Genomic DNA, 57,671 nt, shown 5'->3' on the forward strand with positions numbered 1-57,671 from the left:
AGTGTATCTTTGCCATACTTCCTCACGAGTGTCTTTGATATCTGATGGTTTACATCTGACATCCAGCGGTTTTCTCGTCCGGATATAGCTTTTAGTCTTCGTCTTGCTGATTTTGTTCCTTTAGCCTGAAGCTCTCGTCTCAGCTCAAGGAATTTGTTTCGCTTTGTTGCAATCTTCTTTCCGCTTATAAATTCGGTCTTTCCTTCTTCATCATAGCTTACAGACAGAAAGCGTAAGCCTCTGTCTATTCCCACTATATGTTTTACATTCTCTTTTTTGAAATCTTCTTTTTCTCTGGTTACAGGAATATGCAGATACCATAGGCCTTTTCAAAATATTCTTTGAAATGTTCTCTCTCATAAGTACATTTGATTCTTTCACCAAGAGTGTTGATTGATAACAGACTTCCATTTTCAACAAAACTGTAATCTCTGTTGCGAACCAAATCTGTCTGAGGTCTGCTGAAAGACACCGGCTTAAAAAGCCATTCCAGTGTTTTTGGTATGCTCTGCCATTCGCCTTTCTCGTCTTTATAGCGGTATGGATGCTCTAAAAGCTGTTCTTTTACAGTGTTATATCTTGCAATAACTGTTTTGTACATGCCTGTCGATACTGCTCCGTCATCTGACGTAACAGTGTTTCCTGTTCTGAAGGTACATTAATTCTTATTTTTAATGTTTTTGTAAATATCAAAATAGTTTTCTCCAAGCCATATAATCCCTATATTCTAACAGTTATTGTAAAGAAATTCTTTAAGATATATTGCCTAAGTCGGCAGAGCTCCGCCTCAGACTATAAGTCTGAGGTTTCCGCTCTGCTATTTTTTTGATGAAAAAATATTATTTAATGGGCAGGAACTTACTCCATGCAGGAAGAAGAATGGTTCCTGCATGAAGGACAATTAAATCAGTTGGATTGTTAAATAGTGAGTTTACGCTTCAGATACTGAATACTGTCAGTGATAGTATTTGTATCTGTTGCAGATGAGGCAGAGGTCACACACTTTAATCCTGCATAGTCACCGTCTATCATTTCTCCATAGCAGGTAAGAGGAAGAACCTGCCCTAGGATCTTTAGTCCCATTGACTTTAATTCTCTGCAGGTTGCAACTGTGAATTCAGCTCCCTTGGTGTATAACGCTTTGATATCTGGTCGCTTTTCAAGAACCTTGGAAACGATCTGTCCATAGGCGGTGGCTATTATGTCAATAGCTTCTGCCTGTGTTCTGTTGGTTTTTAGCAGCATTTCCTGATACTCTGGAACTAGCTGATTATTGATTTCCATATTGTCCGATACCGCAAAAGCGATGGTAAACGTGTTGAATTTTGTAACAATTTCATCTACCACGCGATTTATTTCTGCATTTCTTCTCTGTAAATCTTCTAAAAGCTCAAGATTTCTTACCATTACAATCAGAACCTTTTCTTCAAGACGTAACTGTTCAACCTGAGCTGATATAAGCGGATTAACACCGCCAACAATTCCAAAAATCTTGGTTTCAGAGGCTTCCTTTGCAACATTCTTTGGTCTCATTACCTTTCTTGCCAGAGTTGCAGTAAATGGACCTGGATCAACTGCGATGAACTTAATTCCTGAAAGCAGGACTGCATCTGCAATCATATTGATATCTTCCTGAGAGGTACAGTCAAGAACGATTGCTCTTACTCCTTTTTTTGCCATTTTTTTTATTGTATTTGCAAGGTTTTCTGTACCCTTTAGATATTCCTTTAAGTGAAGAGCTTCTGCCTTATACTGAAATTTTTCTGTAAAAAGATCTGCTACTCTTCCTGTTTCTGCAGGGAAAAGATCTTCAAGGCCTGCAAGTGATTTCTGCAGAGGTTTACCGTCGACAAGAATATAACCACCGACATTGGTTCTCTTCAGCGCAGGGAATCCTGGAACCACAATTGCAACTCTATCGGTATCTCCCAAAGCATCTAAAAGAGCAACGGTTTCGGCACAGGTATTGCCTCTCATGGCAGGATCAATTCTCTTTGCGTAGATTTTAACTTCATCTGATTTTAAAAGTCTTGCTGCAGAGAACACCATCTGATAGCTCTGCTGATCAGTAAGATTTCTTGAATTTGTTGAGTAAACCAGACAGTCGTAGTCTGCTGTGAGAGGATCTTTCAATCCTCGTGCATTCATAAGGGAGCAAACTGAAGTTCCGTTTTTCTCAAGCATTGCTCCTACAGCGCTTCCGCCGGTAATTTCATCAGCAATAACTACACATTGAGGCATTTTTATCTCCTTTAGCCGTGTTCACTGCAGGTATTAGATTTTTATGTTACACAGTGACATCTGGCGAATAATCTTTATATTGGGCTGTATAGGTAATTTTTTTAGTATTAACCTAGGGTTGCGATTTTTGCTCTCAGGGTCAACACACTTGATGGAACCACTGACATTTCATCGATTCCTAGCTGAATCAGTTTTCCAAGGAAATTCTCATCAGATGCAAGTTCACCGCAGATACCTACCCAAATACCAGCAGCATGACCATTCTGAATTGTCATTTCGATAAGTCTGACAACTGAATGATGATATGGGTTTAGGTATTTAATCAGATCTGCATTCTGTCTGTCTGCTGCTAGAGTAAACTGTGTCAGATCGTTGGTGCCTATACTGAAGAAATCAACATAAGGAGCCAGTTCATCAGAGATTAGGGCCGCGGCAGGTGTTTCGATCATAATTCCGAATTCAACATCGTCCCTATATTCAAGTCCCTGATCTGTAAGTTCCTTTTTAACAACATCGATAATCTTTTTGGTTTCTGTAACCTCTTCTACTGAGGTTATCATTGGAACCATGATTGAAAGATTGCCGAAGACTGATGCTCTGTAAAGAGCTCGAAGCTGAGTTTTAAAGAGAGCCTTGTTGCTAAGACACAGTCTTATGGCTCTAAGCCCCATGGCTGGATTATCCTCGGGCTTTAGCATAAAGTATTCTGCGGTTTTATCTGCACCTATATCAAGGGTTCGGATGATTACCTTTTTATCTCCCATGCCCCTGAGCACTTCTTTATAGATTTCAAACTGTTCATCCTCAGTAGGGTAGTCATTTGACTGCAGATAGATATATTCACTTCTGAACAGACCTATGCCTTCGGCATCAGAGGCTTTTACCAGATCAATATCCGATAGAGAACCTGAGTTTGCGTAAAGTCTGATTTTCCTACCTGAACGGGTTTTGGTAGGAACTCCTCGGTACTCCTCAAGATGAGAATGCTGAGCATCGTCAGTCTTTTTGATTTCAGTGAATTTCAGGATGGTTTCTTCATCTGGATCGATATAGACAGTTCCGGAATTTGCATCAATAATTGCAAATTTTCCTTCATAGCGTTTTGTCAGTCTGCTGCCGATACAGACAACAGTAGGAATGCCCATGGTTCTGGCAAAGATTGCTGTGTGGGACCTGTCTGACCCCTTGGTGGTAATGATTCCTGTAACTGTATGCTGATCAAGCTGAACTGTTTCTGAAGGGGCCAGATCGTCGGTTGCCAGAATAACCGGACCATCACTTTCAATGGATATTCCCTTGCGTGAAATTTTTCCTGCATGCATCATCAGGATTTCATTGACGCGTCGAGATATATCAATGACATCAGAGGCTCTTCCTCTCATGTAGTCATTGTCCATTTCCAAAAACTGTTTCTCAAAACGTAAAGCAACTTTATGGACTGCGTATTCTGCGTTTGCTTTTTCTTTTCTGATAACGTCGTTAATGGATGATACATAGTCAGGATCATCAAGCATCATCTGATGAATCTGAAACAGTACCGCATTCTGTTCTCCAAGTTTTTCAAGAGAGGCATCATAAAGAGCTGCAAGCTGTGTTATGGCATGCTGTCTTGCCTTTTCAAAACGTTGACACTCGGCAGTGACGTTTCTGACAGTAACTTTATCGAATTCAGATGCTACTCTTTTGAGAAAACAGATTTTTCCAAAAGCAATTCCTTTGTTTGCTGTTGTACCTTTTAATGTAAGGTTGTGATGCTTTGCGTTCAAAATATCACCATTTTCCTGCTGACAGTTATATGTATATTCTTAAATTATACATTGGATTGCAGTTTTGCAATCAGATACAGCGCTATAAATAGGAAAAAATGTATACAAAACAAAGTGGATATATAGATTGCGTTTTTTTGGGGGGAAAAATAATATGAGTGTTGTTTAATATATTCTGCAAATTAAAATCAGTATCTTTGTCAAAAAATACAAATAAAGTCTGTGACCTTTTTTTTAATTAGTCAGAAAAGCGGTTTACGTTTTTTCTGTAATGTTAATAATAAAATAAAAACTTTAACGAATTTATTACATTAAGGTGCTTTATGAAAATCTCTAGTTCTGAAGATTCTTTTCTACTTTCTGACGGAAATAAAATCCCATGTATCGGCTTTGGAACCTTTGGCCTTGATAACAATAAAAAAGGCCAGGATATTATTAAGACTGCCATAAGTCTCGGGTACAGGCATTTTGATACGGCATCCCTTTACGGCTCGGAAGAAATTCTGGGAAAGGCAATTAAGGCTTCAGGCGTTTCCAGAGCTGAGCTTTTTCTGACCAGTAAGGTATGGAAAGATGATATGGCTCCTGGAGATATCAGAAAATCTTTTGACAGAAGTCTTCATGCACTTGGCACCGACTATCTTGATCTGCTTTTGATTCATTGGCCAAGAGCCAATGAAAATGATGAGGAGTGGGAGGAGCATCTATTAATGGCATGGAATACCTTTATTTTCTTAAAGCAGGAAGGTAAGGTAAAGTCCATTGGTGTATCAAATTTCCTTCCTCAGCACTTTGATGTTATTCATTCCTGTTCAGAAAAACCTGTAGTTAACCAGATAGAGTTCCACCCTGGATATATGCAGACAGGAACTGTTGATTACTGTCAGCGTCATTCAATAGTTGTTGAGGCCTGGTCTCCTTTGGGCCGTGGCGCTCTTTTAAATCATCCTGTAGTTGAGGAGATAGCTAAAAAGCATAAAGTAAGCACAGCGAAGGTTCTCTTGGGGTTCTGTCTTGCTCACAATGTACTTCCTCTGGTTAAATCCTCTTCGAAGGAGAGACTTAAGGACAATCTGTCTCTGTTTGATTTCAAGCTTTCAGAGGATGATTTATATGTTCTGCGCGGTATTGCTGAAAAGACCGGCTGGTCCGGACAGCATCCGGATCTGTCTATTCCAAAAGCAAAGGTTGGTGATTTTTAAATTGTGATTTTGAGCCCATATATACCTATTTGTGATAGAATGGTGCAAATTTTTTATATGGGAATTAATCATGACTGTTAAAACCAGATTTGCACCATCTCCAACCGGCTTTCTGCATGTAGGTGGCGCTAGAACTGCATTATTCTCTTGGCTATATGCTCAACACTGTAAGGGTGAGTTTGTTTTACGTATTGAGGATACCGATAGAGAACGCTCTACTCAGGAAGCAATCGATGCGATTATTGAGTCCATGAAATGGATCGATTTGAGGTGGGATGAAGGTCCTTACTATCAGACCAAGCGTTTCGACAGATATCGCGAAGTTATTGATCAGCTCTTAAAGGAAGGCAAGGCATATAAGTGCTACTGCTCAAAGGAACGCCTCGAGAAGATGCGTGAAGAGCAGATGAAGAATGGTCAGAAACCTCGTTATGACGGTCACTGCAGAAATGACCACTCAGAGCATGCTCCTGACGAGCCATATGTAATTCGTTTCCGTAACCCTGATGACGGTATTGTTGCTTTTGACGATATGGTTAAGGGCCACATCGAGGTTAAGAACAGTGAGCTTGATGATCTGATCATTCAGCGTTCAGATGGTACTCCTACCTACAATTTCTGCGTTGTTGTTGATGACTGGGATATGGGAATTACCCATGTAATCCGCGGTGATGATCATGTTAACAACACTCCTCGTCAGATTAATCTGTACAAGGCATTAGGCGCTCCTGTGCCTGTATTCTGCCACCTTGCAATGATTCTTGGTGATGACGGTGCTAAGCTGTCTAAGCGTCACGGTGCGGTTTCTGTAATGCAGTATCGTGAGGACGGTTATCTGCCAGAGGCTCTGGTAAATTACCTTGTCCGTCTTGGCTGGTCTCACGGTGATCAGGAAATCTTTACACGTCAGGAAATGATTGATCTGTTTACTCTTGATGCTATTACCAAGTCAGCATCAGGCTTTAACACCAAGAAACTTGAGTGGCTGAATGCTCATTACATGAAGACTCTTCCTGCAGAGCAGGTTGCAAAGGAACTTGTATGGCATCTGAACAGAATCGGCATTACCGATCTTTCATGCGGTCCTAAGCCAGAGGACGTTGTCCGCAATTACTGCGAGAGAACTCATACTCTGAAGGAAATGGCTCAGAAAGCAGCATGCTATTATCAGGATATTACAGAGTATGATCCTGCAGGTGTTAAGAAATGGATTAAGGAAGGCTCTGTTGATGTGCTTAAGGATTCTCTTGAGGCTCTTAAGTCACTGTCAGACTGGAATGCTCAATCCATTGACAAGGTTTTAGAGGAAGTCGCTGCTAAGCGTGAAATCGGCATGGGTAAGGTTGGACAGCCTCTGCGTATTGCTGTAACCGGCTCTGCAATGTCTCCTGGCATTGGCGATACAATGATGCTGGTCGGTAGAGATCGTACTTTATCTAGAATTCAAAAAGCTATCGAGCACTTTGGTGCTTAATTCTGATCAAGGCAGGTCTAACCTGCCTTTTTAATCCGGATAACTTATGAAATACATGTTTGTACTGGCAGCTTTATTTCTGTCTGCCTGCTCTAATTACGAGTTTAAGAGTAATTTAAATCCATCCAACTTCAAGGAGTATTTCAAGCCATCAGGTGTTACTGAATACTCTGAAGAGGAGCTGGCCGGTGTTCCTAACCGCAGCCTTGGTGTAGTTAGTGGTCTATCCTGTCAGATCAAGGATAGCGATGATGTTGCTACAGAGGTTAAGGCTAGAACAGATGCTCGTCTGAAAGCTGTTGACCTTGGTGCTAATGCTATCAAGTTTGGCAAGTGTGTAACATTAACAAACACTCCTGCATGCAAGGTTTCAGTAACCTGCTATGCTGATGCTCTGGTTGTTAATGACAGAAAATAATGAATTATCCATTTCTCCAATAGGCTTCATAAGAAGTCCCTATAAGGAGAAATTTGCTGTTCCAAGGCAGCCTGGCCTAGCGCCTGATGCTGTCTCTGTGATTGAGTTTTACCCTCCATACAATGATGAACTGGCTTTTGAAGGTATAGACGGGTTTTCTCATATTCACGTGATCTTTCTTTTTGACAAGATCGACTATAAGAAATTCAAACCAAAAGTTCGTCCTCCTCGACTTGGAGGAAATGTCTCAGTTGGAGTTTTCTCCACCAGATCTCCTTTTCGTCCAAACCGCTTAGGACTCTCTATTTTAAAAATTCATAGAGTCATAAGGGAAAAGGGCAAGGTTAGTCTTGAGGTCTTAGGTGCAGATCTAGTTGATAATACTCCAATAATTGATATAAAACCTTATATTCCATTTGTAGACAGTGTGCCTGAAGCTGTAGGCGGATTCGCCAGCGCACCTCCTCCTATGTTTGAGGTCATATTTGAGAATGATACTGAATCTGTATTAAGAAAACTTGGAGAACAGAAATTCAGAGCAATCTGTCAGACGTTATCCCAGGATCCTCGTCCCGCATACAAGGATGCAACGGATGATAAGGTTTATGTCGTAAAAATCTACAGCTTTTCAATAAGTTTCATTGTTAAAGACAGCAGAATCCACGTTTTCAGTGTGAATGACAATGGAGAAACTTCATGCTAGGAAGATACTCTCATGTACTGTTTGATTTAGACGGTACTATTTTCAATACCGAATATGCTTACACCAGTGCACTATATGACGTACTTAAGGCAGAACGTCCTGATACAGAGGAAACCTATGAATCCTTAACCAGATTTATGGGCTCAACCGCAGAGAATACCCGTATTGAACTGAATCTGCCGTTTGAGGATACCAAACGTTTATCTGATGCGTGGATTGAGCGCGTAAAACTTTATGAGGATTCAATCAAGCCCTTTGATGGGATTATGGCTGTAATCAGGTATCTGCATGATCATGGAATAAAGCTTGGTATTGTTACTTCCAGAGCTAAAACGTATGAGAATGTCCTCGGTGAGATAGCTTCTCCTCTGCCATCAGTGCTTAAACCATACTTTACTTATTCAATCAGTGCCTCTGATGTTGAGAATCCTAAACCAGCTCCTGATTCAATCTTAAAATATATGGAGATAACCGGAGCAAAAAGAGAGGAAATCCTTTTTATTGGAGATACGCTTTCTGACATTGAGTGTGCTCATTCTGCCGGAGTTGATTTTGGCCTTGCAGTCTGGGGGGCTAGAATAAAGCGTTCAATTATGTGTGCCCATTATTTTATGAACCCATGGGATATTATCAAGGTTATCTTTACACATGATGATATGAACTATCAGTGGTACAGATGGGCTAAGGAAATTCAGGCTATAGGCCAGATTGGTCTGACCTACTGTACTAACGTTTTTGATATCGAGCGCTTTGAAAGATTACGTGAGATTTCCTGTGAAATAATCTCAACCATGACCGAGACTCCTTTTGAAAAGGTCAAAGATGTAATCTGTATGGATAAAGGCTACATTACTCCTAAAATCGACACCAGAGCAGCTGTTTTCAATGAGAAAGGTCAGATTCTTCTGGTTAAGGAATCAAAAAACGGTTTATGGTCTCTTCCTGGTGGCTGGTGTGATGAAGCAGAATCAATTATTTCCAATACCGTTAAGGAAGTGCGTGAAGAGGCTGGAATGCTGGTCAAACCGTTAAAATTTGTGGGAATGATTGATAAGAGTAAATGGAACAAGTCATCACAGCCATTTCATATACTTGCCTCTTTTACTGTCTGCCTTGAAGGGGAAGGGGAATTTACTCCAAATTCAGAAACTCTTGAGAGAAGGTTCTTCTCTGTAGAAGAGGTTTCTGATGAAATGCTTAGACTTGGAACAACCACCACAGAACAGATAAGAATGTGTTCCGAAGCCTTTAATTCTAAAAACTGGGTTCCGGTAATAGATTAGGATATAAAAGGATAGAATTATGCAGTTTTTTATTGATCTTCATACGCATACCATTGCAAGTGATCATGCCTATTCAACCATTGTGGAATGTGTTAACTATGCTAAGAACAATGGTATTGTAATGTTTGCCACAACCGATCATGGTCCTGCGCTTGAGGATGGCCCCCATCCATGGCATTTTAACAATCTTAAGGTGGTTCCTAGGATTTGCGATGGAGTTGCAGTGTTGCGCGGTATTGAAGCCAACATTGACCGCAACGGAGATATTGATGTAACTCAGGGGCAGCTGGATAAGGTTCTGGATATTGTTCTTGCAGGTTTTCATCCTTCAAATCCTCCGTCAGATGCAGCCGCACATACCAGAATGTACCTTAAGGTAATTGAGTCTGGGAACGTTGATGTTATCTCTCATCCTGGCTGTGCAGCCTATCCTTGTGATTATGAACAGGTTCTTCTGGCTGCTAAAGAGCATAATGTTGCAATTGAAATCAATTCCTCCTCAGATGTTAATACCCGTTTTGGCTCCCATGACAACTGCGTTGAGATTGCAAGACTGGCAAAGAAAATCGGTAATACTATCGCCATTGGTTCTGATGCGCATATATGCTATTACATGTGTAATTTTGAGCCTTCAATTGAAATTATCAAAAATGCAGGTATTACTGAAGAGCAGATTCTCAATACCTCTCCAAATAAGGTTTTGGACTTCCTGGAATCAAGAGGTCACAAACCAATTCCTCAGATAAGAGAATTCTTCAAAAACAGATAGTTCCATCTATCTGACTTTGCAAATCTTAACATCCTGTCCCAAAATCTTACCTTTGAGACAGGAGATCCTTTCGTTAAAGTTGAGTTTCCTGTTAAAAGTTTTCATAAAACTTATTTTTTAACCTCGTCTTTTCTTTTGCTGTTTTATTGATCATTTTCTTAAAAATCTAGGGTTTATTTAATAGATTTGCGATAAAGATCGCCCTGCATTTATGCAAAGTCTTGATTTAAAAATTATATTAGAAGTGGTGAGTTGTATTTTTTGATAACGCTTATTAAGCGCCTAACAGCAAAGAACTTCACTTATATTTTGGCTTTATGGTGGGATTTAAAATGTCAAAATTGAAGTATATAAAAATAATCTCGTCAGAAGTATTTTTGTTCTGTGGACTCTATCTTACAGGCTGTTCCTCAAGTACGCCTACAAGTGATATTGGAATATATCTGAATGAGGATGTGCAGGATTTTTATGGTTACTGTCCGACACTTGAAGTTGATATAGCTGGACTGACAAAGGCAGAAGAGAAAAGACTTGCAGGCTATGATGTTGACAAGTATTTCTCCCCTCCAGAGCAGTTCCGTAAGAGCCTCGGTGCGGTTACAGTTAAATTTTCTGACAAGGATATGGTAGGAAAGGTTTTACCTAGCGGTGATGATATATGGGACAAATGGAATGACAAGGGAGTAACCCACATTGCCATCATAGCCAATCTGCCACTTGTAAATACGATAAAAGATGTACAGGCAGATCCAAGAAAACTGATTATTGATCTTAATGAAAAATTCATAAGCCCTGGTTCTCATTACATTGTGATTGGAGGCAGTGGCGTTGTTGAAGTTAGAAACGAACCGAAGGATCAGAAGACAGTCAAGATCAGCGGTGTAGAAAAGCCTAAGAAACAGGAAAAGACGGATAAGTAATTATGAGATTTGAAGAACAGGTTCACTGGAGTGAGGGGCTATTTATTCAGCCTCAGCACCTGCAGCAGATGCAGGCAAGTTTAATTTCTCTTGCAAGAGTACAGAGAAAAATTAGCGTTCCTTTTGATTATGGCTTTTACGATCTTGAACTGGATCCGGAAGCTCTCATAACCAGACGTGTTGTAATAAAAAGATTTTCTGCCGTAATGCCAGATGGAACTGAAATCAGTATGCCTGGTAACTGTAATGTTGAGACTTTAGAGCTGACCATGGAAAATTCAGGTCAGACCGAAGTTAATGTTTATCTGACTGTTCCTATTCGCTCTACCATTGGTGCGAATCTGGTGAGCGAAAATAAATCCAATGGGCGTTATATCTTAAAAGAGAATCTTGTTGTCGATGAGAACACCGGCGAGAATGAAATTCCTTTAATTTCAAGAAATATCAACGCATTTTTGCTTACTGATGTAAAAAATGCAACAGACTGCTCTTATATTCAGCTTTGCAAATTACGCTGGGTATCAATTAACGCTGGACAGCCTTCACTTCAGATTGTAAATGACTACATGCCTCCTTTTGTGTCTCTAAGTCAGGACTGCCCTTTACTTAAAATAGCAAGTGAACTTATATTCCAGCTCAAGGCAGTAAAAAATAGTATTCTTGATCAGTTTGATACAGATATATTTGATCCAAATAATCTTTCAGGAGCAAAGCTTCTGCAGTTAGCTACATTAAGAATAGTAACTCTGTATTCAAACCGTTTTGATTCTGAGCTTGTTCCTGGTCGTATAACAACTTATACCCTGTATCTAGAGCTGGTTTCTCTGCTCTCAGAACTTGAATCTCTGACACCTAGCTCAATGTATAAGCCAATTCCTATATATGATCATGATAATTTAAAACCAGTTATTGAGTCTCTTCTAAAGCGAATCCGAGATATTCTGCTGCGAGGCGGTGTCAGCTCTGCCTTGGCATTTGAATTCTTTGAAAAGAATTCTGTGCTGCAGCTGGATGATCTGGACGAGAGAATATTTGAGGCCAAGGAGCTTTTCCTTGCAGTTCAGTTTACCGGCAATCTGCGTGATCGTGTAAATGATATTGAAATAGGAGATAACTTCCGTCTAATTGATAAGAAGTCGTTATCCGATCGTATCCGTGGAGTCAAGTTGCTTGAAATTCGTAATCCGCCACAGTATCTGCCTAATATAGCGCATACTCTCTGGTTTAAGCTTGACTGTGATAGCTCTGAGAGAATTTGGAAATATATTAAAGAGGAGAAGAATATGGCAATAGATTGTGCAGGTGCTCTGTTCCCTAATTTAACAGCAACACTGTACGTGGGTGTTGATACACATTAATGTTTTAATGTAATTATTTTTATTGAGGATAAAGGATTATGGATCAGAAAATTGAATATATTCTTAATCCTATTTTTAAAAAGATCTGCGAATACTATTCTTTTAAAAAAAGCGGATATGAGGTTCCTAAGGAATTCATTCTTTCAGAGTTAAAGAATGAACTGACTAACATTAGTCACAAATGTGCTTCATATCCTATTCTTCAGCAGCAGTATTCTCAGATTGAGAAGCCTCTAATATTCTTTATTGACTACTCCATAAAAGAAGGCGGCTTTAGCTATTCAGATAATTATCAGGAAATAGCTAGAACTTTCAATGAATTCTCCGGAGATGAAAAATTCTTCGATCTGCTTTCTGATTGTTTAAGACGAAGTGATGACGAAGCAGTTGCAAAACTTTTCTACATTATGATGGGACTTGGTTTTGACGGTTCTTACAAGAGAAACCGAGCTGATGTTCTTGATATTATGAAGAAATGTGCTGAGCAGGTTAATCTTGGTCCTGACTTTCATAAGGAAAAGATTTCTCCAGACATAATTATTGAAGAGGATTTTGAAGCGGTTAATCCTGATAAAAAAGATCTGTTCAGACAGTCAAAGTTTTGGATACTGCTATTTGGTGGCTTAGCCTTTCTTTCATTTGTAATTAACTGGATTAGCTTTGCTTCCTCAATCTCCTCATATGTAGATGCTGTTGACAGAACTACATCTGCGGCCATGAGTAAATCCAGTATTAAAAACACTGGCCTGTATGAGGAACTTAATGACAGTAATTCTCATGAAGATGGTCAGGACGGACAGTAGAGAAAACATCATAGCTAACATAATAAGAGAGTAATCAGGTATGAACGAAAAAGAAGTTACCTCTCAGGGGGCGGATGTCGGTTTTATAATGGCTCATCCAATATGGACAGTAGTGATCATTCTGGGAATTATTATTTTTATATTCCTAATGATCAGATTTGTTTTCTTCCTTAACAGAAAACGTCAGAAAACTGTTGAAGTTGCTTCTCTGAAAAAAGACCTGATGATCTGGTCAAGACTGTCTTCTTTTGTTCGTGGCGGAAAAGAGACCGATAAGGCAAAGCTTGAGCTGAATAACAAGCTGGTTACAATTGACAGTCTGTTTAAGGACTGTTCTACCATTCTCAAGGTCAATCGCAAGCTGTACCGTCATAATCTGACATGGCATCTTATTGTAGGTGAACCAAACTGTGGTAAATCTGTTCTTCTTGAGAAATCCGGTCTGGATTACAATCCTTCCTTTAATGAAGGAAAGGATAAGCCTCCAGTAAAGTTCTATATCAATTCAAAAGAAGTTGTTGTCGATGTTTCTGGAAAGGTCTTTTTTGATAACTGGGCAGGGGGTTCAAGTGCAGAATGGAACTACATCTGTAGCAAGATAAGAAAGGCCAACAGGAGAAAACCTCTTGAATCGATCGTTGTTACGATCTCTGCTGAATCCCTGATAGCAGACAATAAGGAACTAACCTTGAAGAAGGCTCATCTGATTGTGGATGAACTGCTGCATCTGGCTTTTGTTCTTCGAATGAATCTGCCATGTTACGTGGTTATTACAAAACTTGATACAGTCTTAGGCTTCCGTGAGTATTTCAGTGTGGCCAATGATTCTATCACTAATCAGATTGTGGGTTATCAGCCAAAGGTTGAAGACGGTTTCTTCCACTCTGACGATTTTAATATCAGCTTTGATAAGTTAGTTCAAAGACTTAAGGCTGGCGCGGTAAATCAGCTGATGCGCCCGGATGTGGTTGATCTGACCAACAAAAATGAAAGCAGAATGCCTCTTACAGGAAATATCTACTTATTTGCTGATGGCGTTAGTGAGCTTAAAGATAATCTGATCATATATCTTGAAACTATTTTTGGTTCCAATTCACTTAGAGGCAGGGCTATTCTTCCTTTTAAAGGTGTTTTCCTTACCTCTGCAGAGGATAAGGGTTACTGTCTGAGTAACCGTTTTGCTCAGCTGCAGAATTCAACCGTGGATGATGCTCCAATAGTTGATAATAATAAGCTCAGTTCTGCATTTTTTATTAAAAAACTGTTATCTCTAAAGGTATTTGGAGAAAAGAAAGATGCTATTTTCACCAAACGTGAACTCTTTATCAGAAATCTTCCTTTCTATTCCTGCTGTGGCGGACTTATTCTGATTTCACTTATTTACTGGTACGGCACTCTGTTTAAGGCTGGTGAATTTGAAAAGAAACTAGAAGATGGAACTTTTTATTATCAGGAACTTGCTAAGGATATTGAATCTGGCGCTGTAGATTCTGCTCAGCTGTTTTCGGTCAACGATGATGGAAAAGTCATTAGGAATTTTGATATTCCGATGCCAAACTCAAACTCCATCTCCAGATTGAATTTCTTTTCACAGGCTCAAAAACGACTTGTCAGACCTGTAGATGCACCATGGCAGTTTTTCCCTCAGTCAATGGTTCATTTTGACTGGAGTAATGACAGCATCTATGGTGACAATTACTTTATCTATGACTATATTCAGACTAAGATGGCATTTTTCCCGGTTGTCGATATAGTTGAGTATAATATGATTAAGTATGGCCATGAGCCATATGACGAGCAAAAAACTGACGCTCTGTTCAATCTTATGGATATCTCTTTCTTTAATTTATACCACAAGAATGTCTATAAGAATGATGCCTACTCTTCCTCTATTATGAAATCCTTTATTAAATGGATTCTTCCTTCCTTTACAGAAGTACAGTCATCACAGTTCGAGTATTTCATCCCTGAGTATGATTATTCAAATAATACGACCAATTCTGCGATTGTACTGGATGAGAATTATTCAATTGCATGTAAGGCTGGTATTGAAGGTTTGGTTTCCAACTGGAGAAATTTAGGAAATTATTCAAGTCATAATTTTATCCAGCTGAACTCTTACATTAATGCGGCAAATGACATGCTCAATTCTTATGAAGAGCTTGAAGAAATTGCAAATCAGGATTACAAGGAAATGGAGTATGAGCATGTAAAGAGCATGGTTTATCGTGCACGTGCCGCAGCCTCCATGTATTTGACAAAGAGCCCTGTTATTGATGAACTAATGAAGTATGCGACTGTTGATACCTCTTCATCTATCAAGAGTACTCTGATTGAACAGACAGAAAAAGTTATTGGTGAAAAAGGTAAAACTGATGCTAAGATCGAAGTAAATCCGTTTTCATCCAGACTTTCATCTGCATACAGTTCATATAAGGCCTTGCTTGATAGAGATTTTGGTCAGCTTAAGAATTTTGAGAATAAACTGCATATTCTAGATGATAATGCCGGAGGACAGACTGTCCATTTTGGAGGTGTCGATTTTTCAAGCTTTGATACTGTAAAACATCAGGCCTTAACTTTAATCGATTATAAGAATGAGGAAATGAAAAAATCTCTTATCAAGATTAATCAGTCCCAGCTGTTTACACGTGATAAGAAGACAAAAACACAGAAAAAGAATGACACAGATAAATCTTCTGAAAATGACATTAATCAATACAACTATAATCTTTTAAGACAGATTATTCAGTTATCAAAATTATCTGTAGTATCTGGAAAAATGGAGCAGTGGACCTTAGATGAGCTTGATAAAAATACCACCATTCTTGATAGTGAATATGAGCGTAATATAGAGAATTTAACGTCTATTTTGAACGATCATCAGGGAAATGAGCTGGTAAATCACTGGATAACTAATGCCAAACGTCTTCTTGCTGCTGATTATTCGCTGCAATATGTGGATATCATAAAGCAGCTTCAGAATCTGTATCCATATGATGAATCAGAATATAAGATTCTTTCTAATCTGTCAGTAATAATTGCCAAGGATGAGTTAAACCGCAGTGAGGAACTGAATATTAAGTACCAGTCTGCAAGAGAGGTCCTTGGAGACTTTAAGATTAGAGATGAATATAATCCACAGGTATTCTTCCGTTACTTTGAGCCACTTGTTTTCATCAAGAAAGCTATGGAATCAAAGTCTAAGGAATTCGTATTTGCAAAACGTGTTCTTGCCTCTTCTTCAAGACTTAAGAAGATTCTGAATGCTTTTGCAACTTATTCTTCAAGCTATATGAAATACTGGTATCACCTGCCTGATACTGTTCATATGACAGCCAACAGCTATGCTGAATTCTATGATATAAGTTCAGATCTTAAAGCTTATATGGTGAATAATGAGCTTCAGCGTCTTTATACAGACAGCTATGAGATTATCACCAAGATAGATCCGATAATGCTGAATAAATCAGATGTTGAGCTCAGAAATAACTTTTTGACACAGCTTGACTCTCGTCGTAAATTTATCGATCTTGATTTTATTGATATCTGTAATGAAACTCTTACGGAGTGGAGCCTCCTGTCTGGCGATGCTACATATGCCAATAACCTGGTTATGCAGATGTCTCAGAAGGAGGTCAATGAAAAACTTCTGAATCTGAGCAAACCTCCAAAGGGCAATGCTTATATCCCTTGGTGGTCAGATTTTACAAAACTTGGTGTTAAGCTCTTAAAGCGAGATGCATCACACGAGGCCAGTCTCTCTCTGATGCAGTTCCAGTCTGAGTTAAAGGTATTCCCTATTGTAAAGGATGCAGATCCTCAGGAAAGAATACTGAGCAAGAACGATATCAAGAGTCTTCTGGTTATCTTTAAATCCTTTGGACTGTCAGATACTTCATCAGAAAAGGCCTCAGATCCTCTTGCAGCTTTTGCAAAACAGAATGATGTCTTAAAGAAGAATGATGATCTAAAGAGTCCTCTGATTTTCAGTCCTGAAACAAACAGACAGGCTGATTTCAAATCCTGGGCTTCAAGTATTTCCAATATCCTGGGTATCCTTTCTGGCAGTGGAAAGAATATGCAGTTTAAGATTGGTCTAGTTGACGCATCAGATCAGAGCCGTCTTCTGACAGCTCAGAACATCAACAGTGAGCTTGCAATTGCAAGATATCGTTATTTCGATATAACAGTAGGGGAGGGTAAGACTACACAGAAACTTCCTGCATTTGTAAACGGAAATAAGAATATTGCAATTTCTTCTGCTCCTATTGATAACAGTGAGATTGTTTTCAGATTCTATCGCTTCTCAGATTCTGCCGATCCTGACTGTCAGGTGGTAATTGATGGCGGATATCCTGCTTTGCAGCTGTATCTTGATGAAAGGGGAGAGTATAACGAGGATACAAAATCAACCTTTGTTCCTATTGAGATTGTTCCTGATGAAGGTGAGCCTAGTGTATTCTTCGTATCACTGGGAATTGTCGGAAAGCTTCCAACTCCTGAGGAATGGCCTGGTTCCGATAACTGGCCTGCAGCGGATAGTTTTGCCAATTACTAAGGAATGTTGTGCATGAAGATTTCCTTTAGAAAAACTGTAATATGGCTAATTATGGTCTCCGGAGTTCTGCTTTTGTCATCGTGCGGTTTATTTGATGAGAAAAAAGTGGTCAATCCGGAGATTGTTGGAGATAACTCCAATGATGATCATTATGTTTCTGACTCCGTAAATCAGAAGACTATCTCTGCTGGAAAGCTTTTGGATGATATCAATTCTGGAATACAGAACAGACTTCCATCTGGATACAACCTTATAAGGTTTCCTCAGAAATTCTCAAGCGTATTCATTAAACAGACTGTCAGAGAACAGCAGTCTCAGGCCTATAGCTTAGCTGAGGCTGGAGCTGTAAACAAGGCAGGGCCTCTCAAGGAGACCTCCATTAAAAGAATGGTACAGAACTGTAATATAGAATCTCTTCCGGATTCTATGAATTCAGCCTTTGCAGTAGTAACCAAAAAAACTCCTCTGCTGCTTATGCCATCTAACGATGTCTGGCATAAGGATAAGAAAACTAAGGACAGAAATCTTCTTCATCTTGATTACCTGTCGATTGGTGATCCAGTTGCTGTTTTGTCTGTAAGTGCGGATAAGCGCTATTATCTGGTTCAGACCAGATACTTAAGGGGCTGGGTTCCAATTGTAAATCTTGCTTTTACCAGATATTTAAGCTGGCTAAAAGTAGTAAAGCCATCCGATTTTGCTGTGGTTAAGTCGCCTGTTTATACAATTACTCTAGGAACAAAGGATAAGAAAACCTATGATTATGACATGGGTGATGTAATCCTTCTTGATACCTCAAAATCAACCTTTGAAAAACCAGTTGGACTGCTTCCTGTAAATGCTGGAGGGGTATTATCCTATAAAAATGCAGACTTATCCCCTGAGAGAGTAAATGTTGGTTATCTGGATTTAACACGAAAGAATATTCTTGCTCAGGCTCGTATGTATAAGAATCTATCCAGATCTGAATACGCGTATCTTCCTGAGCTTTATTCAAATTCACGCATTATTGCAAGGTCCTATCGTTCTGTGGGTGTCTATATGCCTCTGGATTTTAATTCCATGAAGTCCGCATCTCCCAAAACAATTGATCTTGTAGGAATGCCTTATGAGCAGAGAATTAGTGCATTTTTGCATGCTAAACCAGGCGATCTGCTCTTCTTTGATAATGATGTTGCACTATTCTACGGAACTCTTCCTAGATACTCCAAAAATATCAGGGATGTTATAGCCTATTTGTATGTTGATACGGTTGTGAATGAGATTGACTATAAAAAGGTCGAGAAGAAATACAATAGAATTATGGTATCTGATTTGAGATATCAGAGACCTTCTGGGCATACAGCTCTCAATGAGGTGGAGTTTATAGGTCAGTTCTTTACTCAAGATGTAAAATCATCCCATTCTACAGGCGGTGTAGTCACTTCTACCTCAAAGAATCAGGAAGAATACGATCCTCTGTATATCGATGAACTTGAGGTAAATAAGTAAGATACTTTCCAAATATTGAGATTAAACTGCGTTTAAAGCAAATCTGGTAGCCGAAGCTACCAGATCCAATTTCAATAAATAGAATATACTCAATTCTACTTAAATCTGTTGATAACAGGTTTCACTGGTGTAGCTTGAGGTTTGTCATTCTTAGATGCATTTGGTGTTTCTTCAGCCTTTTCCTCTGTCAGACCAGCCTCTTTTTCCAGATTTGCATAAAGATTCAGTTCTGCATGAGGAGCTTTTCCTTCTTCAACACTCTTACTCCAGTTATTTCTTCCGGCAGCGACCTCATAACCGAGCTTAAAGTAGGTCTCATATCTTTCCTTTAGCTTTTTCTCTCCTCCAGGAGCCAGAGCAAGCATCAGCATCAGTGAGTTGATTCCGTTGCCAAGCAGTCCTGCAGGAGTTTTTACTACAGTTGTTCCCTTTGGAGCAAGATCACCAAAACTCCAGAAAGCCACAAGTGACAGTAATCCCTCAGGTGTGTCTGGGCCTTTGTTACCGATTTGTAAACAGTTATTAGCGTTGTCCTCATCTGGAGAAACTATATAGCTGTATACGCTATCCAGAGCAGAGCGTTTATTCTTAATCTGAGCTTTAAGATCAACCTTTGGTAAGGCAGCTTTGATTGTTTCTATTGTCTCTTTTCTGGATGCCTCGATTTTATCCTGAAGCTCTTTTCTTGCCTTGGTAATAGGACTGTTTTCTATGTCAATAACGAAATCCTGACCCTGATTTCTGATCATTTTTTCGCAGGCTGCATTTAGTAGATCAAATAAATCCTTTCCATGTTCTTTTCGAATTTCGCTCATTACAATTTCGATAGCTTCTTCACAGTCTTTTCGAATTTCAGGATCAATGTGTTTTATTCTTTCCTGGTGATCTGCAAAGGCCTTATCTCTGTAGTTTCGAAATTCTGCTAGTTTCTGATCGACATCATAAGGTGGTTTTTCTGGCTTCTTGGCCCAATCTGGAAGAGAGAATGGCTTTGGTTTACCAATATCCTCAATATCGCGAGGTTTTGCTGGCGCTTTTTTTAGCTCCTTGAGTAAATCCAGAACACAGATATATGACCACCAGACCGCAGCTCGATTATGAAGATTGTAGGCAAGAAAAGCACAGGCATCCTTGTACTCTTTCTTGTTTTCAAGTTCATGCAGAAAATCCTCACTGTTTGGATTATTTTCTGAAATTTCGAGAAGGTCGGTGGTTGCAGGATACATTTCCTGCTCAACAGCTTCGTTTACAGTCTGGTACTTTAGAAGTACCAGGTGTTTATTCATCCATTCAAGCTGATTTGATACATTAGCCATGTTATAAATTTACTCCGTATGTTTTTTAGTTCATCTTTAAAGCTTTGGTTGCGATTTCTGTTGCACCGGCGCTAGTCTGTAGAGCTTTTGCTTCTGACTCAAGAGCTTTTGCCCTGTTCTTATTTGCCTCAGCGTCAGTTTGAGAGGCTGCAACCTCACCGCCTTGAGCTTTGACATCATCCTTAGCAAGAGAGCCTTCGTTAGAATTACCCTCAGCTTTCTTTTCATCAAGAACAGCCTTATCATCAGTTGGTTTGGATTCTCTGTCTCCAGAAGGATCACTTTCTTTGATATTGGAAGCAAGAACTGATTCCAGTGCTTCTTCAGCAATTATCATTGCTACGCCGGTTGCTATATCGGTTGCCAGACTTTGACCAAGTGCTTTGAGCTGTTCTTTACTTTCTTCTGTCAGTGCCATAATTCTGCTCCTATTTATTCAGACGTTGTATAAATAAACAACTAAACTACAGGTCTTGCTTTGACTTCAGTAATTACACTATCTTTCTTTGTTGTTGATGATATTGTTATAGCTCCTCCTGAAACAGCAACCTTGGCAGGTTTTAATCCCCAGACATTAGCTCCAACAACAGCGTGAATAGCAACTGTATTTAGGGCGTACTTAAGGCTTGCAAAAACATATTTGATATCCTGAGCATTATTTTTTCCTACATGGCCTTTTTTCTCAAACCAGTTTCCATCTTCATCTGCCATTTTCCATATTTCATTAACAATTCCCATTGCTTTGGAAATTAGATCTAATGCATCGCAGATAAAATCGCAGGTGTCAACGACAAAACGGCAAACAGTTCTTGAATCTGCATCTTTTGCTTCTTTCAATTCGTTTTCTGCGGCTTTCTTCTCTGCAGGCGTTGAAGCATTTGTTACTTTATTCTCAGCTTCTGTAACTTTTGTATTTGTACCATCTGTAGCATTGTATCTTTTATCTTTATATCCAGCTACGCCTCCTTTCCTTTCTTGTTTCTCTTCGTCCCATTTACCATAAAAGTAGTTAGTAAACACGTTTCCGTTAACATAAACGCCCATTGCCTCATTAAGAACAGGGAATAACACTCCATCTAAGATTCCTTTTTCATACTTTGAGGCGTTAGGGCCAACGTTAACAGCGATGGTATTACCCAGTTCTGAGACTAAATCTTCATCGAATTTTATGACACTTAGCATTGCTTTAGGCAAGGTTGTTGTTGCTAGGCTAGTTTCGTTACCACTAAGTCCAGATACACCCTTACTTACTTTGAATCCTGCTCCAACTCCGTCTTTTACAGCTGCGGCAAATTTGCCGGTTATATTAACCATTGGTGCTTTTACGCTTGTACCTTCAAAAGCATCTAAGGATATAGTTGAGCCAAAACTTGCCAGAGAACCGTTTGCAAATGGCATAGAACAAGCTTTCATAGATGAAGGAGCTATGGAGAAGGTTGTTCCTGCGCATCCCATCTTGATACTTCCTGGAGAGGTCATGGTAATTGATCCCGAGCCAGTCAGGGAAGTGGACTTAGATGAAGATATATTTATATTCTTAGCATTGATGGTTACGGTTCCTTTTGCGTTAATTTCCAGATTTCCGTCATGATCAATTTTAAATACATCATCGAAGCCTTCTGAAGTATTTTCTGGATATCCTATTTCTCCTATGAATTCGCAGGTTATTGCTTCTAGACCTTTTAGCGCATTTTGATATGCAGCATTCTTTTCCTTCTGCTTTTTGTCAGCATCTTTTTTCTTATCGTTTAGTGAGTTTATTTCATCATCAATTTTCTTGATCTCCTTCTGCTTTTTTTTCAGATCGTCACCAGTAAGAGTTTTTTCAGCTATTTCTGCTATCTGTTTATCGTTATTTTTAATTTTTATATTGCTTTCTATTTCTTTTAGAGCGCTGTCTGCTTCTTTAAACTCTTTCTTTGTTTTTTCCAAAAGTGTTCTTATTTCAGAACAGCGAGCTTTTATTGATTCAGCTTTTAATGGTTTGCAGTCTTCAGTATTCAAACCTCCAAGATAGCTTGCATTGATAGCTTTTGTTCCAGAATAATCCTGATAATACTTATAGGTGTTATCCTCTTTAACTAAGGCTTCGACAAGAGATGATTCTGTTCCATCCTGAATCTTATTTTTAACGTATTGCTTTATATCGGTATTTTTTTCTAGAGCAAGTTTTGAAATGCCAAATTTGCTTTCGTCAACCTCATATCCTTTAATTCCGGTATTTTTACTGTTATCCGTAGCATCCCATACGTGAACACGTGCTCCGTGGCTATGGGTTGCAAGTCCTTTGATTGAAGCTAGATTATTGTTTCTTTCCACTTTATCAGCTTCGCTAACTGTATCTGAGGCTCTCTGGGAGAGGAAGCTGTGTAGATAGTAATTATTATTTCCTGAAATAATCAGAACCTTTTGTCCAATACGAGGAATATTAAATATTTCTTTATTATATATTGTAGAGGTTAATTGAACCTGAACCGGCTTGCTGTGTCCTGAAGGCAGAGCGTAGAATAGGCTTGGGCTCTTGGTATTATCTCCTGCACAGATACAGATAGAGCCGGCCAGTGGTTCCTTTAAATCAGGAGAGTCCTTTGGTGCTGGCCAGTTTCCAGAGTAGTTGCCTTCTCCATCAGTTACAACAGCTTCTAGTACCATTACGTTATGGTGTGAAGCGTGAACTGTAATTTCTTTATTTACTGATACATTTTGCTCTTCAACTGGTGTGAAGTCAGTAAAGGAACCTGGTTCTTTGTTCTGATCCAGCTCATATGCACAGATTGTTTCCTCGATGCTAGGCTCATGTTTTTTGCTGGTATTGAAAACAGAACTGTCTAAACCTGCAAGAATGTGCAGATCAACATTATCAACAATAAGTTTCACTTCACTGTCAATGTAGTTTTGAGCCTTAATAACAGTTCCTGGAACGAAGATAAGATGTGATGCTGTAAGCCTGTAGCGCATCTTTTCTCTGTCTGTCTTGTTATTCAGATTTTTCAGGTTCTCAATTTCTGAATTTGTCTTTGATGCAATAGCATTTTTCTCTGTAGTAGTGGAGTAGATAAGGAATTCATTGTTACTGTCGAATGTGGCAAGATCTTCATTATTTACATCGATACTGAATGAGGTTAATTTAGGGGATCCACTATCAGACTGATCGCAGGTAACTTCAATATCGTAATTTAGCTTATCTGAGTTTGAGTCATCAAAATAGCTACTTATAACTCCATTACTCTTGCTGACTCCATAGCCCTTGCTCAGGAAGACCTTTATTATTTTTTTTTCCTTGTTATCTGCATGAATAATGTTGAAATTGAGGCCGAAATCGGTAAGGATTTTTCTTAAGCAATACAGTGGAGTGTAATTTCCGATCTGAATGCACACATTGTCAGGAAGAGATGAGAAAAGCTTCTTGTCTTTTGAATCTAGCAGCTCATACTGGATTGATAAAAAAGTACTGTCTTTGTAATCTTCACCATAGACAACTTTCTCTGGCTTACTTAGGAACTTCTCCAGCTTATCCTGAAGTTTTCCATAGGTAAGATCATGATATTTGTAATTGTTTCCTTTGAGAAGTTCGAATGGGGAGGCGAAATTAATCTCGAAAATATTAGCAGGCTTGCTGTCGGTCTTGGTAGTCACATCCATGGTTTTACCAAGAAATTTTACTGAAGAGATTAGTCCGTTCACTACTCGCTTAAAGCTGTAATTCTGTTTTATTTGCTTATCTTTGTTAGGAGCATGCAGATTATCAAGAATCTCCACCTCGATATTAATCATTTTTCCTATGAGTTGCTGTAGTTCAGACGCTTTTAGTGAGTTTGTCGCATAGAAGAACAGTTTTCCGTAATACAGATCTGATATTCCTTCTTTCATAGAAAACTCATAAACAGAGTATGAAGGAAATATAGCCTGCCCTTCAGTGAGTTCAGGAGTAATGCTGAAATAAATAGACTTTAGCTTTGTATTCATCTTATATTCCCTCGAAAACTGATTCTATATACAAATTAGGGCTGCAAGTGTACTAGTTGCTATGCAGATACAGTTCAATTCGCATATTTCAATCATAGTTGAGAAAAATAAACTAAACAGTTGCCTTTTCTGCATTTTTTTCTAAATAAAATCCTCAAAGATCACATATGTAGAAAAAAATTCGATTATCCTTAATAATAGGTAAAAAAATGTGTGTGATATGTGACTATTGTCAAAAATATGAAAAGTAGTGAAAATATTAAGAAAAACTTAGTCAAGATGTAAAATGCTAAAAGCATTGGCTTGTCTATATATTCTAATTGAAATATTCATTTCCTTTAATAAAGGAATAATCATTATTTTGTCTTTGTGATGTTTTGGTTGGTGACAATTACCGAATTCTATCTTTTGTGTAATGCATGATAATCAAGATGGGCTTGATCTTTCAGTTTTTTTCTTGAAACTTATAATACGCATATATTTACATAAGCTTTTTGTCATATTTTTAAGATTATTTGATCTACTTTTTGTATTTTTACTGTCTAGCTGAAAGAAAAGTATTTTACAGAAAATTATTCTTACAAAACAAAAAACTAATACATAAAATTGGTTCCTCACCTCCTTTTTTTTTTAAACTTTTATATTAGAAAATATGTGACTATCTTCATATATTTTAAAAGTAGTTAAAACAACAGGAAAAAATGATCTATATTGTGTAATAACAGAACAACATTATTTTGATAATGTTTCTTCTGCCGGTGACTTTAAGGAGAAATATATTCTTGTTGAGATTCTCCGATGAAAATTAAGAAGGCAGATTTTTAATCAACAGTTTTTATTTTCATGTAAATGAGATTAAAAACTTTTTTAACGGTCAAACTTCAGCTCTTTTAGAGCAGTGATGATCATAAAAGGAGATTTATTATGGCTTCAGATTTTTTTGTAAAGATTGACGGCATTGATGGTGATTCCAACGATAAGGGCCACAGCAAGTGGATCGAGCTCGTTGCTTTTTCTCATGGTTCTGTTCAGAACGTTGGTGCCGGAAGAGCTACTGATGTATCAGGTCGTGGTGCTTTTGAGCCATTCACTTTTGTTCATCTGATTGACAAGGCAACTCCAAAGATTCAGCAGTTCTGTATGTCAGGTCAGAAAGTAGCCAAGGTTCAGTTCCAGGTATGCCGTGCTGTTGCCGGTAAGCAGGAACCTGTATATGAGGTTACTCTTGAAAACGTGAAGATTTCCAAGGCATTTGTCAAGTCAGTAGTTTCTGGCGGAAACGGTGCAGACTCTCTGATTAACAGCTTCCAGGGCGCAGACGGTGCATACCTGCCTTTAGAACAGGTAGAGCTGGTAGCAGGCAAGATTACCTGGAAGTACACCGCTATTAAGCCTGATAACACCAAGGATGGTGCAGTAGAGGCAAACTTCAACCAGATTGAGAATGCTTAATCTGATTCTTGGGTAACTGGACTTTGTTAAAGGACTTTTTAGTTTAAATCGCACAAGTTAGGACCTTCTGGTAACTCAGATGTCCTAACAGAATAGCTCCCAAAGGGGAATTCCCAGATGGAGTAAAAATTTGAAAGGAGACTTATCATGGCTTCAGATTTTTTTGTAAAGATTGACGGTATTGACGGAGATTCAAACGATAAGGGCCACAGCAAGTGGATCGAGGCAATCTCTTTCTCCCATGGTTCAGTTCAGAACGTTGGTGCTGGAAGAGCAACTGATGTGTCTGGTCGAGGCGCTTTCGAACCATTCTCTTTCGTTCATCTGATTGACAAGGCAACACCAAAGATTCAGCAGTTCTGTATGTCTGGTCAGAAGATTGCAAAGGTTGAATTCCAGGTTTGTCGTGAGGTTGCAGGTGCGCAGGTACCAGTTTATGAGATTACTTTGGAAAATGTAAAGATCAGCAAGGCAGAAGTAAAATCTGTAGTATCTGGAGGAAACGGCGCAGAGAGTCTGATTAACACTTTCCAGGGAGCAGATGGAGCTTATCTGCCTGTAGAACAGGTACAACTTGTAGCAGGAAAGATCTCCTGGAAGTATACAGCAATTAAACCTGACAGCACCAAGGATGGTGCAGTAGAGGCAAACTTCAACCAGATTGAGAATGCTTAATTCTATAGAGGCTTTCTCCTTAGGGAGAAGGCCTTTTTTATTTACTGTAAAACGATATGGGGGATTGAGATAAGAAAAAATTTAGATAAAAAGCACTTTTTAGCACGATGTTATTGCGAGCAGTTTAATATTTTGAACAAAATAATTATGACATAGTTTCTAAAAATTGCTTTTTTTTCTTTAAAGTTAGCTAAAACAAAGAGATGATCACAGTAAATATGGCAGTCAATAACTACTCTTGAAGTTAGCAGTTATATATCTGAATTTGTTTGTTTTATTCAAATAATCGCGGTATTTAGAGAACAAGTGGGGGAGAAAATGGATTTTCCTGACTTATCGACACTGACGACTGAATTGCCTGACAATCGCTGTGGCGATAACTGTGAATATGATCAGTTGTACATGGAGTTAGATTCTCTTGCAGTTGGAGTCCCAGATTCAGAGATGGGGGATTCTGTAACTGAGGGAAAAGAGCCAGAATTTTCTAAGCTTTGCTCGTCATGCCTTTCATTATGGGAAAAGACCAGAGATCTTAGAGTTGCAACCTATTACACGATTGGTATGTCCTGCTGTAATGGCCTTGAAGGTTTGAAATTCGGTCTTCAGCTTATCGATTACCTGATTGACAATATGTGGGAGGACTTTTATCCAAAGCTTGATCCTGAGGATGATAACGATCCTACCGAACGAGTAAATATTCTCCATATGCTGTCCCCTCAAAGCGGCTCATACAATGATCCCATAAGGTTTATTTATCATCTAAGACAGAATCGTTTTGTAGATTCTCTGCCATATTCCATCAGAGATGTGATGGTGGTTCAAGGCTTTATCGAAGGAAAGACAGAGAACGAGGTTGACCCTGTTATTGTTAATGCAGAACTTAATGGTGTTCCTGCTGAAGAAATGGAAAGCCGCAGTAAGTGTGTTGATGACATTCTTGCTCTGCTCGATAAGATTTCTTCTAGCATGAATGAAAAGATGGGGAATGCAGGATATTTGAATCTTGAGGCTCTAATTGCTGAAATGAAGAGTGTCAAGAAGTTCATATCAGCATATAAAAAAGGAGGCGTTTCATCAGATGAATCTTCAAATGTTCAGGAAACAGGCGTTACTGAACAGAAAACTGACTTAGGAAACGGTGGTAGCGAGTCTGGTAAAAAATATATTGGCTTTGATATAAAGTCTTTTGTTGTTTCAGACCGTGGTGATGCCCTGATGCTTATAAAGAAATGCTCAGATTTCTTTGCGAAAACAGAACCTACCAGTCCTCTTCCTTTTTTATTAAACAGAGCTTTGCGTATGTCGGATATGAATCTTCTGGACATTATGCGAGAGATTGATGAAAACTCGGTTTCAAAGGCAATGGAACAGCTTGGCGTGATCCAGAAAGCCGAAGAATGATTTTTTAACAACAATAAGGATAGGTAAATAGAATGGCAAACAGCAGTTCTCAGAAATTTATTGGAAGGAACAGAGCTCCGAGAGTTCAGGTCGAATACGACGTAGAACTTTATGGTGCTGAGAAAAAGGTAAATCTTCCTTTTGTTATGGGGGTTATGTCAGACCTCTCTGGTAAACCAGAAGAGCCTCTTCCAAACGTTGAAGAGCGAAATTTTGTGGAATTCGATGCGGAAAATTTTGACAGCAGATTAAAGAGCATCAAACCAAGAGTTGCTTTCTCTGTACCAAATGTCCTTAATGACGATGGAGGCAATATTGCAGTCGATATTACCTTCAATAATATGGAAGACTTTTCTCCTGACAAGGTTGCAGAGAAGGTTGAAGGTGTAAAGCAGCTTTTAGATGCAAGAAAGCAGCTGGCTAATCTATTAAGTTATATGGATGGCAAGAGCGGTGCCGAAGAACTTCTGGGTAAGCTGCTTGAAGATCCTGCTCTGCTGAAGGCTCTGAGTGCCAAGGCAAAGGAAGAAATGGAAAAGGCCAAGGACGAATCTGCTGAAAAGACTGATAAGGAGTAAAGATTATTATGACAGATACAGTAAAAGAAGAAGGCGCACTATCTGCGGAGATGGAACTTTCTGATTTTGATAAACTTCTTAATCAGGAATTCAAGCCAAAATCCGAAGAGGCCGATGTTGCCGTAAAGGGAGCCGTAAGAACCCTTGTCTCTCAGGCTTTAGAGAATGCAACTTTAGTCAGTGACAATGCTATTAAGACTATTGAAGGCATCATCTCTGAGATTGACAAGAAACTCAGCGCTCAGGTTAATCAGATTATTCATCACAAGGATTTTGAAAATCTTGAAAGTGCCTGGCGTGGTCTTTCCTATCTGGTAAATAATACTGAAACCAGCACCCAGATGAAGATAAGAGTTCTTAACATCAGCAAAAAGGATGTGGCGAAGACTCTGAAGAAGTTCAAGGGAACTTCCTGGGACCAGAGCCCCCTGTTCAAGAAGATTTATGAAGAGGAATACGGTACCGCTGGTGGTGAGCCAATAGGTGCGATTGTTGGTGATTACTATTTTAATCATACCGGTCCTGATCTTGAGGTGTTAAAGGGTATTGCTCAGATTTCAGCTGCTGCTCATGCTCCATTTATTGCAGCTGCCGACCCTTCAATCATGAATCTGGATTCATGGCAGGAGCTGGCAAATCCTCGTGATATTTCAAAGATCTTCTCAACACCTGAATATGCGGCCTGGAGATCATTCAGAGATTCAGAGGACAGCCGTTATGTGGCTCTTACTCTTCCTCGTGTATTAAGTCGTGCTCCATATGGCGCTACTACCAATCCTGTAGAAACATTTGACTTTGAAGAGGATACCAGCAACGGTAATTCAGCAAATTACAACTGGATGAACGCCGCTTATGCTATGGGCGTAAACATCAACCGTTCTTTTACTGACTATGGCTGGTGTGCTCATATCCGTGGTGTTGAGTCTGGTGGTGTTGTTGAGTCTCTTCCAACTCATACCTTCCCATCAATGGATGGCGGTGTAACCATGAAATGCCCTACAGAGATTGCGATTACTGATCGTCGTGAGGCAGAACTTTCCAATAATGGATTCCTTCCATTATGTCACTGGAAGAATACTGATTATGCCGTATTCATCGGCGGTCAGACTGTAAATAAGCCTCAGGAATATGACAATCCAGATGCAACTGCAAACGCTAATTTATCCGCAAGACTTCCTTATATCTTTGCCACAACACGTTTCGCTCATTATCTGAAGTGTATTGTTCGTGACAAGATTGGTTCCTTCAAGGAAAGAGCCGATATGGAGAAGTGGCTGAGCAACTGGATTTCAAACTATGTTACCTCTGATCCAAATGCGTCTGAAGAGGTAAAGGCAAAGTATCCTCTGGCAGAAGCTAAGGTTGTTGTGGAGGATGTTGAAGGTCAGCCAGGATATTACAATGCCAAGTTCTACTTAAGACCTCATTATCAGCTTGAGGGCTTAACTACATCATTGAGATTAACCACAAAGGTTCCTAACGGAGCTAAGTAACACAAAGGAGATTAAGATATGGCCTCTGATTTTTATGTAAAAATTGATGGTATTGATGGAGATTCCAACGATAAAAGCCATGGCAAATGGATTGAAGTCGTAGCTTTCTCTCATGGGTCTGTTCAGAATGTTGGAGCTGGAAGAGCAACTGATGTATCAGGTCGTGGTGCATTTGAGCCATTCACCTTTGTTCATCTGATTGATAAGGCTACCCCAAAGATTCAGCAGTTCTGTATGTCAGGTCAGAAGGTTGCAAAGGTACAGTTCCAGGTATGCCGTGCTGTTGCCGGTAAGCAGGAGCCTGTATATGAGGTGACACTGGAGAATGTAAAGATTTCTAAGGCTTCTGTAAAGTCAGTAGTATCTGGCGGTAACGGCGCAGATGCACTGATTGACAGTTTCCAGGGATCTGACGGTGCCTATCTGCCTTTAGAGCAGGTGGATCTGGTTGCAGGCAAGATTACATGGAAGTACACCGCTATTAAGCCTGATAACACCAAGGATGGTGCCGTTGAGGCAAACTTCAATCAGATTGAGAACGCTTAACTCAGAAGGGCTTCCTTTCCCTGAGAAGGGGAGCCTTCTTTAAGGATTTCTATGGCAGATAGTTCAAAAAGTGGTCAGCAGTTTTATCTTCCTAGCCTGTTATCAAGGCTTACCAAAGAAGATATTGATGGACTTTCTGATATAGACATGCTTAAAGAAGAAATTCTGGATAATATTTTTATGCTCTTGAATTCAAGAGTTAGACCGGAAAGGAAAGACCTTGAGAATGATCCTTTTTTATATCGTTCGGTTTTAGGTTATGGCCTTAGCGATTTTTGCGGAATATCACATAATTCTTTTACTGTAGAGAAGCTGCTAGAAGAAATAAGAAGTCTGATTGAATTCTATGAACCAAGGCTAGATCCGGCAAGTATAAAAGTTCAGAGAGTAAAAAAAGAGGATGTGTCCTCTAATGTGAAGATTCAGATTACAGGACGAATTTCAGTTCCTCCTTATATTGATGAGGTTGATTTTCTGTTTACTCTGGACTTGGAATCAGGTGTTCCTCATGTACAAAGAGAATAAAAGAAAGGAGCATTTATGAATGAAGATTTCCTTTCGTATTATCGAGAGAACCTAGTTCATTTACGTCAGATGGGAACTGAATTTGGCTCTCAGTTTCCAAAGGTTGCTTCAAGACTGAATCTTACAAAACAGGATTCCCAGGATCCTTTTGTTGAAAGACTTCTTGAGGGAACAGCCTTTCTTGTTGCTCGTGCAGAAAAAAAATTTGATGACGGTTATCCTGAACTTTTACAGCAGATATTAAACAAAGTATGTCCTTTAGCATCTACTCCTGTACCTGCAGCTTCGGTTTTAAATTTTACTGGCTCTGGTCAGGAATATAAAACCGAACAGGTTGGATTTTCAACAGTATTCGACTGTAAAGTTGCAGGTAAGTTTTCAGCCTCCCTAAAACTAACCCCAATGTGGAGAACTCGTTTTTATCCATTGAGTGTCTCGGCTGCAAGTTATGAGTCTTCGCTGGTGAATATTCTGCCAACAGAAGAAATTGATGCTCTGAATCTTAAATCTGCTCTGCGCATGACTGTGCTTGGCTGCAATAATCTTAAAGATACCGGTTCTGATAATAATGGTATCGATATTTATTTGGATATGGCGGATTCTAATGCTTCAAGAATGGCGTACTGTTTTAATCGTCATCTTAAAGCTGTATATATTGAGGATGAGTCCGGCAATATAACCAAGGTTAGCGATAAACTTGAATGTGGCTACAAAGCCGAACAGTGTGAGAACATTTTTGATGAGATTTTTGGCTATATGCCAGGAGTAAGTCTTCTTCAGATGTATTTCTCCTATCCTTTCATCTATCGTTTTATATCTGTCAGAGGCCTTCTTGATATCTTAAAGAAGTCATCCCAGAATACATTAAATCTTATTTTTGCTTTTTCGTCTTTAGTTGAGTTAGGTGGTGAAGTAACAGAGTCCTCCTTTAAATTCTCGTGTCTTCCGGTAATTAATCTGTTCAAGATGCGTAGCAGTCGCTCTACACTTAATTTAAAACATGAGTTCCTTGTGAGCGCAGATAGAACAAAATCTTTAGATTATGAAATTATCAAAATTGAGAATGTTGAGCTATATGATTCACATAACGTTCATGTGAATACAGCACTACCTTTCTATTCATTCAGAAATACACTGGATAATGAGGATAATGCGGTGTTTTTCTCAACGGTAAGACGAGATCGTCTTAACGGTATATACAGACCAAGAAGTAATTACCAGAAGACAGAGGTATTCATATCTCTGTCAGGGGCTATTTACAATTCTGCTATTAGAGATCTTCGGGAATTTACCGCAAATCTGTGGTGTTCAAATGCGGATCTGTCGCTATTTGTCGGATCAAACAAAAAAGTAACAACTCCTGATGGAAGTGGATCTGCATCATTTATTTTTCCGTTAACTTCTCCTCGTCCTGCATTCTTTATGAGAGGAGATCTCAACGGATTTTCCAGACTCTCGTTTATTCTTATGAATTTATCTGCACAGCTTTTACAGCATAGTGATGAGTGTAAGGTTGTACTGCAGAATCTGATACAGATTTTTTATCATGGCTCTATTGATGAAAAGAAGATTCTGATTGGAGCTATAAATAAGGTTGAAACAGGTCCAAGTGTATTCAGATTCGTTGAAACTGGACATATATATTTTGAAAAGGGATTTAAAGTTGACATAGTTCTTGACGAAAGTAATCTTACAGGTTTCGGTGTTTATGCATTGGGGTCAGTGCTTAGAAGAGTGCTGTGTGATTTTACTTCGTTAAATCTGCTGATTAGGTTTTCTCTCTATGGCGTAAAATCGGGGTTAATCTGCTCATGGACACAAGAGAAAGACAGGTAAAGCAGGCTTTAAGAGCCATGCGTAATTTTGGTGGTGTAGACTTTTTTGAAGTTGTAAGAGATTTCGAAAAAGCGAGTGGCATCGTGCCTGGAATTGGCTATAGAAAATCATCAAAATGCAATGTCCGTTTTTCTCAGAAACCAACACTGAGTGGAGTCCTTCCTGCAGTTACTGCAATAAGTGAAGATAAGAATGGCAACTCGGTAATTGAAGTTTCAGGTCCGGGATTAACCGGAACTGATGGACCTATGCCTTTAGAATTCACCAGCAGGGTATTGCAGCTTTCAAACAATTACTATGATTACGCTCTGCAGCGTTTTATAGATATCATCAATAATGAGTTTCTGTCCCTTTATTATCGTGCGTATGCTCAAAAGGATTTGGCCATTGGTTTTGATAAAAAGGAGAATAATCTTCCTCGCAGCATTTTCAGAGCCTTTTCTGGAGCTCCTGCCGACAGAGATCCTGAACTTCCAAAGTTTGCGGCTGAAGCAATGATGCCTTTTGTTATTTCAAAGAACAGTGGAGCAGAAGGTTTAAGGACAATTTTAAGAGAGTTCTTTGGCTTTGATATCAGAATTGAAAGCAATATTTTTGAGCGTTATTTGATCCCTGAAGATCTGCGTTGCAGACTAGGGCATAGAGATACCTGTACTTTGGGGGTAAGTATGCAGATAGGAAAGCATTTCTACAGTCACACCAAGAAATTTGATTTAAAGCTTGGTCCTATGGATTTTAAAGATTGTTATGCAATGCTTCCTGGAACAAAAAATTATAACTATCTGATAGAAATTATAAACCTGTATCTTCAGAAACCACTGGATTATGACCTGATATTTATTCTAAGGAAGAATTCCCTGAAAGGTATTTATCTGAACGGTAATTATTCATTAGGGTCAAACTGTTATTTTAAATACACAAATGAAAAGGGAGAGTGTCAGATTGTCATTAATGTTTCTCGACTTAATGGACATGCTGCCTAGACACAATAAGGAGTCAGTAAATGTTGAAACTTAAAAGAGTTCAGATTTTCGGAAAACTCGATAAGACGGCATATAAGGCATTAGAAAGTGCAACAGTACTGTGCAAAACCAGAGGAAATCCATATATAGAACTGGTTCATTTTATAAATCAGATTCTTTTAGGGGATGCCAGTGATGTACATGAGATAGTGCGTTATTTCTCTTTAGATGAAGCACAGCTGTCTAAGGATCTTATTGCCGCACTGGACCGACTGCCTCGAGGTGCAAGTTCAATAAGTGATTTCAGCAGTACCATTGAGCTGGCTATCCGTGAAGCCTGGATGGCAACTTCAATTGTTTATCAGGAACGAACCATCAGAACTGGTCATCTGCTTCTGGCGATGAAGCAGAATCAGGAGCTTTCCCGTATTCTTTCTGACATCAGCTCTGAGTTTATCAAGGTAAACGGAGACATGCTTCAGGAAAAATTTGCCGAAATAGTGAAGAACTCTCCTGAAGTTTCAAGTGTAGTAAGCGGGTCCGAAGGCGCTACCGGTCAGGCAGGACAGATGCTTTCCAATCCTGCAATGGGCAAGGGGGAGGCTCTAGATCTATACACAACTGATCTTACAGCTCAGGCTAAGGAAGGAAAAATTGACAACATTGTCGGACGTGATGAAGAAATCCGCAAGATGATAGATATTCTGATGCGTAGAAGACAGAATAATCCAATCCTGACAGGTGAAGCTGGTGTAGGTAAGACTGCAGTGGTTGAAGGCTTTGCCAAACGTCTTGCTGATGGAGATGTTCCTGACTGCCTTAAGGGCACAGTTCTGCGTTCTCTGGATTTAGGTCTTTTACAGGCTGGCGCATCAATGAAGGGTGAGTTTGAAAATCGACTCAAACAGGTAATTGAAGAGGTTAAAAGTTCAGATACTCCTATTATTCTGTTTATTGATGAGGCCCATACCTTAATCGGTGCCGGTGGTGCAGCAGGTCAGAATGATGCTGCAAATCTTTTGAAGCCTGCTTTAGCCCGAGGTGAGTTGAGATGTATTGCCGCAACAACCTATCAGGAATACGTTAAGTACTTTGAGAAAGATCCTGCATTAACCAGACGTTTTGAAAATATTCTGGTTTTAGAGCCAGATGATGACAAGGCTGTGCAGATGCTTCGCGGCATGACTCATATGCTAGAGGGACATCATAAAGTCAGAATTTTAGATGAGGCCCTAAGTGCTACCGTTAAACTTTCACGTCGCTATATTCCAGCGCGTCAGTTGCCTGATAAAGGTGTAAGCGTTCTTGATACAGCTTGTGCAAAGGTTGCCTTAAGTCAGAGTCAGGAGCCATATGAAATTGAATACTCCAGACGCAAAATTGAAGCTATGACCTTGGAGCAGGAGATTCTGAGCAGAGAAAATTCACAGGGATTTCTGCATGAGGATGAACTGAAAGCTCTTGCTGATAAGCTTAATAAGGAAAAGACCCATTACGATGAGCTTAATGAAAAATTAAATAAGATCAAAGAAAAAGCTAAAGAGTATTTTGACCTGTGCGAGAAGATAGCTCCTCATAAGGATAAAAAAGAAGAGGTTAATGCTGAAGAGAAAGCTGCGAATGCTGAAAATGCAAAGTCTGCAGAGAAGCCTTCTAAGAAAGAAAAAGCTTCAGGCAGTAAGCCTTCAAAAGCTGATTTTGAGAAGCTAAAAAAACTCAGAGAAGAACTCAATGATATGCAGGGTGAAAACCCAATGCTGCTTCCTGAGGTGGATGCCCAGGCTGTTTGTACTGTTATTTCTGAGTGGACAGGTATTCCTCTTGGCAGAATGATGAAGGATGAGATCAACTCTGTTCTCAAGATGTCTGAATTCCTGCAGCAGAGAGTTATCGGTCAGCCTCATGCTCTTGATTTGATTGCAAAGCGCCTGATGACATCAAGAGCAAATCTTTCTGATCCAAATCGACCAATTGCTGTTCTGATGCTGGCAGGTCCGTCCGGTGTAGGTAAGACTGAAACCGCCCTGGCTCTGGCAGAACAGTTGTATGGAACTGAAAGTAATGTGATTACAATCAATATGAGTGAGTTCCAGGAAGCACATACGGTTTCTACCCTGAAAGGTGCGCCTCCAGGATATGTAGGTTATGGCGAGGGCGGTGTTTTAACAGAGGCTGTTCGTCGCAGACCATATAGTGTGGTTTTACTGGATGAGATTGAAAAAGCACATAAGGACGTTCATGAGATATTCTTCCAGGTTTTTGATAAGGGCCAGATGGAGGACGGCTCAGGAAGACTCATCAATTTTAGGAATTGCGTGATTATACTGACGACCAATGTTGGAGATGATGCGATTATGAATCTCTGTCAGGATGAAGATAATCTGCCTGATCCTTCTGTTTTAGAGGAAGCGGCACGTCCTGCAATGATGAAAGTATTCCCAGCTGCATTATTGGGTCGCATTAATATAATTCCGTACTATCCTTTAGGTAAGAAGGCATTAAATCATATTGTTGATTTGAAGCTTAATAAGATTGTAAAACGTGTTAAGGAAAACTATCACGCAGAGTTCAGATATACACAGGAACTTCGAGATGAGATTATCTCAAGATGCAATAATGTTGCATCTGGTGCTCGTCTGATTGATGCGATTGTAAACAATGATCTGTTACCTGAACTGAGCGCGCGTTTCCTTGAATGTACAATGGAAGAAAAACAGCTTGTATCCGCAACCGCAAGTGCCAAGGACGGCAAGTTTGTTTTTGACTTTGAAACTAAAGAGGTGTGATTATGACTCCTGCAGCAACATTGGTAAATGTAACTGCAACAGGAGATGTTGTAACCGGCCCAGGTATGCCTCTTAACCTAGTTAATGCTTTACCTGAAGCCTGTCTCGGTGACCTTGTTGCAGGCCCCGTATGTGTAGGGGCAATTTCGGTGACAACAGCGGTAAATCATCTTGTCAAAGGAAGACCTGCCGCCTGCTTGAGTTCCGTAGTTAGCGGAGTAAACCCAGTTGTTGGTGCTCCAGTGGCAACGGCTGTTGTTGTGGTTCCTAATATCAACAGAATAGTATGATTCTGTTCTGAATATTTTTAGATTTTTAACCTACGAAAAAGCTAGGCCTATAGTAGTATGACCTAGCTTTGCATTTTTTTGGCGGAACTGCAAAATGCAGTTACCGCGTCAATGACTCTCTTTAGAAGATGTTGTCAGAGCTTACACCTGAGGTATCAACTTCAGTCTGAACAGGAGCTCCTCGACTGTCAGTTGCTGTGTTTTCTACACCATCATCTCCGACATCAGTCTCTGAAATTGTGGTACCGCCGCGGATACACCAGTCAGAAATCCCATGGTTTGAACATTTCTCCAGTCCTGCAGGAACAGGAATTGGAGCAGGAGGTGTTCCGGCCTGAGAGAGTTTTATAAACTCAGCCCAGATTGGCAGGGCAGAATAGGCACCGCCTTCTGGACCCTGAGTTCTTGACCATCCGAGATCTCTGTCTGAATCAAATCCCATCCAGGATGTAGCCACAATGTCTCCATTGAATCCTGAGAACCAGGCATCATGAACATTGTTTGTGGTGCCTGTTTTACCATGAAGATCTTCTCTTCCTGTTACGGCTTTTGCTCTTCCGCCAGTTCCCCAGTAGTTTCCTGAGATACCGTGGCCACCGTATATAACTGAGCTCATCATGTCTCCGACAATAAATGCATTCTTATGGGAAAGCACCTGTGGGGCACTGTTTTCTGGTTCATCAATACCTTCAACATATTCAAGCTTGATGCCGTTTACTACTCTGTCTGGAGCATTTGGATCTGCTATTTTAGGTTTCTCCTCAAAGATAACCTGTCCATTCTTAACAATTTTGGAAATCAGATAAGGAGTAATCTTGTAGCCTCCATTTGCAAAGGTTGCATAGCCAGTAACCAGCTGTAAAGGAGTTACTTCCACAGAACCTAAAGCCATTGATTCAACCTGCTGTGATTTTGGAAGATTAAAGCCGAACTTCTGAATATGTTCAACTGCATTCTGAACTCCGATTTGGCGGATTAGACGGATTGAAACAACATTCTTTGAACGGGCAAGACCTTCTCTTAAAGTCATGGCACCGTCATAGCGGTTAGGAGAATTCTTTGGTACCCACCAGGTCATTGAGCCAGGATCCCAGGTTTTGATTGGAAGATCCTGGAAGATGGAGTTAATGTTAATTCCTCTTGCAACTGCTGCTGAGTATAGAAATGGTTTGAAGTTAGAGCCAGTTTGACGTACGGACTGGGAGGCTCTGTCAAATTTACTTTTGGCAAAGTCATATCCGCCAACAGTTGCCACAATACCACCAGTGTACTGGTTTAGAGCAACAATAGCAGCCTCAACCTGTGGAATCTGAGTTAGGACATTTTCCTGCTTGTCATTTACGTAGTAGTAAATCAGATCACCTAATGCAACAACATCTGATACTTTCTTTGGTGATGGCCCCTGTCTTTTGTCAGATACAAAAGGTGCAGCCCATTTCATGTTGTCAAAGGTAATTTTTATCTCTGTATCCTTTCTGGCTATAGCTGTGCATACACCGTTTTCATCACTGATTTCTGTAACAATGGCTGGCTTGATGTAATGGAACTTATCTGCGTTATACAGATATTTTGCTCTGTCAAAGGTATCTGGTGAGTAATCCTTGATTTTATTGATATTATCAGCAGCACCTCTGTAGCCGTGACGACGGTCATAGTCGGTAACTCCCTTGAACACAGCATAATTTGCAGCTTCCTGATCTTTTGAAAGAACGGTAGTGTAGATTTCATAACCGTCAAGGTAAGCCTGATCTCCATACTTGTCTAGTATGGCCTGACGTACGGCTTCTGCTACGTACGGTGCATAGGATTCAAGCTTTGAGGAGTGGAACTCTGCTCTGTAAGGCTCTGCTTCCGCTTTTTTGTATTCGTCTTCGGTAATAAATCCTAAAGAGAGCATTCTCTCTAAAACCAGATGTCTTCTTTCTCTTGATCGTTCTGGATTTGAGATTGGGTTTAGTATTGAAGGTGCCTTAGGAAGACCTGCAATAGTTGCCATCTGTCCTAGAGTCAGTTCATCAAGATTTTTTCCATAGTAGGTCTGAGCTGCGGCTGCAACACCGTATGATCTGTGGCCTAAGGCAATCTTGTTTAGGTAAAGCTCAAAGATTTCTTCTTTTGTCAGAACCTGTTCGATTCTAAGAGAAATGAATATTTCCTTTAGTTTTCTCTGAATGGTTTTCTCTCTGGTCAGATAGAAATTTCTTGCTACCTGCTGAGTGATTGTACTTGCACCCTGACGAGCAGATGCTGCAGTAAGAGAAACAATGGCAGCACGGAATATACCGATAGGATCAATTCCGCTGTGTTCATAAAAACGGGTATCCTCAATTGCCAGAAAGGCCTTTTTCAGTTTATCTGGAATTTTGTCAATTGATACTGGAATACGTTTTGCTTCTCCAAATTCCCCAATAAGTTTATTATCTGCGGTGTAAATCTTCATTGGAGTTTCAAAACTGACTTCCTTTAATTTTTCTACGTCAGGAAGGTCGCCTAAAGCCTGATAATATAAACCAGCGCTGGCTACACCAATAGCTCCGATTCCGAATAATCCAGACCAAAGAGCAAATTTTAAATATTTAAAAAACACAAAAAGCCTCTGTTAAAACTTAGCATCTCTCATTTTGTGTGTATATTATATCTTATGCAATCTTGAAAACACACTGTTTAAGTATATGTCACCTTACTTCTCAGGTCCAAATGGTTCGTATTTTTCTGTCTATAAAAAAATGTGACGATATCTAAAGCTTTTATTATTTTTTTTACTAATTCTTTGTGATTTCATCAGATTTTTTAAACAAAGCTCAATTATTACCATTTTGTTCAACTAAAATCTCAAATAGGAAGTAGCAAAATATTCCTAATTCGTTGAGATTATGATTGTTTTTCATTTCGTTAGGATTAGGCTGCTGTGTTTTATTTTTACGATAGATAGTGGTGTGGCTATGAGTATTAAGGTCCGTCTTGCTATATTGAACTTTCTTCATATGGGAGCCTGGGGTGCCTATCTTATAAGTATGGGTAACTACTTTGTTCATATAGGCCTTGCAAACAGAATCGGCTCCTTCTACGCCTTAATAGGAATTGTTTCATTTTTTACCCCTACCATCGCAGGTATCATCGCTGACAGATATATTCAGCCAGTAAGAGTTCTAGGACTGTGTCATCTTCTGTGTGGTCTTGGAATGCTGGTGCTGTTCTATATAGGAGGATCTCCGGATGCCGGATTGCTTTATTCAAAAATGTATCTGGTATATTTCTTCTGTATAGCCTGCTATATGGGCTCATACTCACTAGTTCTTTCGGTATCTTATACGCTTTTGGAACAGGAACATCTGGATACCGTTAAGCACTTTCCTTCAATCAGAGTATTCGGTTCCATCGGCTTTGTTGTATTCATGTGGCTGACAGATCTGTTTAACTTTGAGGCTTCTGAAAAACAGTTCATGCTGTCAGGAATTGTAAGTCTTGTTTTCTTCCTTTATACCTTTACTCTTCCTGTATGTGAGCAGCAGAAACAGCTTAAGCATCAGACCCTAAGAGAAATGTTTGGTCTTAATGCCTTTGGTCTGTTTAAGAACAAGGAACTATGTATATTCTTTATTTTCTCGGCTCTCTTAGGTATTAATCTGCAGATTGCCAATGCCTACGGAACTCCTTATCTTTCAAGTTTCTCCAGAATGGCTGAGTATGCAGACTCCTTTGCGGTTAAGCACTCAAATATTCTGTATTCTCTGTCTCAGATCAGCGAATGCGCCTGTCTGCTTCTGATTCCATTCTTCCTTAAGCGTTTTGGTATCAAGGCTGTAATGCTTCTGGCTATGGCTGCATGGGCTTTAAGATTCTTCTTTATGGGGGCTGGTAACCCAGGTTCTGGTTTATATCTGCTGATCCTCTCAATGATTGTCTATGGATTTGCCTTTGATTTCTTTGTAATTTCAAGCTCAATCTATATTGATAAAAAGGCACCAAATAACATACGTAGCAGTGCACAGGGCCTGTTCTGGATGATGGCAAATGGTGTCGGCTCTTCTGTTGGTTCGATGTTTGCCCAGTCTGTGATCAATATGAATACTGAAACCGACGGTACAATAGACTGGTACCCAAGCTGGATGAGCTTCAGTATTTATGCTCTGGTTATCTGTATTCTGTTCTTCTTCATGTTCCATCCTAAGGTGGAAGAGGAGGAGACTAATCCTGCAGGAGAGAAACCTGTATAACATAAAGTTATCTTCTCCGTAGAAACAACAAAACAATTTCAAAACATAATTTCAACATCTGATCTGAAACGAGGTTGATGTTGAATTATGTTTTTGTGTTTTTTTCTGTCCTGGATTTCAATTTTTCTTTTGATTTGTTTCCTATTTCTGTGCAACAGCCTCGTTTTTTGTTGAAAATTCTGAAAATGAAGTAGAATCTGACTAAATATCTTAATCAGTATATGAACAAAACGCGGAGCTGTAATGTCCAGATCAGAAAAAAGCAGAATTATTCTTGTAGGTCCAATGGGAGCTGGTAAAAGTTCAATTGGTAAATCACTGGCATTGCTTACACAGAAACCTTTTATCGATGTTGATGAAGAAATTGTCAGAACCACTTTAAAGAGTATCCCTGAGATTTTTGCAGAATCGGGGGAAAGTGGCTTTAGAAAAATAGAAACCGAAGTTTTAAAAAATTGTCTTAAATATGATGCAGTGATCGCAACAGGAGGAGGAATTGTAACTTCTGATGAGAACCGACAGCTGATTAAGAATAATGGTTTTGTTGTTTATCTTTACGCAAGCGTTGATACTCAGTATTTAAGAACTAAGAATGATTCAAATCGACCTATGATCGCCGTTGAAGATCCCAAGTCCAGATTAAATGAAATTTTTACCAGACGTAAGCCTTTATATGAGGAGGTTCAGGACTGTCTGGTTGATACTAATATTCAGACAATTAAACAATGTGTAGAACAGATTAAATCAGAAATCAGGAAATAAAGATGGAAAAAATAACAGTCGGACTTAATGAACGTACTTACCCTATATACATTGGAACATCTCAGCATTATGGTGAGTTGGTAAGAAAGGCCCTTCCAAAAATCAGAGATCTGATGGTTGTAACCAATGATACTGTTGGTCCTCTTTATTTTGATTCCCTGAAGAAACAGCTGGAAGAATCTGGATTTAAAGTCTGTGAGTGTGTTCTAAAGGACGGAGAAGCCTATAAAACCATCGATAGTTTCTGGGAAATTCAGACAGCTCTTTTAGAAAATAATTTTGCCCGCGACAGTGCCATTATAGCTCTTGGTGGTGGTGTTGTTGGTGATATGGCTGGTTTTGCTGCTTCAACTTATCAGCGAGGAATTCCTTTTATTCAGATTCCTACTACACTTTTAGCCATGGTTGATTCCTCTGTAGGAGGAAAGACAGCAATCAATCATCCTTTAGGAAAAAACATGATTGGAGCATTCTATCAGCCAAAAGCTGTAATTGCTGATCTTGATACTTTAAAGACTCTTCCCAAAAGAGAGCTTACCGCTGGCTTAGGTGAGGTTGTTAAGACTGCAATTATCTATGATGCTGAATTCTTCTGCTATCTTGAACAGAATATAGATAAAGTCTTTTCCTATGATCTTGGGGTGATTGGCAGAATTGTAAAAAACTGCTGTCAGGTAAAGGCAAGCGTGGTTTCAGAAGATGAGAAAGAACATGGTCTTCGAGCAATTCTCAATTACGGTCATACCTTTGGTCATGCTATAGAGGCTTTTTTAGGGTTTGGAACCTGGCTTCACGGAGAAGCTGTTGGACTTGGCATGGTTATAGCGTCTGCACTTGGAAGAAAACGCGGTCTGATAAGTGCACAGGATGATGAGCGAATGCTACAACTGTGCAGAAAGGCTCTGCTTCCTGTAAAAATCCCAGAGAACATGACTGCAGATGATTTTATTAAGCATATGCGTCACGATAAAAAGGTAAGACAGGGGACAATCAGATATGTTCTTCCAACCTCAATCGGAAAAGTTGACATTTTTTCTGATGTAACCGATGAAGAGATAAAAAATTTAATTAACTCTCTGAAATAATATAGTAAAATTCCAGTAGTTAATGAAAATAAAGTTCTAAGCCATTGTCTAACGGCAATCTAAGCTTTCAACTGTATATTCCTGTGCGGAAGCAAATTGTTTTGACACGGAATTATTTGGTCTTGCTATTGGGGATTCGATGAAATATAAGAATTTTTCAACCGCTAAGTCTTTATTGGACTGCGTTAAGCATCTGCAGTCTGATTTGGAATACGGTGAAAAGATTATTTTTCTGACAGGTAATTCCGGAAGTGGCAGAACCAGTGTCTGTGAACATATTGTTAACGCACTGGATGAGAGTTTTTCGACAGTATTCATTCCCTGTCAGAGGGAGATGTCTATAGAACGTCTCAGACAGCTTTTCCTTCAGCAGGCGGCTCCTGCTGATAAATGGGACGAGACAATTCCTCTATATCAGAGTTTTAAATCCTTATCTATTCCTGTAAGACAGAAACTGTTGGTGGTCATTGATAATATCGACGATGTAATCACATCTTTTTCTGATGAGGTTTTTGAACTCTTTTCTCAGTTTTTAGGTCAAAATCGATTTTCTTTTTTGATCACGTCTCATCCTTTGTGGGCTCAGGCTAAGATCTCTTCTTCATTAAATGATAAGCTAGAAGTTAAAGAGTACGAGATTCCAAAAATCCCGATGCAGGAAGCTTTGGATATCAGCAGACAGCTGTTTTCACATGCTGGGCTTGAGAAAGTATATAACGTCATTTTACCTAAATTACCTAATGCGCTGGAATCCTGCGATGGTAATCTGGGAAGAATCATCAAACTAACGGAGACTTTTATGGCAGATCCTATTGAAGTAGAGAAAGATCAGCAAAAACAGAATGCTGATAAGAATGTTTCTGAAGTGAAAAAACACAACAGTACCGGTATTTTTATTGCAATTGTCTGTGTTGTAATTGTTCTGGCCTGCCTGATTCCTGTATTTTTAGGTACCAACGTTGTAGATAAAATCCTAGGAAGAACTCCTCCTGAAGAACCTTCTAAACAGCAGGTTGAGGTTTCAACTTCCATAGCTGATCCTGCACAGGCCAATAAACTTACTTTCGGAGATGAAGATAAGAAAGATCAGAGTGTTAGTGATGATCCTTTAGCTGTATCCGCAGGTTCAATCGGTGACATTAAGGCTAATGGTCCAAAAGGTTCTGAAAAGGAAGCTGTCAAGGATGAAGGCGGTCTTCTTCCTAAGATAGACGGTGGTGTTGAGGCAGAGGAAGTTAAGTCTACCACAAAGAATTCTGTAACACTTCAGGGTGAAGCTCTTGAGGCTATCGAAGGCAAGGGGGCTGATGCAAAATCAGACAATCCCAGGCGAGGATTGGCAGGATCTATAGATAAAAAGGAAAAAGAAAAGTCAGAGAAGGAAACAGCCGTTTCCAAATCTGACGAGATCTCTGCCAATAAGGAAGAAGCTCCTTTAGTTGTTTTACACAGAGAAAACAGTATCCTTTACAAGGATAAAATCCAGAAAGAGGATGAGGCAATTGCTCTAAAGCGTAAGGCTGATGAGGAAGCTGCAGCAAAACTGGCTGAGGCTCAGGCGCAGGCCAAAAGGGACTTAGCGGCTAAAGAGAAGGCAAAACAGAAAGCAGAGGCTAATTCTTCTGAAGTTAAGGAAACAGCTCAGACTCAGAAAAAGGCCGAACCTGCAAAAGCCTCAAAAACACCAGTTAGAAGAAGTTCAAAGGCATATGCCGGAGAGAATTCTGAAATTGATTCTATGAACTCAAATCATTATACTCTTCAGGTGTTAGCCGGAACTGATAAATCCGCTCTGCAGAGAGCTGCCTCATATGTTGACGGCAAGTACTGGATTTATTCTACAGTCCGTAACGGAAGACCTTGGCATGTTCTTATTACAGGTGATTATGCCTCACCTCGTGCAGCTATTGATGCGAGCAGAAGTCTGCCTGCTTCTATAAGAAATGCAGGACCGTTTGCCAAGACTTTCGATAAAGTTAAATCAGAAATGAGATTGCAGTAATCGTGAAAGAAAAGAATTTTTTGATAGCAGGTTCTATCCTGTCAGCAGATCTTTTAAATCTTGAAAGAGATGTAAAGGAAGCTTTAGATGTAGGTGTTGATGTAATTCATTTTGATGTAATGGATTATCACTTTGTTCCAAATATGACATTTGGTCCAGCTTTTCTCAAAGCAATGAGAAAGAAGTTTCCTGATGCTGTATTTGATGTTCACCTGATGGTAACACCTGTAACAGAAAATATTGTTGATGATTACGCAAAGGCTGGCGCCAGCTGGATTTCCTTTCATCCTGAAGCCTGTGTCCACACTGAGCGAATGTTGACTCATATTCAGGAAATGGGAATTAAGGCTGGTATTGCATTAAATCCTTCAACCCCGCCACAGATGCTTCGTTATCTGTGGGATAAGCTTGATTTTGTGCTTGTAATGACCGTTAATCCTGGTTTTGGCGGACAGTCTACAATTCCGGCTACTCTGACCAAGGTTACTGATATTAAGGCAATGGCTAAGGCTGAGAACAGAGATATCCTAATTGAGGTAGATGGCGGAGTTAAGTCTTCCAACATCAAGGAGATTTCCTCATTCGGTGCCGAAGTCTTTGTTGTCGGTTCTGCATTCTTTGGCACATCCGATAAGAAAGCAGCCTTATCCTCATTACACAGTGCATTAGCTTAATAAAATGTCAAAGTTAAAGTCTCTCCCAGAGGCACTTCTTTTTGACCTTGACGGCACTCTAGCAGACACAATTGTACAGCTTGCAAAAGCTGCGAGTGCGAGTGCCGTTGCTTTAGGTCTGACTCCTCCACCACAGAAAACTATTCAGGAATACGTCGGAAACGGTGTTAATATGCTGCTTGCCAGAGTTCTTGCCGGCAGATTTGATGTTACTCTTGATGATGTTGATAAAGATCTTCTTTTGAAGGCCAGAGCTGTATTTAATCAGGTGTATTCAGAGGGGCTGAAAACAGACTTCATGGTTTACGATGGAGTTGTTGATGGACTTAAATATTTTAAGGAAAGGGGAATAAAACTTGTGGTTGTTACCAATAAACCTCAAATTTTTGCCGATCCTTTGTTAAAATGCATGGGCATTTATGATTATTTTGATTTTGTTTTAGGCGGAGAAGTTCTAAAACAGAGAAAGCCTGATCCTGCACCATTACAGTATTGTCTTGATAAAATAGGCGTTCCCAACGATAGGGCAGTGATGATTGGTGATTCAGATAATGATATCATAGCAGGCCTGAATGCAAAGATTTGTACTGTCTTTTTTACTTATGGCTATAACCGAGCAAATATACAAGAGCTTGACATAGACTATAAATTTGATAGTTTTACACAACTAATTGAACTAATAAAATCATTTAAATAAAGGTAAAGAAAAATGTCTAAACCAATTATCTTCAGTGGTATCCAGCCATCTGGTGAATTATCAGTAGGTAACTACATTGGTTCTTTACGCAACTGGGTTAAACTGCAGGATGATTATGACTGCATATATTGCGTAGTTAACGAGCACGCAATTACTGTTAGACAGGATCCAAAAGAGCTTCTGAGCCGCTCTTACGATACACTTGCGATTTTCCTTGCTGCTGGAATTGATCCTAATAAAAGCACTATTTTCCTTCAGTCTCATGTTCCAGCCCACTGCCAGTTATCATGGGTTTTAAACTGCTATACTCAGGTTGGCGAGCTGAACAGAATGACTCAGTATAAGGACAAGTCAAAGCGCTATGCTGACAATGTTACAGCTGGTCTTTTTGATTATCCTGTACTAATGGCCGCGGATATTCTTTTATATCAGGCAAATCTTGTTCCTGTTGGTGATGATCAGAAGCAGCACATCGAGATTACAAGAGATATTGCAACCCGTTTCAACAATCTTTACGGTGATACTTTCGTTCTTCCTGAGGGCTATTTCCCTAAGACAGGCGCAAGAGTTATGTCTTTACAGGAACCAACCAAGAAGATGTCTAAATCTGATGATAATCAGAATAACGTTGTAAGAATTCTTGAAGAGCCTAAGTCCATCATCAAGAAACTTAAGAAAGCTGTAACTGACTCAGATAATCCTCCTGTTATCAAGTATGACTGGGAAAACAAGCCTGGTGTATCTAACTTGCTGGAGATTCTGTCTGCATGTAACGGCAAGAGTATTGATGAGCTTGTAGAGCAGTACAAAGATTCAATGTATGGAACCTTTAAGTGTGATGTTGGTGATGCTCTTGTTGCAATGCTAGAGCCAATCCAGACCAAATACAAAGAAATCAGAGCTGATCAGGGCTATCTCGATGAGGTTCTTAAGAACGGTGCTGTAAAGGCACGTGAGAGAGCTCAGAAAACTCTTGATGATGTCTACAAGAAAGTCGGCTTTGCTCTAGAAGTCTAATTCTTTATAATATCCTTCTCTCTCGTAGAGAGGAGGATATATTATAAATTAAGCTGGTAATCTGTTCCTCTATTCACAACTAGCTAGAGGAGCCTTTTTTTGAACAAATATGTTCAAACTACCTATCAAAGGTTAGTGCCTCTCCGGATGTTTCATCAACAATTTTCCCATTTTCAACAACATGATTGCCATTTACTATTGTATGAACAACTGTTGCAGGGAAAGTGTGTTCTGTAAATGGTGACCATTTGCAGGAAGATGCAATCTCATCTTCTTTTACCTTATGATTTAACAGTGGATTGATGATTGCTAAATCTGCGTAATATCCTTCCTCAATTCTTCCTCTGTTTTCTATATGGAATCTTTCTGCCACGTTTTGTGCAGTTACCTTTGCAATTGTTTCAAGTGTTATTTCCTTTCTCTTCCATAATTCAAGAAGACTTAAACATGAATACTGGACAGATGGCAGTCCTGATGCACACTTAAAGTAGGTTCCCTGTTTTGCTTGAATTTCATGTGGAGCATGGTCGGTTCCTACAGTTGTAAGCGTTCCGTTTTCTATAGCATTGACGATGGCTTGTCTATCCTTTTCTGTTTTTACCGCAGGATTACATTTTAGGAATGCATTCTTCTGAAGATAATCTGATTCTGAGAAGAATAAGTGAGGTATACATGCTTCTCCGGAAATCTGTCTGGTTTTGACGTTACCGAACTTAAGCTGTTCTAGCATTGCTATTTCCTCTTTTGTGGAAATATGCATAATATGAATTCGAGCTCCTGTCTGCATCGCTAGCTGTATGGCCAGGGTTGATGACGCTATACAGCAGTCTCTGCTTCTGATTAAAGGATGCATTGAGAAAGGAACATTATCCGAGTAGCTTTCCCTGGCTTTTTTCTCGTTTTTCAGAATCGTTGCTGTATCTTCGCAGTGAAGAGCGATAATGGTTCTTGCAGATTCAAAAATCCCATAAAGGTTTTCGGCGTTATCAACGAGAAGGTTTCCTGTTGAAGAGCCCATAAATACTTTAATACCTGCAATTTCTTTTATAGGCGCTTTCTTTATTTCTTCAAGATTGTTATCTGTTGCTCCAAGATAAAATCCATAGTTTGCAAGAGAATTCTTTTTTGCGATATCTTTTTTCTGGTTGATTAGATCTATGGTAGTAGTTGCCGGATTGTTGTTTGGCATATCAAGGTAGGAAGTAACTCCTCCTAAAACTGCAGCTCTGGATTCAGAAAAGATAGAGGCCTTCTGAGTCATTCCCGGTTCACGGAAGTGAACATGATCATCAATCAGTCCTGGAAGAACAATATATTCATGACATTCAATAAGTTTTGCCTGAGCATCAGAAATATCGTTATCGATTTTTGTTATTAATTGTCCTTCAATAAGCAGATCTTTGCGTATAATACGCTCTGGGGTAACCAGCAGAGCATTTTTTAATAACAGTTTTGACATAGAAACTCCGAAATTTTTTCAATATTTTACAAGATAAAGAGACTCTTAAGAAATGAGTGAAAGTGATAATTTATTTGCACCTAGATTCAGCATCAAGGATGTAACAATTCATAAGAAAGAACGTGTCTACAAGCAGTTTTTTGCCATGGACAGATATGAGGTTTCATATAAGCAGTTTTCAGGTGGAGAAACCAAGGTTCTGGTAAGAGAGATTTTTGAACGAGATGCAGATGCTGTTGCTGTTTTGGTTTGGGACGAGAAAACCGATGAGGTGGCATTGATTGAACAGTTCCGTCCTGGGGCTCTTAAGGATGCTCAGAGTCCTTGGCTGATTGAGATAGTTGCAGGTATTATTGATAAAGGTGAGAGCTGCGAACAGACCGCAATCAGAGAGGTTAAGGAAGAAATCGGCATTGATCTGAAACCTGAGGATTTATGCTTTATTACTTCAGAGTATCCTTCACCTGGCGGAATATCTGAAATGGTTACCTTATATGTTGCAAAGGCTGATTTATCAAATCTTGGTAACCACGGCGGGCTTGAAACAGAATCTGAGGATATACGCGTGTTTAAAGCTAAGCTTGATGATGCTTACGAGAACGTAATGAATGGTCGTATTCATAATTCTGTCGCAATTATCGCAATTATGAACCTGAAGTGGGAAAAGGCGAAAATTGTAAAACGTTTGCACAATAAATAAAAAGTAAGTCACATTTTTTATATCGAGGGTTTAAAAATCTTATGATTTCCTATAGAATTGCGTAACTTTTTGGACTAGCTAAGTTAAAAATATATGAGATAGTCCAAGATACTTTTGTAAAAAAGTACCATATTTGTAAAAATGAGCTAGCGATTACGTTATAAAGGTTCATTTTTGATTACAATAACAGATACGGTACTACTATAGAAACATAAGGTTAATAAGAATGGCCCCTCGGTATTTAACTCCAATGACAGGCGATGGTACAGTCAGAGTGCTGCAGATCTCTGATTGTCATTTGTTTGCTGATCCTGAAAAAGATCTTTTGGGAGTTAACACTTCTGAGAGTTTCAAGGCTACGATTCAGGCAATTAAAGAGCAGAATTTTGAATACGACTTTATTGCCTTTACAGGTGATATAAGTCAGGACTATTCTGCAACTTCATATCAGCATTTTGCTTCTATTATTTCTGTTCTCAATAAACCTGTATTCTTCCTTCCTGGCAACCATGATGATGGTCCTCTGATGTACAGAATATTTGAGGATCTTGGGGTTAACATCGCAAAGAATGTTATTACTCCTAAATGGCAGTTTGTATTCCTTAATTCAGAGGTCTATGCTGTGCCTCACGGCTGGATTGAGAGAAAGCAGCTGGATTACGCGGGATTCTGTTCTCAGCGAAACCCTGAACAGTTTATGGCAGTACTGGTTCATCACATGCCTCAGTTGGTTCATTCAGCCTGGCTTGATACCCAGACTATGCATAATCGTGACGAATTCAATGCCTACATGCGACGGCTTCCTAGATTAAAGCTTGTGCTTACAGGGCATGTCCATCAGGAATTTGACATGTATGATCACGATATTCGTTATATTGCATCGCCATCTACATCTATTCAGTTTACTCCACTGTCTAGTGATTTCTCTCTGGATAATCTTGCACCTGGCTGGAGATATCTGACCTTCTATCCTGATGGAAATATCGATACTAAGGTATATAGACTTCAGAACAACATCTTTGTTCCAAATCACGATGTTGAGGGATACTGATGAAAATCATTTATATTCATGGTTTTCTTTCCAGTTCAAATGCACAAAAAGCTCAGATTTTAAGGCGAGAACTGAAGAAAATCAAAGAAATAGATTTTCAGTCTGTAGACTATCCGGATGATCTTGAATATAGCGTAGACTATCTTTGTAAAACAATAGAAAGCGAAATTGAAAAAGGTGAAAGACCATGCCTTATTGGCAGTTCTCTTGGAGGTTTCCTATCTATAATTCTCTCTGTTCGTTATGATCTGAAAATTGCTCTTATTAATCCCTGTCTTTATCCATCATCATGGATTAAGAAAATGGGATATATCGGTAAGAGTCTTACCAATTTAGATACAGGTGAGTCTTTTGTTGTACGACCTGAAGCTGTTGACTATGTTGAGTCGCTTGAAAAAGAGCTTCTACGATACAGAAAGGATAAGACTATGGTCCTGCTTCAGTCCGGAGATGAAGTTTTAGACTACAGATATGCTTTGAATTTCTTTAAAGATATACCTGTAGATGTGGAGAGCGGTGGTTCTCATCGTTATGATAATTTTGAAAGCAAGATTGATAATATTCTGAAATTCTTCGAAAAAAAATAAATAATAATCCTTTTTGAATCAATATCCCCTCTGTTTTCTAATCTTCTTGCTAAATTTATCCTAAGTTTGTTGTAACATAATAAAAAAGTTAAATAAGATGTGAGACGATTATGCGTATTTTAGTTGTTGAAGACGATCCTCTGATTTCAAATGCTCTTGAGAACAGTCTTAAGTCAAGTGCTTATGCTGTTGACTGTGTTTCTGATGGTAATCTGGCTCTGTATGCTCCTAAGGATATAAATTATGACTGTATCCTTCTTGATCTTGGCTTACCAGGAATGGATGGTGTTCAGCTATTAAAAACATGGCGCTCAGAAAATATATTTACTCCTGTGATCATTATTACAGCACGAGATGGTCTTGATGACCGCATTCAGGGCTTGGATGTAGGTGCTGATGATTATGTGGTTAAACCTTTCGATCTGACAGAGCTTCTTGCTCGTATCAGAGCTGTAACCAGAAGAAGTGCAAATTCAAATGATGTTGTTTCTTTCACCAATGGTACTTTAACTTTGGATCCTGTAACTCATGAGGTTATGGTTAAGGATGAGAGGGGAGTTGTAAGTCACTGTCCTCTGACATCGCGAGAATACTCTCTTCTTGAGGCACTGCTTCGCCGTCCTGGAGCTGTATTGTCCAGAGAGACACTTGAAGACAAGATCTATGCATTTGGTGAAGAAGTTGAATCAAATGCTATCGAATTTATTATTCACAACCTGCGCAAAAAGGTTGGCTCTGCAAACATTAAAAATGTCAGAGGTGTAGGTTGGAAGGTAATAAAAGGAAACTAATAAGGTCTCTTCGCTTAAAGTTATGCGTTGCTCTGACTGGTATTGGTATCATCTACACTGGCTTTAGCTGTTATCGTTCTTACAATAAAACCAAGATTGAGGCTGCCGCTTTTATTGATGAGGAGCTTGCCCAGATTGCAGGTGTAATCGTCAATTACGATGTTATTCTGCCTAAATCCTGGGAAGGTCCATCTTTCAGAAGAAGACTTTTTCGTGATATGCACGGTAATCTACTGTTTCCTCATCACGGAGCTCCTTCATCTCTTCTTCCTATGCCTTCACTGAATGATCTGTTTGACAAGCATCAGGAAATTATGGTCGCTCCGCTATTTGCTAAGCCAGGAGAGACTTTCTATTTTCCTTCTATGATTGAGGATGGAATCTATACTGTCCTAATCAAGGATAAACGAGTAAGAGCTTATGTCTCCACTAATAAGGCAGGCATCCGTTTTGTTGTTGCCCGTTCTTATGATCTTTTAGACGAGGTCGTTAATCAGGCTCTGCTTCATTCTTTGAGTGAATTCCTTCTGCTTTTGATTATTTACGTTCCTAGTACGGTTTTTCTGGTTAATGTTATTTTCAGACCAGTCAAAAAGGTTGCTTCTGAACTAGATGCTAGAAAGCACAATGACCTTTCGCCTATCAGAGCTACCAAGCTGCCATCAGAACTTGATATTTTTATTGAGTCTATTAATCGTCTGTTTACCAAGACCTCTGGCGTGATGCAGAATGAACGACGCTTTATTGCAGATGCCGCTCATGAGCTTAGAACTCCGTTAACTGCAATTTCTCTTCAGGCTCAGGCTATTCATGAAGGAGATTTGCCTCCTGAAGAAGCTGAAAAAATGAGACAGCTTAAACAGGCCATTGCAAGACAGAGAACACTTACCAATAATCTGCTTGAGTACGCTCGTTCTCAGTGTGGACATGTGCTGAAACTTCAGAATTTCTCCATAAAGGATATTTTTATTGAAGTTATTGATGAAATTGGATTTATAGCGGACAGAAAGAATATTGATTTAGGCCTTGAAGGAGACTGCGATATTCTGGTTTACACCGATAGAACTAATGTAAAGACCATTGTCACTAACCTGGTTTCCAATGCTTTAAAGTATACTCCAGATGGCGGACGCTGCGACCTTTCATGCGAGGAAAGTGCGGATAAGAAGGTTGTTTCAATTTATGTTGATGATACTGGTCCTGGCCTGCTTCAAAAAGATCTTGAGCTGGTATTCAATGCTTTCTATCGTGTGGGGGGAGATTCAGCCAAGGTGGAAGGTACAGGTTTGGGGCTTTCCATTGTTAAATCAGCCTGTGATGAAATCAATGGCAGAATTGAACTTTCTAACCGAAAAAAGGGTGGGTTAAGAGCTGCTGTAACTATCCCCAAGCGTAATTTTGTCTAAGAGATAACATCATTTTCTAGTCTTAAAAAAAAGCTAACTGTTGATATCTCTTTCTGTTTCCTTTCTTTCTGTGGTTTTTAGATCTAATCTTTTGGCATTTTTTCTAAAACAAGTTCCTGCTGCTTTTGTTTAAAAATCAGTAATTACCTTCGTAGAAATATTCTGTCTTTCGGCACAATAAACCATCCTTAACAATTCCTCTAATGTGCTTTTGTCAATGCTTTTTGCTAAAATTAAGAGGAATATTAATTTGCAAAGATTCACATACTTTAGATTTATATGACAGAAAACGTAAAAGATTATACTGGCGCTTCCATTGAGGTATTAAAAGGTCTAGAACCGGTTCGCAGAAGACCAGGCATGTACACTGATACTCAGAATCCAAACCATCTGGGTATGGAAGTTATTGATAACAGTGTGGATGAGGCTGTTGCCGGCTTTGCTTCCGAAATCAATGTTACCCTGTATGAGGATGAGTCTCTGGAGGTGGAGGATAACGGAAGAGGCATGCCTGTTGATCTTCATCCAATCGAAAAAATACCTGCAATTGAACTTATTCTTACAAAGCTTCATGCTGGAGGAAAGTTTAATTCTGACAGCTATAAGTTTTCTGGCGGTCTGCATGGTGTTGGTGTATCTGTTGTAAATGCACTATCCAAAAAACTTTCTGCTACTGTAAAACGTGACGGTAATATTTACCGCATTGTTTATGAGTACGGAAAAAAGACAGAGGAACTTCAGGTAATCGGCACCTGCGGAAAAAAGAATACCGGTACAACTGTGCATTTCTGGCCGGATGAGCCTTATTTTGACGATATCAGATTTAATGTTCAGACTTTAAAACATCTGTTAAAGGCCAAGGCAGTCCTGTGCGAAGGTCTGACCATTAACTTCATTGACAAGATTCGTAACACCACCGATCAGTGGACTTACAACGGCAATCTTCAGACATACCTTACCAATCAGGTTCAGGGCAGAGTAATTGAGCCACAGCCTCCATTTTTTGGAGTTGTTAAAAATGAAGATGAAGAACTGGAATGGGCTGTAGGCTGGGAAATGGAAGGTCGAGGAACTCACTGTATTGGAGAGTCTTTTGTAAACCTGATCCCAACGGTAGATGGCGGTACTCATGTCAATGGCTTCAGAAGTGGTCTTACCACTGCCATTAGAGAGTTCTGCGAGCTTCATAATCTGATTCCTCGCGGAATCAAGATTACAGCTGATGATGTCTGGTCCAGATGCAGCTATGTTATTTCCCTTAAAATGAGAGATCCTCAGTTTGCAGGACAGACAAAGGAAAAGCTTTCATCTCGTCATATAGCTGCTTTGGTTGATGGTATTATTTCAGACAGATTTTCTCTATGGCTTAACGCCAATGTTGAAAAGGCGACTGTTATAGCCAATCTGATAATTGAATCTGCAAGAGAGCGAGAGAACTCAGCCAAGATTGTTGAGCGAAAGAAAACTACTCGTGGACCTGCTCTTCCAGGAAAACTTGTGGATTGTACTTCAACCGATCCTTCAAGAGGAGAACTCTTTATTGTAGAGGGTGACTCTGCAGGTGGATCTGCAAGACAGGCTAGAGATTCAAGCTGTCAGGCGATCCTTCCTCTGCGAGGCAAAATTCTTAATACGTGGGAGAAGTCTTCAGCAGAGGCTCTGGCTTCAGAAGAAATCAGAGCGATATCTATTGCCATTGGAGTCGAGCCTGATGCAGATTCTCTTGACGGGCTTCGCTATAACAAGATCTGTATTCTTGCTGATGCTGATTCCGACGGTCTTCATATCGGTACTCTCTTGTGCGGCCTTTTTGTTAAGCACTTCACTCAGCTTGTTCGTGAAGGTCACGTTTTTGTGGCCTGTCCTCCTCTGTTCAGAATCGATTCTGGAAAAATCAAGGAATATGCCCTGGATGAAGATGAGCTCGAGGTAAAACAGAATCAGCTTTTAAGAAAAGGCATCAAAAAAGAGAATATCAAGATTCAGCGATTCAAGGGATTAGGTGAGATGAATCCTGAGCAGTTAAGAGAAACAACTCTTGCTCCTGAATCTCGTCGTCTGATGCAGCTTACTCTCACAACTGAGGCTGACGAAGGCACCTTTGCTCTAATGGATATGTTGCTGTCCAGCAAACGCGCAGCCGATCGACGTCAGTGGATTGAAAATAATGGCGACAAGGCTGAATTGCTAGACTAAACTTAAGGTATGGCAGATAACGACGACAAGACAGAACAACCGACTGGCAAAAAGATAAGTGATGCCAGACGCAAAGGACAGGTTCCTCGCTCAAAGGAAGCTGCGACTTTTATTGTTCTTCTTGCCGGTGTGCTTTCTTTATGGGGCTTCTCCTCAATGCTGGGTCGTGCAATCCAGCAGATCATGCATAACAGCTTTACTCTGACACGAGATCAGATCTTTTCGGTAGATGAAATTCGTCGTCTGTTTGTTGCCAATGTTACTGAAGTAGGTCTTCCAATTCTTTGTATATCTGTAATTCTTTTTATCTGCGGGATATACGGAAATACTTTTATTGGCGGATATAATTTTTCCCACGAAGCCTATCAGCCTAAGTTTGATAAGCTTAACCCTGTAAACGGAATCGGCAGAATCTTTTCTTTAAATTCAATTATTGAGCTTTTAAAAGGTGTCCTTAAGGTCGCTTTTATTGGATCTTTCTGTTATTTCGCGCTTTCTGGCCGAATAAGTGAGGTTTTAACCTTATCCTATCTGGATCCTATCGGCGCTATTAAGCGTGCAATGATTCTGCTTCTGCAGTTTATGATTATTGTGGTCTGTGCCATGCTGCCGATTGTGCTTATAGATGTCCCATATCAGAAATGGCATTATCTCAAGCAGCTTAGAATGACTAAACAGGAAGTAAAGGACGAGTATAAGAACACTGAAGGTAATCCTCAGGTTAAGGGTAAAATTAAGCAGTTACAGTTCCAGATGGCAGCACGTCGTATGATGGCAAAAGTGCCTCAGGCTGATGTGGTGGTAACTAACCCTACTCATTATGCGGTTGCTCTTTCCTATGATCCTAATGGAACCACTGCACCTCTTGTGGTGGCAAAAGGTATAGATGAAATAGCAGAAAAAATAAAAGAGATAGCACGCGAAACAAATGTGCCTGTTATTCCAATTCCTCCTTTGGCGCGTTCTCTTTACTACACTACAGACCTTGATAATGAAATACCAAGAGGCCTTTTCAAGGCCGTGGCTCAGGTCCTAGCTTGGGTAATGGGAATGAAGGCTTTTAAGGAAGGAAAGTCTCAGCAGAGACCTCGTAATCTGGACATGAATCCTGAAATTCCTGACGAGCTCCGTTTCTAAAAGGCAATTTCTATAACCACTCTTTCTATTCGTCTTGTCTATAAACGGTTTTCCTTCCACAAAGATATTATGTCCAATTTCAAATTTTCACTATTAATAGGGGACAATTATTTGAAAGTTAGGAGGTTGGTCAAGAAAAAAACTAAATTTTGGTTTAATATTGTGTAGTACTTTGAGTATGAACAGGTTTTTTCGCTTTGTTATAATCAAATACACCAAAGGAGTTAAAGAGGAATTTTTTATGGCAACTTCTTCCAAAAAACAAACATCAAAAACCACTGTTAAAGCAAAAGCTCCTGTAAAAGCTGCTGCTAAGACAACTACCTCAGCACCAAAAGCAGCTAAGGCAACTTCAACTGTAGACAAGGCTCAGGTAAAAGCATTTAAAGATCAGATTGAAAAACATCTTCGTACCACTATCGGTACCTCACCTGTAAAAGCAAGTAAACTAGCCTGGTGGCAGGCTCTTGTTGCAACTGTTAATGAGGATATTTTCGGTAGACTGACTGATACTCAGCAGACTCATGCAAAGAACGATACTCGTGCAGTGCATTATTTATCAGCAGAATTCTTAATGGGAAGATTAACCATCAATAATCTTACCAATCTTGAAAAATTCGATGTTGCTCGTGAAGCATTGAAGGAATTTGGATTAGATATCAATGAGATTTGCGAGGAAGAGCCTGATATGGCTCTGGGTAACGGTGGTCTTGGTCGTCTGGCTGCCTGTTTTATGGATTCACTTGCAACCTGCAACTATCCTTGTGTAGGTTACGGTATTCATTATGAAAACGGTTTATTCAGACAGGAAATCCGTGCTGGTAAACAGGTTGAACGTCCAGATTCATGGAGAGAGTATGGCTGTCCTTGGGAAGCCTGCCGTCCTGAGTCTGTACAGAATATTCCACTTGGCGGATATGTTGAGAAACAGACTGCTCCTGATGGTTCACAGTGTTCTGTTTGGCATCCATCAAGCATGATCAAAGGTGTGCCTTGGGATATTCCTGTTGTAGGTTACAGAGGTTCATCTGTTGCAATTCTGCGTCTATGGGAATCTCGCTCAACCGAGCAGTTC

At 39.6% G+C, this 57,671-nt stretch carries 46 protein-coding genes (1 of these 46 running past the window's edge); 37 read left to right on the forward strand and 9 right to left on the reverse strand.

All coding sequences use genetic code 11. The annotated features are described in order from the left end of the window. From QZU45_RS00335 to ptsP, 4 genes are all read right to left on the reverse strand, one after another. Positions 1–254 (reverse strand): transposase (locus QZU45_RS00335; RefSeq protein WP_295350181.1); only part of this gene is annotated, 254 nt, incomplete at its 3' end. Between the two features lie 44 nt (positions 255–298). Beyond that, positions 299–601 carry a hypothetical protein gene (locus QZU45_RS00340; RefSeq protein WP_295350184.1) on the reverse strand — a complete coding sequence of 101 codons (303 nt, stop codon included), beginning with the start codon at positions 599–601 and terminating at the stop codon, positions 299–301. A gap of 317 nt (positions 602–918) precedes the next feature. Further along, complete coding sequence (locus QZU45_RS00345) at positions 919–2,241, reverse strand: four-carbon acid sugar kinase family protein (RefSeq protein ID WP_295350187.1); 1,323 nt, start codon at positions 2,239–2,241, stop codon at positions 919–921. A gap of 107 nt (positions 2,242–2,348) precedes the next feature. Beyond that, entirely contained in the window at positions 2,349–4,007 is a 1,659-nt protein-coding gene (gene ptsP / locus QZU45_RS00350) for a phosphoenolpyruvate--protein phosphotransferase (protein WP_295350190.1), read from the reverse strand. Positions 4,008–4,330: 323 nt separating this feature from the next. Between ptsP and QZU45_RS00355 the strand changes: the two genes are divergently transcribed. The 11 genes from QZU45_RS00355 (at position 4,331) to QZU45_RS00405 (ending at position 18,989) form a co-directional block, all read left to right on the forward strand. Continuing rightward, positions 4,331–5,209, forward strand: a complete 879-nt coding sequence (locus QZU45_RS00355; RefSeq protein ID WP_295350193.1) for an aldo/keto reductase — start codon at positions 4,331–4,333, stop codon at positions 5,207–5,209. A 70-nt stretch (positions 5,210–5,279) separates the two neighbouring features. Next, positions 5,280–6,683 carry a glutamate--tRNA ligase gene (gltX, locus tag QZU45_RS00360; RefSeq protein WP_295350196.1) on the forward strand — a complete coding sequence of 468 codons (1,404 nt, stop codon included), beginning with the start codon at positions 5,280–5,282 and terminating at the stop codon, positions 6,681–6,683. Positions 6,684–6,729: 46 nt separating this feature from the next. Then, positions 6,730–7,101: an Rcs stress response system protein RcsF gene (gene rcsF / locus QZU45_RS00365; RefSeq protein WP_074840691.1), complete on the forward strand. Its 372-nt coding sequence runs from the start codon at positions 6,730–6,732 to the stop codon at positions 7,099–7,101. Continuing rightward, positions 7,088–7,804 carry a tRNA (N6-threonylcarbamoyladenosine(37)-N6)-methyltransferase TrmO gene (tsaA, locus tag QZU45_RS00370; protein ID WP_295350200.1) on the forward strand — a complete coding sequence of 239 codons (717 nt, stop codon included), beginning with the start codon at positions 7,088–7,090 and terminating at the stop codon, positions 7,802–7,804. Before rcsF ends, tsaA begins: the two co-directional genes overlap by 14 nt. Beyond that, complete coding sequence (locus QZU45_RS00375; protein ID WP_295350203.1) at positions 7,798–9,087, forward strand: NUDIX hydrolase N-terminal domain-containing protein; 1,290 nt, start codon at positions 7,798–7,800, stop codon at positions 9,085–9,087. The genes tsaA and QZU45_RS00375 overlap by 7 nt, the downstream gene beginning before the upstream one ends. Before the next feature lie 19 nt (positions 9,088–9,106). Further along, positions 9,107–9,856 carry a phosphatase gene (locus tag QZU45_RS00380; RefSeq protein ID WP_295001029.1) on the forward strand — a complete coding sequence of 250 codons (750 nt, stop codon included), beginning with the start codon at positions 9,107–9,109 and terminating at the stop codon, positions 9,854–9,856. Positions 9,857–10,188: 332 nt separating this feature from the next. Then, complete coding sequence (locus QZU45_RS00385; RefSeq protein ID WP_295350207.1) at positions 10,189–10,776, forward strand: hypothetical protein; 588 nt, start codon at positions 10,189–10,191, stop codon at positions 10,774–10,776. A gap of 2 nt (positions 10,777–10,778) precedes the next feature. Beyond that, positions 10,779–12,134 (forward strand): type VI secretion system baseplate subunit TssK, encoded by a 1,356-nt coding sequence (tssK, locus tag QZU45_RS00390; protein WP_295350210.1) that lies wholly within the window; start codon positions 10,779–10,781, stop codon positions 12,132–12,134. A gap of 38 nt (positions 12,135–12,172) precedes the next feature. Beyond that, a complete protein-coding gene (locus QZU45_RS00395) occupies positions 12,173–12,937 on the forward strand; it encodes a DotU family type IV/VI secretion system protein (protein WP_295350213.1) in 765 nt (254 codons plus the stop codon). Between the two features lie 40 nt (positions 12,938–12,977). Then, the gene (locus tag QZU45_RS00400) at positions 12,978–17,498 is read left to right on the forward strand and encodes a type VI secretion protein IcmF/TssM N-terminal domain-containing protein (RefSeq protein ID WP_295350215.1); all 4,521 of its coding nucleotides are present in this window, start codon (positions 12,978–12,980) and stop codon (positions 17,496–17,498) included. A gap of 12 nt (positions 17,499–17,510) precedes the next feature. Beyond that, positions 17,511–18,989, forward strand: coding sequence for an SH3 domain-containing protein (locus tag QZU45_RS00405; RefSeq protein WP_295350218.1), 1,479 nt, complete (start codon positions 17,511–17,513; stop codon positions 18,987–18,989). Positions 18,990–19,084: 95 nt separating this feature from the next. Here the strand turns inward: QZU45_RS00405 and QZU45_RS00410 are convergent, their stop codons facing one another. From QZU45_RS00410 to QZU45_RS00420, 3 genes are read right to left on the reverse strand one after another with little or no spacing between them, the layout of a single operon-like run. Further along, positions 19,085–20,305, reverse strand: coding sequence for a hypothetical protein (locus QZU45_RS00410; RefSeq protein ID WP_295350221.1), 1,221 nt, complete (start codon positions 20,303–20,305; stop codon positions 19,085–19,087). Positions 20,306–20,330: 25 nt separating this feature from the next. Continuing rightward, a complete protein-coding gene (locus tag QZU45_RS00415; protein WP_295350224.1) occupies positions 20,331–20,723 on the reverse strand; it encodes a hypothetical protein in 393 nt (130 codons plus the stop codon). Positions 20,724–20,764: 41 nt separating this feature from the next. After that, entirely contained in the window at positions 20,765–24,271 is a 3,507-nt protein-coding gene (locus tag QZU45_RS00420) for a hypothetical protein (RefSeq protein ID WP_295350227.1), read from the reverse strand. A 924-nt stretch (positions 24,272–25,195) separates the two neighbouring features. On the opposite strand from QZU45_RS00420, the gene QZU45_RS00425 reads away from it, so the two are divergent. The 11 genes from QZU45_RS00425 to QZU45_RS00475 all read left to right on the forward strand — a co-directional run bounded on the left by QZU45_RS00425 (position 25,196) and on the right by QZU45_RS00475 (position 36,815). Further along, positions 25,196–25,723: a type VI secretion system tube protein Hcp gene (locus QZU45_RS00425; protein WP_295350230.1), complete on the forward strand. Its 528-nt coding sequence runs from the start codon at positions 25,196–25,198 to the stop codon at positions 25,721–25,723. Between the two features lie 147 nt (positions 25,724–25,870). Beyond that, a complete protein-coding gene (locus QZU45_RS00430) occupies positions 25,871–26,398 on the forward strand; it encodes a type VI secretion system tube protein Hcp (RefSeq protein ID WP_295350233.1) in 528 nt (175 codons plus the stop codon). A 318-nt stretch (positions 26,399–26,716) separates the two neighbouring features. Continuing rightward, positions 26,717–27,799, forward strand: coding sequence for a type VI secretion system ImpA family N-terminal domain-containing protein (locus QZU45_RS00435; protein ID WP_295350236.1), 1,083 nt, complete (start codon positions 26,717–26,719; stop codon positions 27,797–27,799). 32 nt (positions 27,800–27,831) lie between these two features. Then, positions 27,832–28,377: a type VI secretion system contractile sheath small subunit gene (gene tssB, locus QZU45_RS00440; protein ID WP_295350239.1), complete on the forward strand. Its 546-nt coding sequence runs from the start codon at positions 27,832–27,834 to the stop codon at positions 28,375–28,377. An 8-nt stretch (positions 28,378–28,385) separates the two neighbouring features. Further along, entirely contained in the window at positions 28,386–29,870 is a 1,485-nt protein-coding gene (gene tssC / locus QZU45_RS00445; protein ID WP_295350242.1) for a type VI secretion system contractile sheath large subunit, read from the forward strand. Positions 29,871–29,888: 18 nt separating this feature from the next. After that, positions 29,889–30,416, forward strand: a complete 528-nt coding sequence (locus QZU45_RS00450) for a type VI secretion system tube protein Hcp (protein ID WP_295350245.1) — start codon at positions 29,889–29,891, stop codon at positions 30,414–30,416. Between the two features lie 51 nt (positions 30,417–30,467). After that, on the forward strand, positions 30,468–30,941 hold the full coding sequence (gene tssE, locus QZU45_RS00455; RefSeq protein ID WP_295350249.1) for a type VI secretion system baseplate subunit TssE: 474 nt from the start codon (positions 30,468–30,470) through the stop codon (positions 30,939–30,941). 15 nt (positions 30,942–30,956) lie between these two features. Further along, positions 30,957–32,777 carry a type VI secretion system baseplate subunit TssF gene (gene tssF, locus QZU45_RS00460; protein WP_295350252.1) on the forward strand — a complete coding sequence of 607 codons (1,821 nt, stop codon included), beginning with the start codon at positions 30,957–30,959 and terminating at the stop codon, positions 32,775–32,777. Then, a complete protein-coding gene (tssG, locus tag QZU45_RS00465) occupies positions 32,753–33,760 on the forward strand; it encodes a type VI secretion system baseplate subunit TssG (protein ID WP_295350255.1) in 1,008 nt (335 codons plus the stop codon). Before tssF ends, tssG begins: the two co-directional genes overlap by 25 nt. Positions 33,761–33,780: 20 nt before the next feature. Beyond that, a complete protein-coding gene (gene tssH / locus QZU45_RS00470; RefSeq protein ID WP_295350258.1) occupies positions 33,781–36,525 on the forward strand; it encodes a type VI secretion system ATPase TssH in 2,745 nt (914 codons plus the stop codon). Between the two features lie 2 nt (positions 36,526–36,527). Further along, positions 36,528–36,815 carry a hypothetical protein gene (locus QZU45_RS00475; protein WP_295350261.1) on the forward strand — a complete coding sequence of 96 codons (288 nt, stop codon included), beginning with the start codon at positions 36,528–36,530 and terminating at the stop codon, positions 36,813–36,815. A gap of 121 nt (positions 36,816–36,936) precedes the next feature. On the opposite strand, the gene QZU45_RS00480 is transcribed toward QZU45_RS00475, so the two are convergent. Next, positions 36,937–39,402 (reverse strand): penicillin-binding protein 1A, encoded by a 2,466-nt coding sequence (locus QZU45_RS00480; protein WP_295350264.1) that lies wholly within the window; start codon positions 39,400–39,402, stop codon positions 36,937–36,939. Positions 39,403–39,757: 355 nt separating this feature from the next. On the opposite strand from QZU45_RS00480, the gene QZU45_RS00485 reads away from it, so the two are divergent. The 7 genes from QZU45_RS00485 (at position 39,758) to trpS (ending at position 47,269) form a co-directional block, all read left to right on the forward strand. Next, the gene (locus tag QZU45_RS00485; protein ID WP_295350266.1) at positions 39,758–41,032 is read left to right on the forward strand and encodes an MFS transporter; all 1,275 of its coding nucleotides are present in this window, start codon (positions 39,758–39,760) and stop codon (positions 41,030–41,032) included. Positions 41,033–41,275: 243 nt separating this feature from the next. Next, positions 41,276–41,794, forward strand: coding sequence for a shikimate kinase (locus tag QZU45_RS00490; RefSeq protein ID WP_074838808.1), 519 nt, complete (start codon positions 41,276–41,278; stop codon positions 41,792–41,794). A 2-nt stretch (positions 41,795–41,796) separates the two neighbouring features. After that, positions 41,797–42,879: a 3-dehydroquinate synthase gene (gene aroB, locus QZU45_RS00495; protein WP_295350271.1), complete on the forward strand. Its 1,083-nt coding sequence runs from the start codon at positions 41,797–41,799 to the stop codon at positions 42,877–42,879. A gap of 139 nt (positions 42,880–43,018) precedes the next feature. Continuing rightward, positions 43,019–44,881, forward strand: coding sequence for an AAA family ATPase (locus QZU45_RS00500; protein WP_295350274.1), 1,863 nt, complete (start codon positions 43,019–43,021; stop codon positions 44,879–44,881). A 2-nt stretch (positions 44,882–44,883) separates the two neighbouring features. Then, positions 44,884–45,555, forward strand: a complete 672-nt coding sequence (rpe, locus tag QZU45_RS00505) for a ribulose-phosphate 3-epimerase (protein WP_295350277.1) — start codon at positions 44,884–44,886, stop codon at positions 45,553–45,555. Positions 45,556–45,559: 4 nt separating this feature from the next. Continuing rightward, positions 45,560–46,252 carry an HAD-IA family hydrolase gene (locus tag QZU45_RS00510; protein ID WP_295350280.1) on the forward strand — a complete coding sequence of 231 codons (693 nt, stop codon included), beginning with the start codon at positions 45,560–45,562 and terminating at the stop codon, positions 46,250–46,252. Positions 46,253–46,264: 12 nt separating this feature from the next. After that, the gene (gene trpS, locus QZU45_RS00515) at positions 46,265–47,269 is read left to right on the forward strand and encodes a tryptophan--tRNA ligase (RefSeq protein WP_295350283.1); all 1,005 of its coding nucleotides are present in this window, start codon (positions 46,265–46,267) and stop codon (positions 47,267–47,269) included. Positions 47,270–47,387: 118 nt separating this feature from the next. On the opposite strand, the gene QZU45_RS00520 is transcribed toward trpS, so the two are convergent. Next, on the reverse strand, positions 47,388–48,728 hold the full coding sequence (locus tag QZU45_RS00520) for a dihydroorotase (protein ID WP_295350286.1): 1,341 nt from the start codon (positions 48,726–48,728) through the stop codon (positions 47,388–47,390). A gap of 52 nt (positions 48,729–48,780) precedes the next feature. Between QZU45_RS00520 and QZU45_RS00525 the strand changes: the two genes are divergently transcribed. From QZU45_RS00525 to QZU45_RS00560, 8 genes are all read left to right on the forward strand, one after another. Next, positions 48,781–49,428: an NUDIX domain-containing protein gene (locus tag QZU45_RS00525; RefSeq protein WP_074838824.1), complete on the forward strand. Its 648-nt coding sequence runs from the start codon at positions 48,781–48,783 to the stop codon at positions 49,426–49,428. Between the two features lie 226 nt (positions 49,429–49,654). Then, the gene (cpdA, locus tag QZU45_RS00530; RefSeq protein ID WP_295350291.1) at positions 49,655–50,479 is read left to right on the forward strand and encodes a 3',5'-cyclic-AMP phosphodiesterase; all 825 of its coding nucleotides are present in this window, start codon (positions 49,655–49,657) and stop codon (positions 50,477–50,479) included. After that, positions 50,479–51,066 (forward strand): YqiA/YcfP family alpha/beta fold hydrolase, encoded by a 588-nt coding sequence (locus QZU45_RS00535; RefSeq protein WP_295350294.1) that lies wholly within the window; start codon positions 50,479–50,481, stop codon positions 51,064–51,066. The genes cpdA and QZU45_RS00535 overlap by 1 nt, the downstream gene beginning before the upstream one ends. A 110-nt stretch (positions 51,067–51,176) precedes the next feature. After that, positions 51,177–51,857 (forward strand): response regulator transcription factor, encoded by a 681-nt coding sequence (locus QZU45_RS00540; protein ID WP_295350297.1) that lies wholly within the window; start codon positions 51,177–51,179, stop codon positions 51,855–51,857. Continuing rightward, entirely contained in the window at positions 51,833–53,263 is a 1,431-nt protein-coding gene (locus QZU45_RS00545) for a HAMP domain-containing sensor histidine kinase (protein WP_295350300.1), read from the forward strand. The genes QZU45_RS00540 and QZU45_RS00545 overlap by 25 nt, the downstream gene beginning before the upstream one ends. Positions 53,264–53,542: 279 nt before the next feature. After that, the gene (gene parE, locus QZU45_RS00550) at positions 53,543–55,459 is read left to right on the forward strand and encodes a DNA topoisomerase IV subunit B (protein ID WP_295350303.1); all 1,917 of its coding nucleotides are present in this window, start codon (positions 53,543–53,545) and stop codon (positions 55,457–55,459) included. Positions 55,460–55,468: 9 nt separating this feature from the next. After that, positions 55,469–56,596: a flagellar biosynthesis protein FlhB gene (gene flhB / locus QZU45_RS00555; RefSeq protein ID WP_295350306.1), complete on the forward strand. Its 1,128-nt coding sequence runs from the start codon at positions 55,469–55,471 to the stop codon at positions 56,594–56,596. A 241-nt stretch (positions 56,597–56,837) separates the two neighbouring features. Further along, positions 56,838–57,671: the 5' portion of a glycogen/starch/alpha-glucan phosphorylase gene (locus tag QZU45_RS00560; protein ID WP_295350309.1), read on the forward strand. 1,731 nt of this gene lie beyond the right edge of the window; 834 of the gene's 2,565 nt are visible here — the first part of the coding sequence; it begins with the start codon at positions 56,838–56,840; the stop codon falls past the right edge of the window.

Source organism: uncultured Succinivibrio sp. (assembly GCF_902756765.1).
In the GTDB taxonomy this organism is placed as follows: Bacteria; Pseudomonadota; Gammaproteobacteria; order Enterobacterales; family Succinivibrionaceae; genus Succinivibrio.

Excerpts from the sequence above, each read along its gene's own strand:
- QZU45_RS00340 (WP_295350184.1), bottom strand. The coding sequence starts at position 601 with ATGTACAAAACAGTTATTGCAAGATATAACACTGTAAAAGAACAGCTT.
- QZU45_RS00345 (WP_295350187.1), bottom strand. The coding sequence starts at position 2,241 with ATGCCTCAATGTGTAGTTATTGCTGATGAAATTACCGGCGGAAGCGCT.
- QZU45_RS00355 (WP_295350193.1), top strand. The coding sequence starts at position 4,331 with ATGAAAATCTCTAGTTCTGAAGATTCTTTTCTACTTTCTGACGGAAAT.
- gltX (WP_295350196.1), top strand. The coding sequence starts at position 5,280 with ATGACTGTTAAAACCAGATTTGCACCATCTCCAACCGGCTTTCTGCAT.
- rcsF (WP_074840691.1), top strand. The coding sequence starts at position 6,730 with ATGAAATACATGTTTGTACTGGCAGCTTTATTTCTGTCTGCCTGCTCT.
- tsaA (WP_295350200.1), top strand. The coding sequence starts at position 7,088 with ATGACAGAAAATAATGAATTATCCATTTCTCCAATAGGCTTCATAAGA.
- QZU45_RS00375 (WP_295350203.1), top strand. The coding sequence starts at position 7,798 with ATGCTAGGAAGATACTCTCATGTACTGTTTGATTTAGACGGTACTATT.
- QZU45_RS00380 (WP_295001029.1), top strand. The coding sequence starts at position 9,107 with ATGCAGTTTTTTATTGATCTTCATACGCATACCATTGCAAGTGATCAT.
- QZU45_RS00385 (WP_295350207.1), top strand. The coding sequence starts at position 10,189 with ATGTCAAAATTGAAGTATATAAAAATAATCTCGTCAGAAGTATTTTTG.
- tssK (WP_295350210.1), top strand. The coding sequence starts at position 10,779 with ATGAGATTTGAAGAACAGGTTCACTGGAGTGAGGGGCTATTTATTCAG.
- QZU45_RS00395 (WP_295350213.1), top strand. The coding sequence starts at position 12,173 with ATGGATCAGAAAATTGAATATATTCTTAATCCTATTTTTAAAAAGATC.
- QZU45_RS00400 (WP_295350215.1), top strand. The coding sequence starts at position 12,978 with ATGAACGAAAAAGAAGTTACCTCTCAGGGGGCGGATGTCGGTTTTATA.
- QZU45_RS00405 (WP_295350218.1), top strand. The coding sequence starts at position 17,511 with ATGAAGATTTCCTTTAGAAAAACTGTAATATGGCTAATTATGGTCTCC.
- QZU45_RS00410 (WP_295350221.1), bottom strand. The coding sequence starts at position 20,305 with ATGGCTAATGTATCAAATCAGCTTGAATGGATGAATAAACACCTGGTA.
- QZU45_RS00415 (WP_295350224.1), bottom strand. The coding sequence starts at position 20,723 with ATGGCACTGACAGAAGAAAGTAAAGAACAGCTCAAAGCACTTGGTCAA.
- QZU45_RS00420 (WP_295350227.1), bottom strand. The coding sequence starts at position 24,271 with ATGAATACAAAGCTAAAGTCTATTTATTTCAGCATTACTCCTGAACTC.
- QZU45_RS00425 (WP_295350230.1), top strand. The coding sequence starts at position 25,196 with ATGGCTTCAGATTTTTTTGTAAAGATTGACGGCATTGATGGTGATTCC.
- QZU45_RS00430 (WP_295350233.1), top strand. The coding sequence starts at position 25,871 with ATGGCTTCAGATTTTTTTGTAAAGATTGACGGTATTGACGGAGATTCA.
- QZU45_RS00435 (WP_295350236.1), top strand. The coding sequence starts at position 26,717 with ATGGATTTTCCTGACTTATCGACACTGACGACTGAATTGCCTGACAAT.
- tssB (WP_295350239.1), top strand. The coding sequence starts at position 27,832 with ATGGCAAACAGCAGTTCTCAGAAATTTATTGGAAGGAACAGAGCTCCG.
- tssC (WP_295350242.1), top strand. The coding sequence starts at position 28,386 with ATGACAGATACAGTAAAAGAAGAAGGCGCACTATCTGCGGAGATGGAA.
- QZU45_RS00450 (WP_295350245.1), top strand. The coding sequence starts at position 29,889 with ATGGCCTCTGATTTTTATGTAAAAATTGATGGTATTGATGGAGATTCC.
- tssE (WP_295350249.1), top strand. The coding sequence starts at position 30,468 with ATGGCAGATAGTTCAAAAAGTGGTCAGCAGTTTTATCTTCCTAGCCTG.
- tssF (WP_295350252.1), top strand. The coding sequence starts at position 30,957 with ATGAATGAAGATTTCCTTTCGTATTATCGAGAGAACCTAGTTCATTTA.
- tssG (WP_295350255.1), top strand. The coding sequence starts at position 32,753 with ATGGACACAAGAGAAAGACAGGTAAAGCAGGCTTTAAGAGCCATGCGT.
- tssH (WP_295350258.1), top strand. The coding sequence starts at position 33,781 with ATGTTGAAACTTAAAAGAGTTCAGATTTTCGGAAAACTCGATAAGACG.
- QZU45_RS00475 (WP_295350261.1), top strand. The coding sequence starts at position 36,528 with ATGACTCCTGCAGCAACATTGGTAAATGTAACTGCAACAGGAGATGTT.
- QZU45_RS00485 (WP_295350266.1), top strand. The coding sequence starts at position 39,758 with ATGAGTATTAAGGTCCGTCTTGCTATATTGAACTTTCTTCATATGGGA.
- QZU45_RS00490 (WP_074838808.1), top strand. The coding sequence starts at position 41,276 with ATGTCCAGATCAGAAAAAAGCAGAATTATTCTTGTAGGTCCAATGGGA.
- aroB (WP_295350271.1), top strand. The coding sequence starts at position 41,797 with ATGGAAAAAATAACAGTCGGACTTAATGAACGTACTTACCCTATATAC.
- QZU45_RS00500 (WP_295350274.1), top strand. The coding sequence starts at position 43,019 with ATGAAATATAAGAATTTTTCAACCGCTAAGTCTTTATTGGACTGCGTT.
- QZU45_RS00510 (WP_295350280.1), top strand. The coding sequence starts at position 45,560 with ATGTCAAAGTTAAAGTCTCTCCCAGAGGCACTTCTTTTTGACCTTGAC.
- trpS (WP_295350283.1), top strand. The coding sequence starts at position 46,265 with ATGTCTAAACCAATTATCTTCAGTGGTATCCAGCCATCTGGTGAATTA.
- QZU45_RS00520 (WP_295350286.1), bottom strand. The coding sequence starts at position 48,728 with ATGTCAAAACTGTTATTAAAAAATGCTCTGCTGGTTACCCCAGAGCGT.
- QZU45_RS00525 (WP_074838824.1), top strand. The coding sequence starts at position 48,781 with ATGAGTGAAAGTGATAATTTATTTGCACCTAGATTCAGCATCAAGGAT.
- cpdA (WP_295350291.1), top strand. The coding sequence starts at position 49,655 with ATGGCCCCTCGGTATTTAACTCCAATGACAGGCGATGGTACAGTCAGA.
- QZU45_RS00535 (WP_295350294.1), top strand. The coding sequence starts at position 50,479 with ATGAAAATCATTTATATTCATGGTTTTCTTTCCAGTTCAAATGCACAA.
- QZU45_RS00540 (WP_295350297.1), top strand. The coding sequence starts at position 51,177 with ATGCGTATTTTAGTTGTTGAAGACGATCCTCTGATTTCAAATGCTCTT.
- parE (WP_295350303.1), top strand. The coding sequence starts at position 53,543 with ATGACAGAAAACGTAAAAGATTATACTGGCGCTTCCATTGAGGTATTA.
- flhB (WP_295350306.1), top strand. The coding sequence starts at position 55,469 with ATGGCAGATAACGACGACAAGACAGAACAACCGACTGGCAAAAAGATA.